Below are 40,602 nucleotides of genomic sequence, written 5' to 3'. Positions count from 1 at the left end.
GTTGGCGATTAGCGTTGCATCCACCCAAGTCCCTCATGGTGAGCTTGTCGAACCACGAACCACACCCCACACACCCCACACAAATCAAAACTTACAGATAATCAGCAACGCGATTAACAGCCCAGTGGTAAAAACTGCCCTCTAGCGGTGGCTGGTTTGTCGGGCCTTTTTTATGAATATGAAACCCGATGAAATCAGGATGGTTGATGGGCTCCAGACCATAGGCGGGATCAAAAATCTTCAGGGCGTCGCGCGCGGTCCAATAGTAGAAGTTTTCCTTCGGCGCGGCGTCCTTGAAGAAGCCGTAGCGCTTGGCCATGCGCGAGATGCCATCATTGGCAAAGGCGGTAATACCGATGGTTGCGGGCGTGATCTTCTGCCCGGTCAGGCGGAACCATGCGGGGCGCAGGACGCGGCGGCGGAAGCCGAGCCATGGTGGAACAATAACCGTTCCTTCCATATATTCGTCAAATTCCCTGATGACAGGATTATCCGGCGGCAGATACATGGCTGATACACCAAGGCGGAAATAGTTTTCGCGCGCGAGGTAAGGCTTGTCGGTATCAGGGTGAAATTGCTTCAGCAGATAAATGTCCGTGTCGAGCCAGAAACCCTGCTGCTTCTTCATCAGGGTGACGCGGAATAGATCACTGAACTGGCCAATGACGCGGCTGGCTTTCTCGATATTGGGAAAATCCGGATCGATGCGCTGGAAATACTTTTTATCCAGAATGGTCGCGGCATCGTGAAGCTCGACACCCTTCGGCAGGTTCTCGATCTCTTCAAACGCGTAAAGTTTCACCCGCTGCCCGGTCATCGCCATGGATGCCAGACAGACCCTGTCGACTTCCCGTAAGCGCGGCCCATACCAAAACGTACAAATGTCCATGAAATCAATTCCGGAACTTCTGGTGAATTTAAATTCATTAATTTTCACAAGCATCTAGGAGAGATGATCATTCCGGTCAATCGTAATGTATGTGTAATGTTTGGCCAAACGACTGCTACCGATGGCGTCTTGATATAAATGATCTCTTATCGGCGGTTCTGAGAGTGAATTTTGCTGGATCAATTTTCCACAGATCGGCTTTTTTGAAAAAGTCAGACTCTCGCTTTCAACTTCGCTGGAATGATGTTCTTATATTTCAGACGTTCGCAGCAATAAATTGGCGTGAATTTGCCTTGCCTTGTGAAACCATCCTTTTCTTCATGCGGGGCCGTCCACTATGGTTGCCGCACGGTTCGGCAAGTCGTAAGAAGCCGAAAAATTGGATCGATATTTGTTGCGGCGAACATCTGGAAATCGAAGCGGAAACCGGGGCAACCCGGAGGTTTTCGAAATACAGTGGCCCGAAAAGCAGTGGATAGTATTTTCATGACCAAGAGCCTGACGCATCTTCAGCGTCTTGAAGCCGAAGCAATCCATATTTTCCGCGAGGTTGCCGCGACATTTTCCAAGCCGGTGATGCTGTATTCCATCGGCAAGGATTCCTCCGTCATGCTGCATCTGGCGATGAAGGCCTTCTATCCGGCCAAACCGCCATTTCCATTCCTGCATGTCGATACGACTTGGAAATTCAAGGAGATGATTGCGTTTCGTGATTCAGAAGCAAAACGTCTCGGCTTTGATCTGCTGGTTCACAGCAATCAGGAAGGCATCGAGCAGGGCATCAGCCCGTTCGTGCACGGGTCAAACACCCATACCCACATCATGAAGACCGTTGGCCTGCGCCAGGCGCTCGACAAATACGGCTTTGATGCAGCCTTTGGCGGTGCGCGGCGCGACGAGGAAAAGTCCCGCGCCAAAGAGCGCATTTTCTCCTTCCGCAATGCCCAGCACTCCTGGGACCCGAAGAACCAGCGTCCGGAAATGTGGAAGATCTACAATACGCGCGTTGCCAAGGGCGAATCCATCCGGGTTTTCCCCATCTCCAATTGGACCGAACTCGATATCTGGCAGTACATCCTGCAGGAAAATATCCCGATTGTTCCGCTCTATTACGCAGCCAAGCGGCCGGTGGTGGAGCGCGACGGCATGCTGATCATGCGCGATGATGAGCGCATGCAGTTGCTGCCCGGTGAAGCGCTTGAGGAAAAGCTCGTTCGCTTTCGCACGCTTGGCTGCTATCCTCTGACCGGTGCAATTGAATCCGATGCGGTGACGCTGCCCGAGATTGTCAGTGAAATGCTGATCGCCCGCACATCCGAACGGCAGGGGCGCCTCATCGACAAGGACGAAGCGGGATCAATGGAGAAGAAGAAGCGCGAGGGCTATTTCTGATGAACACCATTGCCCCGATCAAGGCTTCCGCTGCCGAGGAAATCCGCGCCTATATGGCCGAACAGGAAAAGAAATCGCTGCTGCGCTTTCTCACCTGCGGTTCGGTTGATGATGGCAAGTCGACACTGATCGGCCGTCTGCTCTATGACACCAAGCTGATCTTCGAGGACCAGTTGGCCGCGCTGCAGAATGACAGCCGCAAGCATGGCACCAATGGCGAGGATATTGATTTCGCATTGCTGGTTGATGGGCTTGAGGCAGAGCGCGAGCAGGGCATCACCATTGACGTTGCCTATCGCTTCTTCTCGACGCCAAAGCGCAAGTTCATCGTTGCCGATACACCGGGCCATGAACAATACACGCGCAACATGGCAACAGGCGCTTCCACCGCCGATCTTGCCATTGTGCTTGTCGATGCGCGGCAGGGCATTTTGCGGCAGACGCGCCGCCACAGTTTCATTGCCTCGCTGCTTGGCATCCGCAATATCGTGCTGGCTATCAACAAGATTGATCTCGTCGACTATTCGCAAGAGATTTTCGACAGGATCGTTGCGGATTATCAGGAGTTTGCCGACAAACTCGGCTTCCAGTCAATCCAGCCCATTCCGCTGTCGGCGCGCTTTGGCGATAATGTCATTTCTTCCTCCGCCAACATGCCCTGGTACAAGGGACCGGCACTGCTGCAACATCTTGAAGATGTGCCGCTGGCGGATGCGGATGAAGAGCGTCCGTTCCGTTTTCCGGTGCAATATGTCAACCGGCCCAATCTCGATTTCCGTGGGTTTGCCGGCACCATAGCCTCGGGCGTTGTAGCGCCGGGTGATGAGGTTGTCGTCGCCAAGTCAGGCAAATCCTCGCGGGTGAAGCGTGTTGTCACGCAGGATGGCGATCTTGACCGGGCTGTCGAAGGGCAGGCGGTAACGCTGGTGCTTGAGGACGAGGTTGAAGTCTCACGCGGCAATATGCTGGTTGCGCCGGGTGCCCGTCCTGAGGTGGCGGACCAGTTTGCCGCCCATCTTGTCTGGTTCTCTGAACATGCGCTGATCCCCGGCCGCTCCTATATCCTGCGCACGGAAACCGATCAGGCGACGGCGACGATTACTGACCTGAAATACCGAATCGATATCAACAGCTTCGCGCAGGAAGCGGCCAAATCGCTTGACCTGAATGAAGTGGGCGTCGTCAATATTTCGGCGCAGGAGCCGATTGCGTTCGATCCCTACAAGTCAAACCGCTCCACCGGCTCGTTCATTCTCATCGACCGCCTCACCAACGCGACCGTCGGTGCAGGCATGATCGATTTTGGCCTGCGCCGTGCATCCAACGTGCATTGGCAGGCGCTTGATGTGAGCAAGGCCTCGCGTGCCGACCAGAAGAACCAGAAACCGGCGGTGATCTGGTTCACCGGCCTTTCCGGCTCGGGCAAATCAACGGTTGCCAATCTCGTTGAAAAGCGCCTCTCTTCGCTCGGCAAGCACACCTATATTCTTGATGGCGACAATGTGCGCCATGGTCTCAACCGTGATCTTGGCTTTACCGAAGAGGACCGGGTGGAAAATATCCGCCGCGTCGGTGAAGTGGCCAAGCTGATGGTCGATGCGGGCCTGATCGTGCTTGTGTCATTCATCTCGCCATTCCGTTCAGAACGCCGCATGGTGCGTGAGCTTCTGGGTGATGGCGAGTTTTTGGAAGTCTTCGTCGACACGCCATTCGAAGAATGCGCCCGCCGCGATCCCAAGGGGCTCTATGCAAAAGCCTTGCGCGGCGAGATCAAGAATTTCACCGGCGTCGACTCGCCCTACGAAGCGCCAGAAAATCCTGAATTGCACCTGCATACGGTTGGCCGCACGACCGAGGCCCTCGCATCGGAAGTGGAAAAGCTCTTGACCGATCATGGTATTATTTTCAACTACGATCAAAGTTCGTGGTCGATTTAGCTGTGGTGCCAAGCTTGATCACCCCCCTCTGCCCTGTCGGGCATCTCCCCCACAAGGGGGGAGATCAGCCTTCAGTGCTGCCTTTGCACAATCTGAAATGGTTCCGGTTGTGCAAAGGCGCTGATGTCAATGTGATCTCCCCCCTTGTGGGGGAGATGCCCGACAGGGCAGAGGGGGGTGAATGACCACCACCACCATCAATCACACCACTCTCCTTGCCATCCTCGAAACCACTGCCATCACAGCCGGGCAGGAAATCCTGCGCATCTACGCCAAGGGCTGCGACTTCGAACTGAAAGATGACAAGTCACCGGTGACGGAGGCCGATCACGCCGCCGAAGCAATCATTCAGGCGGCGCTCAGCAAGGCAACGCCTGATATTCCGGTTGTGGCGGAAGAGGAAATCTCCGGCGGCCATGTGCCCGGTGATCTCGGTGCATGTTTTTATCTGGTGGACCCGCTCGATGGAACGCGTGAGTTCGTCAACCGCAATGGCGACTTCACCGTAAACATCGCGCTGATCGAAAAAGGTGTCCCGGTTCTGGGTGTTGTCTATGCGCCGGTGCGCGGCGTTCTGTTCACGGGTGGAGATGCCGGTGCGCAGGAAGTAACGATCAGCGACGATGGCACCATCACTGCACGCAAGGCGATATCCTGCCGCCAAGTGCCCAAGACATTGATTGCCGTCGCCAGCCGCTCGCATCGCACACCGGAAACCGATGCCTATCTCGAAAAGTTCAGTGTGACAGACTGTGTTTCCGTGGGCTCATCGCTGAAATTCGGGCTGTTGGCGCGGGGCGAGGCGGATATCTATCCGCGTTTTGGCCGGACGATGGAATGGGACACGGCAGCCGGTGATGCGGTTTTGCGGGCGGCGGGCGGTATCACGCTGACGCTTGATGGCAATCCACTAACCTATGGCCGCCGCAATCAGGCCGATGACGCCGATTTCGCCAATCCAAATTTTGTGGCTTGGGGAAGATTGTAGTTTTCTGTGAAGCAGTCTGCGCTTTCTTAAGCGCTTCTCCTCCCTGTCCGTCATCCTCGGGCTTGACCCGAGGACCTTGCTGGAATGCGTCGCGTCAATGTTTACCTTGGCACTTCTTAGTCGTGGGTCCTCGGGTCAAGCCCGAGGATGACGGAGAGGGAGGAGATATTCAGGGATGACGGAGAGCGGGTGCGTGGTTTGCCATGCGGAAAGTTCAGGACGCTCACCATATTATGCAAAAACCCAATCACCCCGGCCGTTTCCTCAACAGCACTGTCACCACAAAAAACGCACCGATGGAACTGGTAACGATACCGATGGGTAGTTCCTGCGGTGCCAGCAGCAAACGCGCGGCGAGATCGCTCAGGAGGATGAGCGTTGCCCCGAGCAGGGCGCAGGTCACAATCAGCCCCGCATGCAATTGACCCGAAAAACGCCGGGCAATATGCGGGATCATCAGGCCGACGAAACCGATCACACCAGCCACCGAGACAAAAATTGCGGTTGAAAAAGCGCAGACGATAAACACCGTGTTGCGGATGCGGGTCACCCGGATGCCAAGGCTTTCCGCCGTGTTTTCGCCTGCCAGCAGTGCGTCCAGATTGCGGTGGTTGTAAAGCGCGTAGATGAGGATCGCCGCAAGGCCGACAAGCGCCAAAGGCAGGTTTTCCCAGCGGGCAAGGCCGAGGCCGCCAAGTGTCCAGAACATCACCGAATGGGCGGCGCGCTGGTCACCGGCAAACACCATATAGTTGGTCAGCGCAGCAAAGAGGAATGAGACGGCAAGCCCCGCCAGAATCAGCCGCTCCGGTCCCTGTCCCTGCACGCGCCGCACCAGCATCAAAACAACAATCGCCGCCAGCATGCCACCGCTGAACGCTGCAATCGGCAGGGTCCAGATGCCGAACCGGTCGCCGATGATGGTGATGACTGACACGGCTCCCGCCGCAGCGCCATTGGAAAGGCCGAAGAGAAACGGATCCGCAAGATCATTGCGGGTGACGGTTTGCAGCAGCGCGCCGATGATGCCGAGCCCGGCGCCAACGCAAATGGCAAGGATCACCCGCGGCAGGCGCAGTTCGACAATGATCTTGCCAACGGGACCCTGAACAGCAGTGTCGGAGAGACCGGCGGCATGGGCAAGCGCGCGCAGCACGTCACCGAGCGGGATAACCGTTGCCCCATAGGCAATGGAGATGAGGGCGAGGGCCAAAATGGCCATCACCCCCACGATAAGCATCAGATGCTGACGGATAGACGGAAGCACTCAGAATGCTTCCGGGTGCATCGCCTTGGCCATCTTGACGATCGCCTCGATATTGGCGGGGCCGGGCGTCAGTTCCGCATAGCGCAGGGCGACGAAGCGATTGTTTTTCACCGCGTCGGTTTCCTTCATCGCCGGATGCGATTTGAGGAAGTCGAGCAGTTTCTGGTAGCCCGCATCATCCTGATAATCGAGGAGAACGAGAAACTCAGGATTGCGTGTGGCCACGGTTTCCCACGAGGTGGTGCCCCAGCTTGTGTCGAGATCGGCCATGATATTGCTGCCACCGGCTTCGCTGATCATCGCCGTCGGAATGGCGAATTTGCCTGCGGTGAACGGCTTGTCCTCGCCGGAATCATAGAGGAACACACGGGTGCCGCTCTTGTCGCCGATCTTGGCCTTCAGGTCGGCAAGCTCGGCCTTCCAGCCGCTGACCAGCTCGTTTGCATCATCTTCCTTGCCGAAAATCTTGCCGAGCTTTTCCATGTCGCCATAGAGCAGGTCCATGGAGGCGGCTGGCCGGTTCTTGTCGAGATGAATGCAGCTTTCAGTCAGCTCCAGCGTCTTGATGCCATGCGGCGCGAGCGTGTCAGGCGTGACTTCACCGCCGGGCTTCATGCCATAGTTCCAGCCCGCAAAGAAAAAGTCCGGCTCAACGGCGACGAGATTTTCCAGCGTCGGATATTTGGGCGCAAGTTCCGGGATGGACCCCTGCTGCTTTTTGAAGGCGTCATCCAGCTTGTACCAGCCGGTAATGCCCGAAACGCCAACTATTGACGGCTGCAAATGCAGGGCGAAAGCCATCTCGCTCATATTGATGTCCTGAATGACCGCGCGCTTGGGAGCGGCATCAAAGGTCAGCGGCTTGCCGCAGCTGTCGACGGTGACAGGAAACGCCCAAGCGGGCGCTGAGAGCACCGATAAGGTGAGGGCGAGCAGCATTCTTTTCATCAAATTCTCCGTAGCTGAGCAGATTGTATTGTTGTTGTTGGTTCCGGTGCTTCGAACACCATGAGGTCGCGATCCTGCGAGGGATGGCGCAGGCGCAATACGTCGAGATCAAAGACATCGCTGACAATGCGCGGCGTCAGGGTTTCATCAGGCGTGCCAATGGCAACCAGCTGTGCGCTGTGCATGACGGCGACATGGGTGGCGAAGGGCGCGACAAGCGGCAGGTCATGCAGCACCGCGATGACAGTCACATCCAGTCCGGCGACAAGCGCCAGCAATTCGCTGCGTGCTTTCGGATCGAGATGATTGGTGGGTTCGTCCAGAAACAGAATATCAGGCTGCTGGGCAATGGCGCGGGCCAGTTGCACGCGCTGCCTTTCACCGCCGGAGAGCGAACCTATGGGGCGGCGGGAAAACTGGGCAACCTTGGCACGCAGCAGCGCTTCCGCCACGATATCGCGATCTCCGGCCTTGGTCAGAGCGCCCATATGCGGAATACGCCCAAGCGAGACATAATCCTCCACCAGCAACTGATGGTCAGGCGCATCGGTCTGACCGACAAAGGCGAAGCGCCTTGCCCTTTCTCTGGGCTTCAACCGTTCAATAGGGGTGCCTTCGATGTAAACACTGCCGGAGGAGGGGCGCAGCAGCCCCGCCAGCATGCGCAGCAGTGTGGATTTTCCAGCACCATTCGGGCCGATAATGGCAAGGCGCGAACCTCGTTCGATATCGAGCGAGGTTTCGTCCACAAGTGTCTGGCCGGACGTGCGAAATGTCACATCGTCGGCGCGCATGACAATCTCGCTCATGGGCTGATGATGTCCGTGACTGCAGGCAAAACACATGGTGCTGGGTCCCAAATCGGTAAACTCTGTCGTGCCATATCAGGCGCATTATTGTCGTATAGTAATGTTATAACATTGGTCAATGCCTGCCGTGTCATAGATGTGCGGGAATGCGTGCGAGTGTCTTGTCGTAAAGGCCTGCCGGGCGCTGTGATGCTTTGGACCAGCCGTCATCAAGCCCGTGATACATCCGGGCAAAATCGATGAGGTCGGCAAAGTTGGCGTCGGGACAGATATCGCCAAAGAGATATTGCGCCTTGTCGGGGGATCGAAACGCGACGGTGCAGGGATGTCCGCAGCCCGCCATGCAGCCAACGCCGCGCACCTCATAGGCGGGATTGCCATCAAGTTCCGCCGCAAGCCTGTCGACAAGGTCCTGCCCCGGCCGTGACTGGTCATCGGCTGACTTGCACAGGGTGCAGACAATAATCTGGTGGGTGGGCGTGCTCATGCCTGTCCGCTGCCTCAAAGACAGGGGTTGGGGAACGCAGCCAATGCACCATCGCGACAATGCGGGAGAGACATCGCATCGCTCCCGGCACACCCCGTCCGGTTCGAATTTCAAGTGTGATGGCAGGTCTCCTGGCTCGCGGGTCTCAGCTTTGCCTTGCCTTCCCGGTCTTTCAACCAGTGGCATGTCAGGCATCGCTCACCGCTTACAGTTGCGGGGGCAGCCACGGTCTCGGTCCCTTTTGGGTACGCCTCACCGTGTTCCCTTTTCATCTCCGGCGTTGTCTTGCCGGAGAAACCATCGGCGCGGATGCTATGCGGCCAGCCCTGCTGTTGCAAGCACGTTTATGCGGCAATTTTTAACGCTGCCAAAATTTTTGGCAAATGAAAGATTTCAATTGGCTGACAACTCGGTAGAGTGCTGGGAGTATTTGTGGAATCGTAGCTTTTGAGGCGACATGGCAATTCACGCAGCAGTCTACCACCTGACGCACTACAAGTATGACCGGCCCATCATGCTCGGGCCGCAAATCATCCGGCTCCAGCCAGCGCCGCATTCGCGAACCAAAGTTCTCAGCCATTCCCTGAAGGTCAGTCCAGCCAACCACTTCGTCAATCTGCAACAGGACCCCTACGGCAATTTCCTTGCCCGCTTCGTTTTCCCCGAGCCGGTGACGGAATTGAAGATCGAGGTCGATCTCATCGCCGATATGACAGTCTACAATCCGTTCGATTTCTTTGTGGAGCCTGTCGCGGAGACGTGGCCTTTCAGCTATCCACAGGAAATCAGCGACGATCTGTCGATCTATATGAAGCCGGAATCGATGGGGCCGCTGGTCTCGAATTTCCTCGCAACGATTGATCGCAGCCCGACCAATACGGTGAATTTCGTCGTCGATCTCAACGCGCGCATCCAGCGGGAAGTCGGCTATGTCATCCGCATGGAAACCGGCGTGCAGGAGCCGGAGGCGACGCTTGGCCTGCGCTCCGGGTCGTGCCGCGATTCAAGCTGGCTGCTGGTGCAAGTGCTGCGCAATCTTGGGCTCGCCGCGCGGTTTGTCTCCGGCTATCTCATTCAGTTGAAGCCTGATCTCGTTGCCATTGATGGTCCTGCCGGGACGGACAAGGACTTTACCGATCTGCATGCCTGGTGCGAGGTCTATCTGCCCGGTGCTGGATGGATCGGCCTTGATCCGACATCCGGCCTTTTGACCGGCGAAAGCCATGTGCCGCTGGCTGCCACTCCGCATTATCGCAACGCCGCGCCGATTTCAGGTATGGCGGAATTTGCCAATGTGGAATTCGGCTTTGATATGCGCGTTGACAGGGTTTCCGAACATCCGCGCATTACCAAGCCGTTTTCGGATGAATCATGGAACGCGCTCGATGCCCTTGGCGAACAGGTGGATGCTATCCTCAAAGAGCGCGATGTGCGGCTGACCATGGGCGGCGAGCCGACATTCGTCTCCATCGATGATTTTGAGTCAGGCGAATGGAACACCGATGCGGTCGGCCCCACCAAGCGGGAAAAGGCCGACAAGCTTATCCGGCGGCTGCGCGAGCGCTTTGCGCCCGGCGGCTTCCTGCATTACGGGCAGGGCAAATGGTATCCCGGCGAAAGCCTGCCGCGCTGGACGTTCTCGCTCTACTGGCGCAAGGACGGTAAGCCGATCTGGGTCAATCCTGACCTGATTGCGCCTGAGAACAGCACGGCCGATATAAAGCCTGATGATGCCGGAAAGCTCCTGCTGGCGCTGGCGGATGAGCTTGGCGTTGAACAGGAAATGGTGGCGCCTGCCTATGAAGACCCGGCTGAATGGATCGTCAAGGAAGGCAATCTGCCTGATAATGTCGATCCCTCCAATTCCAAGCTGAAAGACCCGGAAGAACGCAGCCGTATCGCCCGGGTTTTTGAACGTGGCCTCACCGAGCCAAGCGGTTTTGTGCTGCCGGTGCAGCGCTGGAACAGCCTTGCTTCCGGGCCGCGTTGGCGCAGTGAAAAATGGACGACACGGCGCGGCAAGCTGTTTCTCGTGCCGGGGGATTCGCCTGTCGGCTACCGCCTGCCGCTCGGCGCGCTGCCGCATGTGCCGCCGTCCGATTTCCCCTATATCGTCCCGGTTGACCCTTCGGTTGAGCGCGGTGCACTGCCAGACCCCTCGCCACGGGCAGCACAACGCGCAGCAGAACATCCACTGACCGTTGCGTCGTTCACAGCCGCTGAAGGCAATCAACAGGAGCGGGTGGAGCAGGAACTGGGCGAAATTGGCGGCGCAGTGCGCACGGCCATATCGGTTGAGCCGCGTGATGGACGCCTGAGCGTATTCATGCCGCCGGTTGAGGCACTTGAGGATTATCTGGAACTGGTTGCCGCAGCGGAAGCTGCCGCCCACAAGCTCGGCCTGCCCGTGCATATCGAAGGCTACGGCCCGCCGCAGGATCACCGGATCAATGTCATCCGCGTTGCGCCCGACCCCGGGGTGATCGAGGTCAATATCCACCCCGCTGCCAACTGGCGCGACTGCGTGGAGACGACCGAGGCGATCTATGAGGAAGCCCGCCAGACACGGCTGGGCGCTGATAAATTCATGATCGACGGTCGCCATACCGGTACCGGCGGCGGCAATCATGTGGTTGTGGGCGGCGAAACACCCAACAACAGCCCGTTTCTGCGCCGTCCTGATCTTTTGAAAAGCCTTGTCCTGCATTGGCAGCGCCATCCCTCGTTGTCCTACATGTTTTCAGGCCTGTTCATCGGTCCGACCAGTCAGGCCCCGCGCCTTGACGAGGCGCGGCATGACAGCCTGTATGAGCTTGAGATCGCCTTGGCGCAGGTGCCGCGACCGGGTGAGGGCACGCCGCCTCTGCCATGGCTGGTCGACCGGCTCTTCCGCAATCTCCTGGTGGATGTCACCGGCAACACGCACCGCTCCGAGATTTGCATCGACAAGCTGTTTTCGCCCGATGGGCCCACAGGGCGGCTTGGTCTGGTCGAATTTCGTGGCTTCGAAATGCCGCCCAATGCGCGCATGAGCCTTGCCCAGCAATTGCTGATCCGCGCGCTGATCGCCCGGTTCTGGAACAATCCGATACAGGGCAGTTTCGTGCGCTGGGGCACGTCATTGCATGACCGCTTCATGTTGCCCGCCTTTGTCTGGCAGGATTTTCTCGATGTGCTCGCTGATCTGCGCGAGAACGGCTTTGATTTCCGCCCCGAATGGTTCGAAGCGCAGCTGGAGTTCCGCTTTCCTTTCTGCGGGGAAATCGAGAATGAGGGCGTCAAGCTGGAAATACGTCAGGCGCTTGAACCATGGCATGTCATGGGTGAACAGGGCGCGATTGGCGGTACAGTGCGCTTCGTTGATTCATCCGTGGAGCGGCTTCAGGTCAAGGTCGATGGCTTTAACCCGGCCCGCTACAGCGTGGCATGCAACGGGCGCGAAGTGCCGCTGAAAATGACCGAAAAACAAGGCACGGCGGTGGCTGGCGTGCGCTACAAGGCATGGCAACCGCGCTCCGGCCTGCATCCGATGATCCCTGTCAATACGCCCTTGGTGTTCGATATTTACGACCAGTGGTCGCAGCGAGCCATTGGCGGTTGCGTCTATCATGTCGCACACCCGGGCGGGCGCAGCTATGATACGTTCCCGGTCAATTCCAACGAGGCGGAAGCGCGCCGGCTTGCACGTTTCGAGCCGCGCGGCCATACAACAGGTGGATATGAATTGCGCAAGGAACAACCATCAGGTGAATTCCCCATGACCCTCGACCTAAGAAGGCCGCGCCATTGAGATTGTGGAATTGATAGTGATGGGTTTTTCACCCCCCTCTGTCCTGTCGGACATCTCCCCCACAAGGGGGGAGATCACATTGACAGTAACGCCTTTGCACAACCGAAACAGTTTCAGATTGTGCAAGATGGTTTTGAAGGCTGATCTCCCCCCTTGTGGGGGAGATGCCCGACAGGGCAGAGGGGGGTGAATGCCGCCGGTTCGTGGTTCGTGGTTCGACAAGCTCACCATGAGGGAGAGGGGTGGTGAAGGGAGTCAAGTTCTGCAACATTGGTGATCTGCAATGCTGTCGATTATCGTTGCATCACCCCTCTCCCTCATGGTGAGCTTGTCGAACCACGAACCACGCTTCTGCAACACACCGTCGTCATGCAGCAACGAGTAAATTAGGAATATAAAGCACACCAATGTCACAAAGCGTGAAAGCAACTCCTCTCTCAGGCCTGCTTGCCAGCTATAAACCGCTGGCAGGGGTGGCGGATGAGATGATTGATCCCAATGGCGCGGTACGCCCCGGTTGGGAAAAGCTGTTGCGTTCGCTTGATACGCTTGGTCCTGACAAGCTTGCCACCCGTTTTGCCCGTGCCAACCAGTATCTGCATGATGCGGGTGTGTTCTACCGTGTATATGACGAAACAGGCACGCAGGAGCGGGAATGGCCGCTGGCTCATATTCCGCTGCTCATCAACGAGGATGAGTGGCGCGCGATCACCGCTGGGCTGACCCAGCGTGCTGACCTTCTGGAAGATATTGTCGCCGATATCTATGGCGATAACCGGCTGGTGCGCGATGGTTTGCTGCCGCCTGATCTCATCGCCTCCAACCCTGAATTTCTGCACCCTGTTGCCGGTGTCAAACCGGCGAGCGGGCATTTCCTGCATTTCTGCGCCTTTGAACTTGGCCGTGCGCCCAATGGCCAGTGGTGGGTGCTGGGGGACCGCACGCAAGCGCCATCAGGTGCCGGTTTTGCGCTGGAAAACCGCGTTGCCACCACCCGCGCGCTGTCGGATATTTCGACCGAAATGAATGTCCACCGCCTTGCCGGGTTCTTCAAGGATTTCCGCGATTCCCTACAAAGCCTGATCAATGATCCGGCGGGCCGTGCGGCGATCCTGACGCCCGGACCCAACAACGAAACCTATTTCGAACATGCCTATATCGCCCGCTATCTCGGCATCATGCTTTTGGAAGGCGATGACCTGACTGTGAGCAAAGGCAGGGTGATGGTGCGCACTGTCTCCGGCCTGAAACCCATTGATGTGCTGTGGCGGCGCATGGATGCGGCCTATATGGACCCGCTGGAACTGAAATCAGATTCGTGGATCGGCACACCGGGCATGGTTGGTGCGCTGCGCCAGCGTTCCGTTTCGCTTGTCAATGCGCTTGGCTCCGGCATTCTCGAAACCCGGGCGCTGCTTGCCTTTCTTCCAGCCATTTCCAAGGCGCTGCATGATCGCAGCCTCGCCTTACCAAGCATTGCCACATGGTGGTGCGGTCAGGAAAAAGAGCGCCAGCAGGTCATCAACCGGCTCGACCAGATGATGGTCGGCCCTGCATTGTCGACACGGCTGCCGTTTGAGGATGTGCAGGCAACGGTTCTGGGATCGGCGCTTGACGAGACGGCGCGTCAGGCGCTGTTGCACAGGCTTAAAACCGATGGTCGCGGGCTGGTGGGCCAGGAGGCGGTGAAACTGTCGACGACACCTGTCTATGTCGATGGAAAACTCGAACCGCGCCCCTTTGTTCTCAGGGTTTTTGCTGCAAGACACAAGGATGGCTGGAGCTTTATGCCCGGCGGCTTTGCCCGCGTCGGCTTCACGCTGGATACGGCGGCGATCGCCATGCAGCGCGGCGGGCAGGCGGCGGATGTGTGGATCACCAGTTCGGCCCCTGTGCGTCACGATACGCTGTTGCCGCGCGAAGATGATGCTTTCAGGCGCAATGTACCCGGCACCCTGCCAAGCCGCGCCGCCGAAAACCTGATGTGGATGGGGCGCTATATCGAGCGTGCGGAAGCCACGGCACGTATCCTGCGCGCCTGCCATGCCCGTTATGCCGAGACGGCCAATGCGGAACTGCCGCTTTTGACAGAAATGCGCGATCAGCTCAAACCGCTGGGTATTGATCTGGATGAGGCCGTGCCAAAAGGCCTGTTGCGGTCGATTGATGGCGCGATGCTCAGCGCCGGGCGCATCCGCGACCGGTTCTCGCCCGATGGCTGGCTGGCGCTGCGCGACCTGTCAAAGACCGTGCATCGCTTTCAGGACGTGGTCTCACAGGGTGATGACGGCACCCGCGCCATGACCATTATCCTGCGCAAGCTGGCAGGGTTCTCCGGTCTGGTGCATGAGAATATGTATCGTTTCACCGGTTGGCGTTTCCTCGAAATCGGCCGCCGGGTCGAGCGCGGTATCCAGATGGCCCGCATTCTCGCCAATCTTTCCCGCCACGAAGCGCCCGAGGGAGCGCTGGAAATGCTGCTTGAAATCGGCGACAGCGTGATGACGCACCGGCGGCAATACAGTGTCTATTCCGGTCGCCTGAGCGTGCTCGATCTTCTGGCGCTTGATCCGCTCAATCCGCGCTCGATCATCTTCCAGCTCGATGCGCTGAAAACAGAGTTCAGTCTTCTGCCGCAGCGTGATGCCGGGGCGCACATGTCGGCCTTTTCCAAGGATGTGCTGCGCCTGCACACGCAGCTTGCCATCATGGAAGCTGATGAGCTGACCCCTGATAAGCTTTATGATCTCGCCAATGAAATCAGCGCGCTGTCCGATACCATCTCCGACACCTATTTTGCCTGAGGGGATGAGAGATGCTGTATAATATCCGCCTCCACCTGCACTATGATTATGAGCGCTCCGCCGCGGGTGGCCGGCATCATATCCGTGTCATGCCGCAGACCCTGCCGGGCATTCAGCGCGTGGTGGCTTCAAGCCTTTCGTTTGACCCATCGGCAGCGGAACGTTCGGATTTTACTGACTTCTTTTCCAATACCGTCACCTCCATCGTCTACCGCAATCCGCATGAAACGCTTGATGTGACCATGACAGCGCGCATCAACGTGGCGCGGCCGCAGACCATGCTGGATGTTTCGCCTGATCTAGCCGGTTTGACCAAGGAAATACGCGGCGTCTGGTCCGTTGCATCCGATGCGCCACATCACTTTCTGACATCAAGCGCACAAGCGGCTATTGACCCTGATATCACTGCCTATGCCGCGAAAAGTTTGGGAACGACACGTACGGTCATGGAGGCAGTGAACGATCTCTGCAATCGCATCCATGCGGATTTCGCCTATGATTCAGACGCCACCAATGTGCGCACCACGGCGCGCGAGGCTTTTGATCTGCGCGCCGGGGTCTGTCAGGATTTCAGCCATATCATGATCGCAGGCCTGCGCGGTATCGGCATCCCTGCGGGCTATGTCAGCGGCTTCCTTCGTACCATTCCGCCACCCGGCAAGGAACGGCTGGAGGGCGCTGACGCCATGCATGCGTGGGTGCGCGCCTGGTGTGGCCGTGAGGCGGGCTGGCAGGAGTTTGATCCGACCAACGCGATGATGGCCGGCAATGACCATATCACGGTGGGATATGGCCGGGATTATGCCGATGTCTCCCCCATTCTCGGCGTGCTGAAAACCAGCGGCTCGCAGGAAGCCAAACAATCCGTGGATGTGATCCCGCTGGAGTAGGTGATCGGGGCATGGGGGGCGTGGTGCTGGGTGTGTGGTGCGGGTGCGTGGTTCGTGGTTCGACAAGCTCACCATGAGGGAGAGCGAGGATGCAAGGGAGCCATATTCGGCAACCCTCGTAATCCGTAATCTTTTTGATCTGCAATCTCTAAGATTATCGTTGCATCCTCACTTTCCCTCATGGTGAGCTTGTCGAACCACGAACCACGAACCACGCACCCGCACCACAACCCCCACACTCATTCACCACCCCATTTCCCACCCTATTCCAAATTGTTAGAACAGTTTTTCTTGGTTTCCATCAAACGTGAGAATATGGTCTGCTCCTAGTGCCATTTGAGCCCGCAAATGGGATGAAATTTCGAAGTGCGATCCATGCTCCCCATACCCCCGATGATGCTGACCACAGGTCCCGTTCCTGCCTATCCGCAAGTGCTTGCTGCGCTTGGAAAACCTGTTCTTTACGACTATGACCMGGCGTTCCAGTCCTTCTATGCCGACGTGATCGAAAAATTGCGGCTGGCGCTGCGGCAGGATACGCCGCCCGTCATCATGCAGGGCGAGGCGATCCTTGGCATTGAAGCCGCCGCTGCTGCGCTGATCGCCCGCGATGACGTGGTACTGAACCTTGTTTCCGGGGTCTATGGCAAGGGCTTTGCCGGTTGGGCCGCGCGTTATGGCAAGGAAGTCATCGAGCTTGCCGTGCCCTATGATGATATTATCGATCCGCAGGCGGTGCGTGATATCCTGCGCAAGCGTCCGGATATCACAATTGTCTCGCTCTGCCATCACGATACGCCCTCTGGCACGCTCAATCCGCTGCCTGAGATCGGTGCCATTGTTGCCGAACACGGGGCCTATCTGATCGTTGATGCGGTGTCGTCCTTTGGTGGCATGGATGCGCATCCCCAAGTACATGTCGATATTTTCATCACATCGCCGTCCAAATGTCTGGGCAGCACGCCGGGCCTTAGCCTGATCGGGGTGAGCGAGCGGGCATGGGCCAAGATCGAGGCCAATCCGGATGCGCCGCGCGGCTCGTTCCTCAGCCTTCTTGGCTGGAAAGGCGCGTCGGAACCCGGCAAGCCATTCCCCGTCACACCGTCTATTGCGGAGATTTATGCGCTGGATGCCGCGCTTGACCTCTATGCGCAGGAAGGCCCGGAAAATGTCTGGGCACGCCATGCGCAAACCGCTGATATCACCCGCAAAGGGCTGCTTGAACTTGGGTTAAAACTCTGGCCGAAAAAGCTGGAATACGCAGCTCCAACAGCCACCGCTTTCCGGCCACCGGAGGGTTTCAGCGATGTTGTCCTGCGCGACCGGCTGCGCGATGAACACGGGATTCTCCTGTCGCTTGGCCGCGCCGATACGGCGGGCAAGCTTTTGCGTGTCGGCCATATGGGCGCGTCGGCCCTGCCAGACTTTGCCCGCGCCACCATCTCTGCTTTAAGTCAAATTCTGTCCCGGCCCATCAAACCATAAGAGGATCGTCAGCATGTCCCGTATCCTGCTCAATCGGCGCAATTTCCTTCATCTGACCGCCAGTGCCGCCGCGCTGACCGCGCTGCCGGGCCTTGGATGGGCGCAAGGCGTAACGCCTGTCAAAGGCGGGCGTCTGGTTGTTGCCGGGGACAGTGAACCCGCCAATCTCAATCCGGCCATTGTCGCCTCCAATGGCGTGTTCTTCGTCGCCAGCAAAATCGTCGAGCCACTGGCGGAACAATCCTATGATGGCAAGGATGGCTTGTCGCCGCGCCTTGCCACCGCGTGGGAGGGGTCTGCCGATGGCCTGACGGCTACATTCAAACTGCGTGAGGGCGTGACGTGGCATGATGGCACGCCGTTTACTTCGGCTGACGTGGCTTTCTCCGCGCTCGAAGTGTGGAAAAAACTGCAAAATCTCGGGCGTGTGGTCTTCAAAAATCTGGAGAGTGTCGAAACGCCAGATGATCACACGGCCATCTTCAAATTCTCCGAGCCGACGCCATTCCAGCTTATCCGCAATGCGCTGCCCGTTGTCACATCAGTTGTGCCGAAACATCTCTATGAAGGCACTGACATCGCCAAGAACCCGGCCAATGAGAAACTGGTTGGGACAGGTCCGTTCAAATATGGCGAGCACAAACCGGGTGAATATTATCTCCTGAAGCGCAATGAAGCCTATTGGCAAAAGGACCAGCCGGCACTGGATGAAATCGTCTATCAGGTGCTCACCGACCGCGCCGCCGCAGGCAATGCACTGGAAGCGGAGCAGATCCAGCTTGCGGCATTCTCGGCTGTGCCGCTTGCGGACCTTGATCGTATTTCCAAAGTGCCGGGTCTGAAAGTCTATGCCAATGGTTATGAGGGGCTGACCTATCAGCTCATTGTCGAAATCAACCATCGCCGCAAGGAACTGTCCGACCCGAATGTGCGCCAGGCACTGGCCCATGCGATCGACAAGGATTTTGTCATCAAGACAATCTTCCTTGGCTATGCCAAGCCATCAACAGGACCTGTGCCAGCCTATGACAAGACATTTTATGAGCCCGATGTGGCTGCTTATGCCTTTGATCCTGATAAGGCCGAGGCACTGCTTGATGAGGCCGGTTATAAGCGCGGTGCGGATGGCATTCGCTTTACATTGAAATTGCTGCCAGCCCCATTCTTCAATGAAACCAAACAGTTTGGCGATTATCTGCGTCAGGCATTGGCAAAGGTTGGCATTGATGCGCAGGTGGTGAGCAATGACACACCGGCGCATCTGAAGGCCGTTTATACGGATCATGATTTCGATATCACCGTGGCAACGCCGGTTTATCGCTCCGATCCGGCCATCTCGACAACCATCCTGTTTGAGAGCGGACTGCCTGATGGTGTGCCATTCTCCAACCAGTATGGCTATGTCAACGCGGATGTGGACGATCTCATCAAGGACGCGGCTTCGACTGTAGATGGTGGCCAGCGCGCAGGCCTCTACAAACAGTTGCAGAAGAAGGTGGCCGAGGACCTGCCGCTGATCAATGTCGCCGAGTTTTCGTTCATTACGGTCGCGCGCGATACGGTGCAGAACGTATCTGACAATCCACGCTGGGCCGTGTCCAACTGGGCCAATGTCTGGCTGAAGGGGTAGGGGTTGGAGCGTGTGGCGGTGGTTGGTGCGTGGTTCGACAAGCTCACCATGAGGGAGAGGTGTGCTGTAAGGCTAATCTCCATCGGTGTAGAACCTTGACTCCCTGCAATCCTCCCACACCCTCATGGTGAGCCTGTCGAACCACGCTTAATCGTTTTGCAAATCTCCTTGTGGGGGAAAGGGGGATATAAGGTGGCTTTGATTCTGCACCCTTTGTGATCTGCAACGTTGGTGATCCACCCTAGCCCCTCATAATGACAACAAACCCATTTGTTTTCCCCAGCCAATCGCTCTAGTGTCCCACTCCATTCGCATGACCTGTCGGAGCCATACTTGCCGCCTCTCGCCTCCTTTTTTGTAAAGCGCCTGCTGGGGGCCATTCCGGTTTTGGGTGTGGTGCTGGTGGGCAGCTTTTTGCTGCTGGAGGCAGCACCCGGCGATGCTGTTGATTCCTATGTGGCGGGCTCTGGTGGTCTTGATGCCGGTCAACTGGCGCAATTGCGGCAGGCGTGGGGGCTCGACCAAGGCCCAATGAACCGTTTCATCGCCTATATTTCCGCGCTTGCCCATGGGGATTTCGGCTGGTCAACGGCCTTTCAGCGTCCCGTGCTTTCGGTAATTTTCGAACGCCTGCCGGTGACACTCCTATTGATGGGCATTGCCACCGCGCTGGCTTTCTTTCTGGGTTCGCTGCTTGGCGTTATCGCCGGTGCAAAGCCGGGATCATTGCGTGACCGCTTCCTCTCTATCGGCTCGCTGGCGCTTTATGCGGTGCCGGGTTTCTGGCTCGGGCTGGTGCTGATTGTGATCTTTGCCGTCGATCTTCGCTGGCTGCCCATTGGCGGTATCGAAACTATTGCTTCAGGGAAAACCGGATTGGCGCGAATGGCGGATATCGCAACCCATCTGGTCCTGCCGGTTGCTTCGCTCGCGATGGTCTATCTCGCGCTCTATCTGCGGCTGATGCGCGACCGCATGAGTGAAATCTGGCGCGATCCCTTTGTGACTGGGCTCAAAGCGCGCGGGCTCAGCCGGCGCCGTATCGTCTGGCGGCATGTGGCGCGCAACGCGGTTCTGCCCGTTATTACCATGCTCGGCTGGCAGGCAGCGGTGATGCTCGGCGGCAGCGTGGTGGTGGAAAGCGTTTTTGCCATTCCGGGCTTTGGCCGTCTGGCGGCTGAAGCCGTCTCGCGCCGCGATACGCCGCTGCTGCTCGGTATCATCCTGTGCAGCGCAATCACGGTGATCATCGCCAATCTGCTGGTTGATCTGGCCTATGGCAAGCTCGATCCGCGCGTGAGGGTGGGGCGATGATGATCTGGCGGCGTCTTAACCTTGAAGGCCGGGCGGGCCTCGTGCTGCTTGTCGTGCTTGTGCTTATGGCACTGCTGGCCCCGTGGATCGTGCCGGGTGATCCACTGGCTATTACAGGCGAAGCCTTGCTGCGCCCCTTCACATCGGATGCGCATCTGCTGGGTACAGACCGGCTTGGCCGCGATGTTCTCTCCGAACTCCTCTATGGCACGCGCACGACGCTGCTCGTGGCGTTCTTCTCGGCTGCGGCATCGCTTATCATCGGCAGTTTTGTCGGCACGCTTGCCGGGTTTCTGGGCGGCATTGCTGACGCGATCCTGATGCGGATCACCGAGGCATTTCAGACGGTTCCGGGTTTTCTGCTGGCACTGGCAACAATCAGCGTCACCGGGCCAAGCGTTCCGACGCTGATCTTTGCCATCAGTCTTGGCAACTGGACACAGGCTGCGCGCGTTACCCGCGCGGAAGTGCTTTCCCTGCGCGAGCGCGATTTCGTCGCTGCCGCCCGCACGCTCGGGATGCGTCCGCTTGAAATTGCATTCCGGGAAATCCTGCCCAATGCCTTTGGCCCTGCCGCTTCGCTGGCGGCTATTTCCGTGGCTGCGGCCATTCTGATCGAGGCGGCGCTGTCATTTCTCGGCTTTGGCGATCCGAACCGCGTGACATGGGGCAGCATGATTGCCGAAGGGCGCACTGTCCTGCGCACCGCACCCTATCTTTCCATTGTGCCGGGTCTGGCGCTGGTTGTGACAGTCCTCAGCGTTCATCTGATCGGACGCGGATTATCGCGTAATGAGAGGTTGCTCCAGCCATGAGCGAACCATTCCTGCGCGTTGATCATTTCGGTGTTTCCTACGGCAAAACCGTCGCGCTGGCGGATGTCTCGCTGGAACTTCTGCGGGGAGGGCGGCTGGCGCTCATCGGCGAAAGCGGTTCGGGGAAGTCCACCCTCGCCATGGCAATTGCCGGGCTTTTGCCAAAACAGGCACAACAAACAGGATCGATCAGTTTTCCCGGTGCTTCGACACGCCCACATCTCGGCAGGGATATTGGCGTGGTGTTTCAGGACCCCGGCGGCAGCCTTGATCCGGTTATCAAGGTCGGCGACCAGATTGCCGAGGTTATTCGCGCGCATGAGGACACAAGCTGGATTGCCGCGCGGGTGCGTGCCGCCAATCTTATGGACCGCGTGCATATTCCAAAGGCGCTTTCACGGCTCAACAGCTATCCGCATGAATTTTCAGGCGGTCAGCGCCAGCGCATCGCGCTTGCATTGGCCTTGGCCGCGGGTCCGTCACTGATCATTGCCGATGAACTGACAAGCGCGCTTGATACGGTTGTGCAGCGCCATATCGTCAACCTGCTGGATGAGCTGGTGCGCGAGGATGGGCTGACCCTGCTGTTTGTCACCCATGATATCGCGCTGGCTTCCGAACGTGCCGACCAGATCGCTGTTCTCTACAAGGGGCAACTGGTCGAGTGCGGCGGTGCAGCGGATGTTTTGGGCAAGCCTGTGCATCCCTATACGAAAGCGCTGATCGGCGCGCATCTGTCGCTGGAGACACCGCGCCAGCGACGCCTTGCCGAAATCAACCCTGACAGTCTGAGCCTGCCATGAGCGAAGCTGATTCCATCGTTCTTGATGTGCGCAATATCGCCAAACGCTTTGGCGACCGCAATGCGTCGGGTCTCAGAGATATCAGCCTTACCTTGGGGCGCGGCGAAACGCTGGCGCTTGTCGGTGCGTCAGGCTCCGGCAAAACAACGCTGGCGCGCCTTGTCATGCGGTTGAGCGAGCCGGACGCCGGATCAATTCGCCTTTGCGGGCATGATATCACCGCCATGCGCGGTGGCACGCTACGGCAACTGCGTCACCGGTTCCAGATGGTGTTTCAGGACCCGCTGGCGGCATTCAATCCGCGCGCCAATGTCAGGCGGATTCTGGAAGACCCGCTGCGGCTGCATGATCTGGCTCCAAAGGAAAACTATGGCGAGGTTATCGCCGCCGCACTTGAACGGGTGGGGCTGAGCCCCGATCTGATGCAACGCAATCCGCTTGAGCTTTCCGGCGGCCAGCGCCAGCGCGTCGCCATTGCCCGGGCTGTAATGCCCAGACCCGACCTGATTGTGCTCGACGAGCCGGTCTCGGCACTGGATGTCTCGGTGCGAGCGCAAATCCTCAATCTGCTGCTTGATCTGCAGGAGGAGACGGGTGTGGCCTATCTCTTCATTTCCCATGATCTCGCCGTGGTCCGCGCGATTGCCGACCGCATGATTGCGATGGATGAGGGGCGGGTCGTCGAAAGCGGTGAAACGGAACGGGTTCTGGCTGCGCCGCAGGCAGAAGCCACCCGGGCACTGATCGATGCGGTGCCGCGCCTCAAAAGCTGGGCCTGAATTACCTCGGCTTGTTGACAAAACATCAGGAAATACGCGGATTATCTGCTTTCGTGAACAGCCTGTTCGCGAGCGCGGAGGAAACGGCGGCGCCGGTCCATATCCGTATTGCAGCGCAGCAAGTCCGGGTTTAGAGCCACGCCAACGGTGGCAATCAGGCGCCGTCGACAAAGTTTCCGGAGAGTGTGATGAACCCTGCCATGCAGATGCCGATGATGAACAATATGATGCCCATGCAGATGCCGATGATGGGCGGAATGATGCCAATGCAGATGCCAATGATGAACGGCATGATGCCAATGCAGATGCCTATGATGGGTGGAATGATGGCCATGCCCATGATGATGTGCACCATGACTTGCAAGATGACGCCAACGGGCATGGTCTGCGAAATGATGCCAATGGAAGGCATGTCGATGGAAATGATGAAGGATTGCTGTGACCGTATGACCGCGATGATGAACATGGGCATGCCCATGATGATGTCGTGTGGCGGTATGCCAATGATGATGTGCAAGATGGGTTGAGCTGTAGCTCTCCACAGGCACGTTTGACAGGAGCCGGCACTGCCGGCTCTTTCCTGTTTCAGCCTACAGTTTCGACATAGGTCATGACGAGATAGATGACTGCCTCGCTGTCGGTCAAATTGCGGTAGCTGTGCGGTACGTCCGCCTCAAACAGCATGGCATCGCCTTCTTCGAGTGTATTGGCCGGTTCCTGACCGGTCCTGATCTCGATCCGGCCCTTGACCAGAATGAGGTTCTCGATTGTACCCGGCGCATGAGCCTCCGCCCGCTCCACATGGCCGGGACCAATCCGGAGTTCATAGAACTCGACCTTGCGTTCGCCATCGAAGGGGAACAGCGCGCGCGAGGTAAACCGCCCATCGGCAAGGCCGAGAATCTTGGCTTTGTCGTGCCGCAGGATGATGGTGCCTTGCACGCGCTGACTGTCGAGCAATGTGGCGAAGGGAACGCCGAGTGCCGTTGCAATCTTCCACAGTATATTGACGGTCGGAGCGCTTTTGCCCGTTTCAATCTGGCTGAGCATTGCCCGGCTCACACCGGCCAGTTTTGCCAGCCGCTCTAGCGAGTGGCCCTGCCGTGTCCGCAACCGGCGCAGGTTCCGCCCGAGAATTGCGGGCAAGTCATTGGCCGCGTCGTTGTTCTCGCTATAAGCAGCCGATTGAAAATTCTCGTCCAGAGCAAGTGTCGTCAAGAATGCGCCTCGCCGGCAACCGGGCTATAAAAGACGATGGGGACGAACGAGACAGGCATGGCAATCCAGGCAAAGGAAACCATCGGATAGGACATGAGCTGTTGAGGCTTTTGCTGCTCGCTCCGCTGGGCATCGGCTTTCGCCTGCCTGTAGGCCTTGAGGTCGATGATATCAGCCTGATATGCCAGCATGGCCCTGATCCTTTCAAGAATGGAGATCAGTCTAGGCGCTGACAGATCAACCCGACAGAATGTTCGTTTCAAAAATGGCGCCGGATTTGAAACCGCATACCAAACTTGTTGCGATTTCTGCTCCCGATAGCCCTCGATATCGTTCCCATGGAAATTCATATTTGAAAAACTGACTTCAGGAATCATCAAAAAATACAACCTGTGGTAGAATATTTGTGTTAGATCATCAGGTAGTTCAATTTTTACGGATGTCCTTCGTACGAAATTAGCCCGGCAAAGCTATAGTCGTAGGGAGTGGAATTGAGGTTGGTAATTGTACACTGAATATTTCCCCATCGTCGCGGATCTCGTCCACCGTCTTGGCCTGGTAGCGCTGGTCAGCATGGCCTATGGCTCGATTATTCGCGGCTTCCACACCCCGGTGACACGTAGTTTCATGGTGGGGCTGCTGTTCGGCTGTTCGGCCGTTATCTCCATGCTTGATCCCGTTATTGTTGACCAAGGTATTATTGTCGATGCCCGTTCCATTCTGCTTGCACTCAGCGCGCCATTTGGCGGCGTGGTTGCAGTGCTGGTCTCTACAACTTTAACGATTATTTCCCGCGTCCTCATCGGGGGCAATGGTGTTTATGCGGGTGTTGTCGGCATTGTGATCATCGGTCTGATCAGCCTGATCTTTACGCAGGTCTACCGGCCAAAAAACTATTCCTGGAAGCACTTCATTATCCTTGGTCTGACTGTTCCGCTTTACACGCTGAGCATCTTTGTCCTGCCATTCGAGCAGGCGCTGCCGATTTTCCAGCGTATCGCCCTGCCAATGCTGACGCTGAGTGTCACAGGGATCATTCTCATCTCGATGTTCCTGCATCGTGAGCGCCTGCGGGTTGATCGCGTGAAAATATTGGAGGTGGACGCTCACACCGATCCTTTGACCAATCTTGCCAACCGCAGGCTGTTCGACAGGGTTGCGCGCCGCACATTCCGCAAGGCGGCTTCAACGGGCGGCGATGTCTTTTCGCTTGTCATGATCGATATCGACTCGTTCAAGAGCATCAATGATCATTGGGGCCATTCCAATGGCGATCTGGTGCTGGTCGAAATCTCCACCATCATCCGCTCGCTGGTGCGCAAATCAGATCTCGTGGCCCGTTATGGCGGCGAGGAGATTGCGATCCTGATGCCCACGGCTGACGCCGAAGAAGCCATGGCCATGGCCGAAGCAATCCGGCGGCGCGTCAACGAAACCTTCTTCGATTTCGGGCGCACGCAAGCGCATGTGACTGTCAGCGCCGGTGTTTCGACCTTCACCTCGCAGCACCAGTCGCTGACTGACCTTATCGAAGAAGCGGATATCGCGCTTTACCGGGCCAAGCGCCTTGGCCGCAATCGTATCGAACTGGCATCGATAGCGGCATAAGTGCAATTACAGATTGATCTTCAGGCTTTTCCAGAATGTGTCGATGACTGCACGTTCTTCCGCGGGGCTGTTATCCTCATTGAAACGTGTCAGGATGACGATGCCTTTGTTGCCATTAACGGTGGAGAATGCCTCTCTGATGAGATGGGTGGATTTTCTTCCGATCACCGCTTTCATGCCTTTAAGGGTTTTGCCCGATTCAAGTTTGCGCTCGGTTGGTGTTTCTTTGATCTTGGCTCCGGCCTTTCGGTCATCATTGGTGAATCCCTTGATCATCCGGGACGCGATGGAATCCGCATCCGAACGGTCATATTCCTGCACGATAACCGATGTTCCGGTGGCGGACGTCAGGAAATATTGTGTGATGCCCCGGCTGATTTCGGTTTTCGCGGGATTAAGATCACCCGGATGATCGAAAGAGAACAATGCGCCCGAGGCTGTCGCAAATTTTGAACGCTCCAGCGCTACCTTTATTTCCTTGCCGTCGCCGGTTGTGACGGTCACGGTCTCACCAACATTGATGCCGGTCTGTTTGCCATCAATGGTGAGTTGAAATCCCTTGCTGTTCTCTGCCCATGCAGATTGCGTGGATATCGCCGCAAGGCACATGAATCCAGTCAGTAAAGCGCTGCGCATCATATCCCCTCCTGTTTGGTCGCTTGCTTAATTGCCGCCGAGCTTCCCCCGTTCATCGACAATCCGCGCCATGGCCTCGGCTTCCGGGCCTTCCTGCCGCAGGCCATCAGCCACGCCTGTTCTGTCAGCTTCGCCCCTGTTCTGGCTGACCTTCCATTTGCCTTCAATGCGCGAGATCGGGATTTCAATGCCGATAATGCCCTTGATCTGCCCGGCGATGAAATTCTCAGGCGCGTCCTCGACCGCCCATGGCTGCGCGCGGCCCGCCTCCTGTGTGCGTGTCAGGCTGCCGATCTGCCGGCGCAGCCACTCCGCGCCATCTTCGACGTGCGGGGTTCCCCATGCCTGCACAACCACGTAATTCCAGGTAGGGACAACCTTGCCGTGTTCGCGCTTCGTCGCATACCACGAGGGCGTCACATAGGTGTTCGGTCCCTGAAAGATGATCATGGCTTCCGCACCCGCCTGCAGGKCCGCAACCTGCTCATTGGCTTTGGCGAGATGAGCCCGAAGCGTGCCGTTTGGCGAGCCATCCGGGTCGATCTCAAACGGAATGAGGTTGGCCATCAACCCGTGCTCGCCGCCTGTCACCAGCATAGCCAGCGGGTGTTTGCGGATCAGATCGTGCATGACGTCAAGACGATCTTCGCGAAATGCAGGTGGCCTGTACATGGTAGCTCCAGTCATATCTCTCGTTGGGCATTGGTCTCTGGCCATGCCTGCGCGTTTGTTCGGAATGATAATGAAACAATATGTCTTCGCAAGGCGAATAGCTTGCTAGTCGATCATCGGGATCAGGCTTGCCGCGCCAGTGCCAGAGCGGCTTGCCGGCCCGAAGCCAGAATATTCGCGGATGTTTCCTCGTCTGTCACCAGTCTTGCCAGTTGCAGGGTGCCGATCATGGAAGCCAATACCGCACGACTTCTCTCTGTTGCCGCTTCTTTTTCAAGATGTTTGGGCAATACTGACGCAATCAGATCAACAAGCGCATCGACGATCTCGACCAATCGTTCGCGTATCTCGATCGAGAGACGGCCAACCTCCGCAACCAGTGATGGAATGGCGCAGCCAAGCTCCGGGTGCTTCACATGCGCGGGGCGCAGATAGGCGTGTATGATAGCCTCCATCCCGTCCGCACCGCGCGCCCGCGCACTTCTTACCGCATGCACCAGATAATCGCGGGATGAATCCACCGCTGCCGTGATGGACTCCTGCACCAATTGTTCCTTGGATGAAAAATGCGCGTAAAAACCGCCATGGGTCAGTTCCGCATCAGCCATCAGGCGAGCCAGACCCGTTGCTTCAATCCCATCCTTGCGGAAGCGTTTTGACGCAACCTCTATAACGCGCTGGCGTGTCTCGGCTTTATGGTCCTTGGAATAGCGCATCAGCCTCCCTCGTCTACCCGTTGTATGGCGATTGACATATCATATGATGGTCATAATATGAAGCCCATCCAACAAGCCGGCAACCATTGCAGGAGCCAGATATGTCCGAGATGCTCAATACAACTTTTGGTCTGGTTCCCCCCGAGGTTGCCGCAACGCTTTCGGGGCTCGATCTTCTGCAGGGATTGCTGGATGGCACCTATCCCGCACCGCCATTTGCTGAAACCACCGATCTTTGGCCGATTTCGGTCGAAACGGGCAAGGTCGTGTTTGAGGCACGGCCATCAAAGCGATTCTATAATCCTATGGGTTTCGTCCATGGAGGATGGATTTCCCTGCTGATCGATACGGTCATGGGCTGTGCGGTGCAGTCAACGCTGAAGGCTGGACAAACCTATACGACACTGGAAATGAAAACGACATTCGTCCGTTCCGTGCTTGAAACAACGGGTAATCTGCGCTGCGAAGGCATTATGCTGCATTCCGGTAGCCGGACAGCGAGCGCCGAAGGCAAGATTTTTGACAGCAGCGGCAGGCTTGTCGCCCACGGTTCGGAAACCTGTCTCGTCATGGATGCGCTGAAAAAGGCGGGTTAACGCCTTCACTGTCAGCCAGCCCTTTTCGCGGGTAATCATAATAGGCCCGGCTCTTCTTCGCCGCGAGTTTCAATTGTCACAAATTATGCGGATATTTGCGCCGATAGGAAAGATGCAGCCCGGAATGGAAAGGATTTCCATTTTCTGGCTTGCTATTTCCCGGTACGTCGTAAGATGATTGAAAAAACAACTTGAGGTCCCAAGGGGCACATGATGGATGATGAAGAACCCGAACTGGTTGTATCGCGGTTGTCGAAAGAGTTTACCCGCGACGGAATAACCGTGAGCGTCGAGATTTATCGCCTTGCAGAGCAGAGCGAATGGACGCTGGAGGTGGTGACAGAGGACAAGGACTCAATCATCTGGGATGATCCTTTCGAGACGGATCAGGCCGCCTTTGACGAGTTTTTACGGGCCGTCGAAGAAGAGGGCCTTGCAAGCCTGATCGATCCTGAGGGCGGAGAGACACTGCATTAGAGAGGCCTAAGATACGAAGGCCGTCGCAACATCACGCCCCCACGAAGATCAGGAGTGCTCCGAAATCTCCTGCATCCGCATTTCGCAAGGCTTTTAGATAGGTTGTCCGCCGCTCGTTATCGGCTTGCAGGTCAAATCCATTTGCCCATTGGATTGGCGAATGGCCGTAATAATCAGCCAGAAATACATCGGCAGCAATGCGTGTATGTCGACCGTTGCCGTTTGGGAATGGATGAATCTGAACCAATCGATGATGAAATCGAGCCGCTGCCTCTAAGGGCGTGTAGACGGCATTTTCTGCCCAATAGCGGACATTGTCCAAGTGTATGCGAACTTGCGTGGAAATTTGGAGCGGATCGATACCAATGTTTTTTTCGCTTCGCCGGTAGTTACCCGCCCAGTTCCAGACGTCGCCGAATAAACGAACATGCAAGGTCCGGATAAAGCTATCCGTCAGAATGTCGCCGCCACGTCGCCGCCCAAGCCACAGGAGACCTTGCTCAATATTGGCTTGTTCCAATTCATCAAGCTCACTGCGTGTCGTGATGTGACTGAATTTAAGTCCATGAATTTCATCAGGTTCGAGGCGCGTGGCGCCTTTTGCCTCCTCGAACACTAAGTGTTTTCCCAAAAGTTGGGAGGCATATGCCGGATCATACTGTCGGCGAGCCCATCAATCTCAATTTGTGTCTGTTCCTGAGATAAAGATTGTTGCTCCAGAGCCATGTGAGAACTTGCGCGTCTGACAATATCTCCAGCATTCTTCAAAGCTTGAGCTTTGAGGACATCTTCAACCCTTTCATGAAGCACAACAGCATAAACGAATCGTCCGCCAAGCGCCTCTGCCATTTTCTGCATCTGATTGAGGGTAATTGCTCCCTCCCGTTCATTGCGTTCAGCCTGATAAATAGCAGCTTTTGTTATGCCTGCTCTTTTTGCCAGTTGCGGACCGCTCATAGCCAGAGCCTTGCGCAATGTCGCGATCCACCCCTCCGGTGGCACAAGAAGTCCGCTAACCTGCTGTAGGCCATGATCTGCCAATTTTTTATATTGGCGCGCCACGGTGTCTTTTACACTCATGGTATGAGTCCTGCGTTGATGGATATCAATAAATATTCCAAATGAGATGAAAAGGCAATTAATTGATATCCAGTTGTGGTAAAAAGATATCAATAGATATGCATTATGCAATGCAAAGGATATTAAAAGATATCCATTTTGTTGAGAACATTTAAAAACAATACTATGTGAGTGTGGCACACGCAGGTTTTCCTAGCCGGTTTCATATCCTTCTGGACATAGAGGGTAGGGCTGAATGAGAATTGTAACGGCGTTCCGCGGTAGTTTCCGGCCAAACCCAATTTCAATGATAAGCTATTTTGATGAACTCATATGTTTTATAAACATATCCGCCCCTCTTCATTGCGGGAGTGGCAATGACACGGAAAAGGACACAAATTTTCAGTGCAATAATTTATGTGATTGAAAACACTGGTCGGAGTGAGAGGATTCGAACCTCCGACCCCGTCGTCCCGAACGACGTGCGCTACCAGGCTGCGCTACACTCCGTGACCAGCGATGTCGGGCTATATACCGCCGCGTTTTTGTGCCCGCAAGTCGTTTCGTCAGCACTTTTTGAATTATAGCGGTGCAAACATAAACCATGTTCTGGAAATGGCGGAACCGGTCTTGTGATCGTCAATGAAAGTCTTGTATCGATAAAACACAGGTGATGCGGTGTATCGCAAAGTCTGCCGAAAGATCGCGAATTGTATATCGGACGAGATATCGACTGAAACAATGAGGTTGCATGCAATGACGTCGGGAATGAAGCGTATTATCAGCTTTGTCATGAGTGGTGGTGTCGGTTCAAGGCTTTGGCCTTTATCGCGTGAAGACTTTCCAAAGCAGTTTCACAATCTTTCCGGTCAGGGCTCGATGCTTTTGCGTACCGTCAAGCGCATGAGTGCGCGGGGCGGCGAAACCTCCGTTCCTGTCTATCTGCTTGCCTCCGAGCGTCATGCGGACAGGATCAGCCAGGATCTGTCAGGCGTTGATCTGGCCGGGGGCCGCGCGATTCTTGAACCCATGGGGCGCAACACGGCCGCGGCGGTGGTGCTGGCAACCGAGATTACCCTGCGTGAGCATGGCGATGATCTTGTTCTTGTCGTTCCGTCCGATCATGAAATCACCACCGATCGTGACTTCTGGAATACGGTAGAGGCTGGCACGGACGCTGCCATGGCGGGACGAATCGTCGTCTTTGGCATTCAGCCTGACAGGCCGGAAACCGGTTACGGTTATATTGAGGTCGGCCCCGGGGATGACAATACGCGCGACGTGATCCGGTTCGTGGAAAAGCCCGATGAKAAGACTGCGATCCAATATCTCGAATCGAAGAACTTTCTCTGGAATTCCGGTATTTTTCTTTTCCGTGCCAGTACCATGCGCGATGCATTCCGGGCGCATGCGCCGAAGATCTGGGATGGCGCCGTTGCAGCGCTTGACGAAGCGACCAGCAATATCTCCGGCACCTATCTGCCGCATGATCTTTATGCGGAAGTGCCGTCCATCTCCGTCGACTATGCAATCATGGAGCACGCGAAAGATATTGCGCTGGTTCCTGCGCGGTTTCGCTGGAATGATCTGGGCTCGTGGCAATCGCTTTTGGAAGTCAGCTCGACCGATGGCAGCGGCAATGTGATTGTCGGTGATGTCGTCGCCATTGATTGTGAGAATAGCTATCTGCGCAGCAATGGCCGCCTGCTTTCCGCCATCGGCCTGCGTGATCTGGCTGTTGTGTCGACCTCCGACGCGACATTCGTTGCGCCCGTGACCGAAAGCCAGAATGTCCGCAAGATCGTCGAGCAGCTGGAAAAGACTGGGCGACTGGAAACCAAATTCACGCCTGCGCAGGACCGCCTGCCGCAGGTGGGCGCCTATGAAAAACGGGTGCGCCACTGGCTGTTTGAAGAAACATTGCCGCTCTGGTCCACGGTGGGCGTTGATACGCGCTATGGCGGCTTTCACGAGGCGCTGACCTTCGATGCCACGCCGATAACCCGGACAAAACGCATGCGCACCACGGCGCGGCAGATTTATGCTTTTGCCGTCGCGCACGAAATGGGCTGGGATGGTCCGGCCAATGATTTGATCGACCACGGCATTCGCTTCATCACCGCCAATGGCCGGACCAAACGTGGCGGCTGGGTAAAGACTTTCAATCCTGACGGCACGGTTCTCGACGGGGCTGAGGATGCCTATGACCAGTCCTTCGTGCTTCTGGCGCTGGCCCATGCGCATCGCGCTGGCCATCCGCAGGCGCTGGGGCTTGCCACGGAAACCTTTGCCTTCATTGATGAATATCTCGCCGATTCAAAGCTGCGTGGTTTCCTCGAAATGCCGGGGGATACCGGCCTGCGCCGTTCCAACCCGCATATGCATCTGCTGGAATCATTTCTCGCCTGGTACGATGTCACTGGCAACAGGGATTATCTCCAACGTGCAGCGCGTATCGTCGATCTGTTCCGCCATCACTTTTTCGATGCGGAAACCTGGACGCTCGGCGAATTTTTTACCGATGACTGGGAGCGGGCACCGGGTGAGAAAGGCGAATGGACGGAGCCGGGGCATCATTTCGAGTGGGCCTATCTGCTCTCCAATTTCGCCGCCGCGTCAGGCCAGAAGGATGTCATCCGCTATGCGCGAAAACTCTATGCTTCGGCCATCGCCAACGGCCTGAACCGCACAACGGAACTGGCCTATGGCGCGGTTTCCCGTCATGGTTTGCCGCTTGATACCAATTCACGCAGCTGGCCGCAGACCGAAGCGGTAAAAGCCGCTATCGCGCTTGACGGCAATGGTGGGCCTGACCTGAAGCCTGAGGTAGAAGCACGGGTAGGGCGGCTGTTCCGCTGGCATATCGAACAGGCGCCCAAAGGTCTGTGGATTGACCTGATCGATGAAAAGGGCCGGGCGCGGGCGGAAGATGTGCCCGCTTCGATCTTCTATCATCTGGTTTGTGCGCTCACGCAATATGTGGATTACATCGGCAAGGCTTAGTCTGAAGCTTTTTCAGGCCAAGCACTCATCGCCGTTTCTGCAATCGCCGTTAGCTCATCCACCGTCGCGCCATCATGCGCCTGCACCGACATGCCCTGAATGATGGCGCCGTAAAACCGCGCCAGATGTTGAGCATTGGTCGAGGCGGGCACCTCGCCATCCGTTATCGCCCGTTGCACGAGGCCGGTAAGAACGCCAAGCGTGGCGCTGCGCATGGCTGCAACCTTATCTGCAACACTCTTGACATCAGGCGCGCAGGAAAGTGCGGCCGTCGAGATCATGCAGCCACCGGGACCAAAGACAAAACTGGAGGCGGCACCATGGAGCAGGCGCGAAATGGTGCCCTTTGCCGTCTTTTCCTCTGCGAGTGCTTCGGTGAAATAGGCACCGGGGCCGATCTTGTAGAGCGACAGCACCTCCATATAAAGCTCTTCCTTTGATCCGAACGCCGTGTAGAGGCTGGGCGGTGTAATGCCCATGGCCTCCGTCAGATCGTTGATCGACGTGCCCTCATAGCCGCGCTGCCAGAACAGCATCATCGCCTTGTCGCGCGCCGCTTCACGGTCAAAGCTGCGCGGACGGCCACGCCTGCGGGCGGGCTCTTCAGGGGAATTGGCGGAGTCTTCAATTATTTTCATAGTGACCACTAATAAATTAGTTGACAGGAAAGAAACGCGTGTTAGTTCTTTTATATAGTGACCACTATGAAAAAGGAACAGGTCTATGAACATACCAGTTGCCGCTACTCTGACAACACTTGCTACGAACACGCCAGGGCTGACTGTTGAGGCCGATTTCAAGGGCCGCCTTGACAAGGTGATTGATGACGCCATTGCCGACCAGACCATAGTGGGCACGGTCATTCTGGTGGCCGAAGACGGCAAGATCGTCTATCGCCGCGCCGCCGGTTTTGCCGATCGCGAGGCAAAGACCCTGATCAAGGAAGATGCGATTTTCCGCGTTGCCTCGCTGACCAAGCCTATTGTGGCTGTTACGGCGCTGCGATTGGTGGAAGAGGGCAAGCTGAAACTGGATGATCCTGTTACGACTTATCTTCCGGATTTCCGGCCAAAAACAGCCGATGGCCGGGAAGCAGTCATCACGATCCGCCAACTCATGAGCCATACATCTGGTCTGACCTATGGCTTTCTCCAGCCCGCCGGTGGCCCTTATCTCAAGGCCGGTGTTTCCGATGGTCTCGATCAACCCGGACTTTCCATCGAGGAAAATCTCCGCCGCATTGCCAGTGTGCCCCTTTCCCATGAACCCGGCACCGCATGGGGTTATTCGGTGGGCCTTGATGTGCTGGGCGCTGTCCTGGCCAAGGCAACGGGCAAATCCCTGCCGGAATTGGTGAAGGAGAATGTCACCGGCAAGCTTGGCATGGATGACACCGGCTTTACCGTTGCTGACCGGGCAAGACTGGCCGTGGCCTATGGCGACGGCGAACCGCCAGTGCGTATGGGCAAGTCCCATCGTGTGCCGTTCTTCGATGGTGGGGTCAGCTTTGCACCGGACCGGATATTTGATGCCGCGTCCTATGCTTCAGGCGGCGGGGGCATGGCCGGAACCGCCGATGATTATATCCGCTTCCTTGAAGCGCTGAGGAAGGGTGGCGCTCCCTTGCTCAAAGCGGACAGTCTTAAACTTCTGGAAAACAGCCAGATTGGCGATCTTGTTCTGGATGTCGCACCTCCCGGCACGGGTTTCAGCCTTGGGTTTTCTATCGTGAAAGACCCGGCAGCGGGAGGCTCACCGCAATCGGCAGGAACATGGAGGTGGGGCGGCGTCTATGGCCAGTCATGGTTTGTCGATCCAGTGCGCAAGCTGACCGTCGTCGCGCTGACCAATACCGCTTATGCGGGCATGATCGGCGCATTCCCCGATGGGGTCCGCGACGCCATTTACGGCAAATGATTGAAAAGGCGGGGCATGCCCCGCCTTTCGTTTTTAGTAGGGGCTTTCGACCTTGCCTGTCTCCACATAGACGGACTTGATCTGGCTGTAGTGATAAAGTGCCGCCAGACCGTTTTCACGGCCAACGCCCGATTGTTTGAAGCCGCCGAACGGCATTTCCACCGGTGCCAGATTATAAGTGTTGATCCAGCAGGTTCCGGCCTTCAACTGGCTGATGACGCGGTGGGCGCGGGAGAGGTCTTTGGTGAACACACCGGCGGACAGACCGAATTCCGTATCATTGGCGCGGGCAACCACTTCGTCCTCATCGTTGAAATCAAGAACCGCCATGACAGGACCAAAGATTTCTTCCTGTGCGATGGTCATTGCGTCGGTCACACCGGTGAAAATCGTCGGCTCCACATAGCAGCCCGCCTCAAAGCCCTGCATTTTGGGAACGCCGCCGCCAAAGGCCAGCGTGGCGCCCTCGGCCTTACCCTTTTCGATATAGGCAACCACCTTGTCACGCTGGGCGGCATTGATCAGTGGTCCGAGATGGATTTCCGGGTCAAGCGGATCGCCGAGACGAATGGCTTTGGTGCGGGTCACCAGCCGGTCGAGAAATTTGTCCTTGATACCCTTCTGCACAAAAACGCGGGTGCCGTTCGAGCAGACCTGTCCCGTCGAATAGAAATTGCCAAGCAGCGCACCGCCCACGGCATTTTCCACATCCGCATCATCAAAAATGATCAGTGGGGATTTGCCGCCGAGTTCCATCGTTGCGTGCTTCATGTGCGAACCGGCCTGCGCCAGTACTTTTCTGCCTGTTGGCACCGAGCCGGTCAGCGATACCTTTGCCACCAGCGGATGGTCGACAAGCTGCGAGCCGACATCGCCAAAACCCTGCAACACGTTGAACAGGCCATCGGGGAGGCCAGCTTCCTTGTAAATCTCGGCCAGCGCCAGCGCCGAAAGCGGGGTATTTTCCGAAGGCTTGAAGATCATGGCATTGCCTGCGGCCAGCGCCGGGGCTGATTTCCAGCCTGCACCCTGAATAGGATAATTCCACGCGCCGATACCAACGCAGACGCCAAGTGCTTCGCGGCGGGTATAGGCATAGGAACCGCCAAGCTCGATCATCTCACCGTTGAACCCGGCAATGATGCCGCCGTAAAATTCCAGCGCATCGGCGGCCGACGCCGGATCGGCTACCAGCGTTTCCTGAATGGCCTTGCCCGTGTCGAGGGTCTCAAGTTCGGCGATTTCCGCATTGCGTTCGCGCAACAGATCAGCCGCACGGCGCAAGATACGCCCGCGCTCCACCGGCTTCAGCGCCGCCCATGCGGGTTGCGCTGAAGCGGCAGCCTGCACCGCCTGCTCGATCAGCGCAGGCGTTGCGCCAAACAGTCTTGCAATGATCTCGCCGGTTGCGGGATAGATGACATCCAGCGGCTTGCCCGCCTTGTCCTCAACAAAGCGGCCATTGATAAAATGCGATGCCTTGGGCTGCGCGCGCATGGTGTTCTCCTTGGGTTTATTCATCGATAGCTTATTTCACCTTGGCAGAGTTGTGCGTGGTTCGTGGTTCGACAAGCTCACCATGAGGGACGGGGGTGATGAAAGGGAGTCAAGTTCTGCAAGTTCTGCACTCTTTGCGATTAGCATTGCATCACCCCTGTCCCTCATGGTGAGCTTGTCGAACCACGAACAGATTGTGCAAGGCAAGATCACCCGCCATCACCGGTCACTCACTTCCCAGCGCGGGTTAATCCACGGCTCCTGATTGGAACGCGGCAGGGGATCGCGACCAAGAATATGGTCGGATGCCTTTTCACCAGTCATGATAGACGGGCCATTCAAGTTGCCATTGGTCACCCGTGGAAAGATGGAGGAATCGGCCACCCGCAGACCCTCGACACCAATCACCCGGCATTGCGGATCGACAACCGCCATCGGATCATCAACCGCACCCATCTTGCAGGTGCCGCAGGGATGGAAAGCACTCTCCGCATGCTCGCGCAGAAAATCGTCAATCGCATCATCAGACTGCACATGCGCACCCGGAGAAATCTCCGGGCCACGATAGGGCGTCAGGGCGGCCTGTCCGAAAATCTCGCGCGTCAAGCGCACCGCATGGCGGAAATCGGTCCAGTCATCCGGATGCGACATATAGTTGAAAAGGATTTTTGGCTTCTCGAATGGATCGGACGAACGCAGGGTAACGCTGCCGCGTGACTTCGACCGCATCGGCCCGACATGCGCCTGAAACCCGTGACCCTTCGATGCCGCCTTGCCGTCATAGCGGATCGCGGCGGGCAGGAAATGGTACTGAATATCAGGATAATCGACACCGGGTTTGGAGCGCACAAAGGCGGCGGATTCGAAATGATTTGTCGCGCCATCACCCGTTTTGAAGAACAGCCACTGCGCCCCGATCCGTGCCTTGGAGAACAGCCCGAGCTTGGAGTTGAGCGTGATCGGCTTCAGACTCTCCTGCTGGATATAAACTTCCATATGATCCTGCAGGTTCTGGCCGACACCGGCGCGATCTGCGACCACGGCGATACCATGTTCCTTTAGATGGTTGGCGGGGCCAATCCCTGATAACATCAACAGTTTTGGCGAGTTGATGGACGAGGCCGCAATGATCACCTCACGCCGGGCGCGGATGATCTCGGTCTTGCCGCGCCGGGTGATTTCAACGCCCGTTGCCCGTTGATTCTCGATGACCACACGCCGTGCGAAGCCATTGACCAGATTAACATTCCTGCGTTTGAGCGCCGGGCGCATATAGGCGTTGGCGGTGGACCAGCGGCGGCCATTATGGATCGTCTGCTCCATCGCACCAAAGCCCTCCTGCTTGGCGCCGTTATAATCCTCGGTAACTTCGAAACCCGCCTCTCTGCCCGCATCAACGAACGCGTGGAAAAGGGGGTTGTCACGTCGCCCGCGCTGCACATGCATCGGGCCTTCGGTGCCGCGCCAACCCGCTTCGCCGCCATGGGAATGTTCCATGCGCTTGAAGTAGGGCAGGACATCCGCATAGGACCAGCCGGTCGCGCCGCTCTCGGCCCAATGATCAAAGTCACGGGCGTGGCCGCGCACATAGACCATGCCATTGATGGAGGACGAACCGCCGATGACCTTGCCGCGTGGCGTGACCAGCGTGCGCCCGCCCAAATGCGGCTCCGGCTCGGAGGAAAACCCCCAGTCATAGGTGCTCATGTTCATCGGGAAGGATAAGGCTGCCGGCATCTGGATGAACGGCCCGATATCGGTGCCGCCAAACTCGATGACGATGACCGAATATTTGCCATCCTCCGACAGGCGGTAGGCCATGGCCGATCCAGCCGAACCGGAACCGATGATAACGAAATCTGCTTCCATAGCTCTCACCTATTCGCCGCGCGGAAAGCGGGCGTTCTCTTCCAGAACATTCAGATCCATGTGATTGCGCATATAGCGCTCGGACGCCTTTTGCAGCGGCTGATAATCCCACGGATAATGCGAGCCGTTGCGCAGTGCCTCATAGACAATCCAGCGCCGTGCCTGACTTTCACGCACTGCCGCATCATAGGCCGCCGTGTCCCAGCGCGCCCTGGCCGCCGTCTGGAACTGGGCAAGCAGTTTCGCATGGGCGGGGTCATCGGCAAGATTGGCCAACTCCTGCGGATCCGATTCCAGATCAAACAGTTGCGGTGGATCGATCTCGCAATGCACGAACTTGTACTGGCCATCGCGAATGCAGACGAGCGGGGCGTTGGAACCTTCAGCCGCATATTCCATCAGCACCGGCCCCTGCCGTTTGCCGCCCGCGATAACGCCGCTCAAATCCTCGCCATCTGTCCATGGTTTGACCGATGCGATGTCAATACCGGCAAGCGCCGCCAGTGTCGGGTTGATATCGAGCGTTGAAACAGGCTGGCTGATACGTTGCGGCTTGATGCCCTGACCTGCAATCATCAGCGGCACGCGCGCGGAGCCTTCAAAGAAGTTCATCTTGAACCACAGGCCGCGCTCGCCGAGCATATCGCCATGATCTGAGGTGAAAACGATAATCGTGTTGTCGAGCATGCGCGTTGCCCGCAGCACCTCGAGTATCTCGCCCACCTTGTCATCCACATAGGAAATATTGGCGAGATAGCCCTGACGTGCGCGGCGAACATTGTCAGGTGTGATGTCGAACTTGGTGTAGTCGCAGGCCTGCATCAACCGCTGCGAATGCGGGTCCTGCGCCTCATAGGCAATGGGACCAACAGCCGGTTCCAGCGCTGGGGAATTCTCATAAAGATCCCAATATTTGCGTCTGGCCACATAGGGGTCATGCGGATGGGTAAAGGAGACCGTCAGGCACCACGGGCGGCGTGCGGCATCGTCTGATGTGCGCGACAGCTGATAAAGCTTTTGCGTGGCGTGAAAAGCCACCTCGTCATCATATTCCATCTGGTTGCTGGTTTCGGCGATGCCAGCGCCCGTAACAGAACCGAGATTGTGATACCACCAGTCAATCCGCTCGCCCGGCTTGCGATAGTCAGGCGTCCAGCCGAAATCGGCGGGGTAGATATCCGTGGTCAGGCGTTCCTCAAAGCCGTGCAACTGATCCGGCCCGACAAAATGCATCTTGCCGGATAGGCCGGTGTAATAATCAGCCCGGCGCAGATGGTGCGCATAGGTTGGAATATCCGAGGCAAATTCCGCCGCATTGTCATAGACGCGGGTGCGCGATGGCAGTTGCCCGGACATGAATGATGCACGGGCAGGGGCACAAAGCGGTGAGGCCGTATAGGTATTGGCAAAACGGGCTGAACGGTCGGCGAGGGCACGCAGATGCGGCGCATGGATGAAATCAGCAGGGCCATCCGGGAACAATGTCCCGTTCAGCTGATCGACCATCAGGATAAGAATATTCGGCCTTGTCATTGGGGCGCTCCGGCAGCGGCAAGTTTCGTCGTCACATAATCTTCCACAAGCGCGATTGCCGAGGCTGCCTCAGGCGCGCCATTACGCAGCGCATGACGAATATAGAGCCCGTCAATCATCGCGCCGGTGCCCTCCGCAATCTGTACTGCGGTGGCCCGGTCAGTCATCCGGCTGAGCGCATAGGCGAGATTGGAGTGCATGCGCCGCGCATAGACGCGCAAGAGACGGCGCGTTTCATCCGATTGCTGGGCGTGGACGTAAAAGGCCAGCCATGCGGCGACAGTCTGGGGTGCAAATTGCGAGGCGGAAAAGTTCACCGCAATAATCGCCCCAACGCGCTGGGCTGGGGTGTGTGCTGTTCCCAACGCCGCCCGCAAATCCTGTCCAAGTTCTTTCAGCAGATGGCGCATGGTGGCAAGGATCAGCTGTTCCTTGCCGCCGAAATAGTGATGCGCCAGCGCCGGCGAAACACCCGCTTCATGGGCGATCTCCGCAACTGTCACATCAAGCGAGCCGCGCTGGCCAATCGTGCGAATAGCCGCATCAATCAACTCCCGCTTGCGCAGTGGTTCCATTCCGACTTTGGGCATGTGGGTAACCTCGTTCGAAGGAAATATTATTCTTGATTGACTGATCAATCAATAAAAAAGTTTGGATAATATGGGGCAGTTTTCACCCCCTCTGTCCTGTCGGACATCTCCCCCACAAGGGGGGAGATCAGCCTTCAATACCATCTTGCACAATCTGAAACATTTCCGGTTGTGCAAAGGCGTT

The 40,602-nt window shown here is 57.0% G+C and carries 35 protein-coding genes, 1 tRNA gene and 1 riboswitch; of the genes, 17 read left to right on the top strand and 19 right to left on the bottom strand.

Going from position 1 to position 40,602, the window contains the following annotated elements:
* Positions 1-91: 91 nt before the first annotated feature.
* Positions 92-889 (bottom strand): hypothetical protein, encoded by a 798-nt coding sequence (locus AB4Y96_RS23400; RefSeq protein ID WP_441920261.1) that lies wholly within the window; start codon positions 887-889, stop codon positions 92-94.
* A 486-nt stretch (positions 890-1,375) separates the two neighbouring features.
* On the opposite strand from AB4Y96_RS23400, the gene cysD reads away from it, so the two are divergent.
* From cysD to cysQ, 3 genes are all read left to right on the top strand, one after another.
* Positions 1,376-2,281, top strand: coding sequence for a sulfate adenylyltransferase subunit CysD (gene cysD, locus AB4Y96_RS23395; RefSeq protein WP_441920259.1), 906 nt, complete (start codon positions 1,376-1,378; stop codon positions 2,279-2,281).
* Positions 2,281-4,218, top strand: coding sequence for a sulfate adenylyltransferase subunit CysN (gene cysN / locus AB4Y96_RS23390; protein ID WP_441920258.1), 1,938 nt, complete (start codon positions 2,281-2,283; stop codon positions 4,216-4,218). The genes cysD and cysN overlap by 1 nt, the downstream gene beginning before the upstream one ends.
* A 181-nt stretch (positions 4,219-4,399) precedes the next feature.
* Positions 4,400-5,206: a 3'(2'),5'-bisphosphate nucleotidase CysQ gene (gene cysQ, locus AB4Y96_RS23385; RefSeq protein WP_441920257.1), complete on the top strand. Its 807-nt coding sequence runs from the start codon at positions 4,400-4,402 to the stop codon at positions 5,204-5,206.
* Between the two features lie 247 nt (positions 5,207-5,453).
* Here cysQ and AB4Y96_RS23380 read toward each other — a convergent pair whose 3' ends face one another.
* The 4 genes from AB4Y96_RS23380 to AB4Y96_RS23365 all read right to left on the bottom strand — a co-directional run bounded on the left by AB4Y96_RS23380 (position 5,454) and on the right by AB4Y96_RS23365 (position 8,717).
* Positions 5,454-6,428 carry a FecCD family ABC transporter permease gene (locus AB4Y96_RS23380; RefSeq protein ID WP_441920255.1) on the bottom strand — a complete coding sequence of 325 codons (975 nt, stop codon included), beginning with the start codon at positions 6,426-6,428 and terminating at the stop codon, positions 5,454-5,456.
* A 45-nt stretch (positions 6,429-6,473) separates the two neighbouring features.
* Entirely contained in the window at positions 6,474-7,421 is a 948-nt protein-coding gene (locus tag AB4Y96_RS23375) for an ABC transporter substrate-binding protein (protein WP_441920253.1), read from the bottom strand.
* Positions 7,421-8,230 carry an ABC transporter ATP-binding protein gene (locus AB4Y96_RS23370; protein WP_091880801.1) on the bottom strand — a complete coding sequence of 270 codons (810 nt, stop codon included), beginning with the start codon at positions 8,228-8,230 and terminating at the stop codon, positions 7,421-7,423. The genes AB4Y96_RS23375 and AB4Y96_RS23370 overlap by 1 nt, the downstream gene beginning before the upstream one ends.
* 130 nt (positions 8,231-8,360) lie before the next feature.
* The gene (locus AB4Y96_RS23365; RefSeq protein WP_441920252.1) at positions 8,361-8,717 is read right to left on the bottom strand and encodes a DUF1636 family protein; all 357 of its coding nucleotides are present in this window, start codon (positions 8,715-8,717) and stop codon (positions 8,361-8,363) included.
* Positions 8,718-8,821: 104 nt separating this feature from the next.
* Positions 8,822-9,034: riboswitch (cobalamin riboswitch) on the bottom strand.
* A 140-nt stretch (positions 9,035-9,174) separates the two neighbouring features.
* Here AB4Y96_RS23365 and AB4Y96_RS23360 point away from each other — a divergent pair.
* From AB4Y96_RS23360 to AB4Y96_RS23320, 9 genes are all read left to right on the top strand, one after another.
* Entirely contained in the window at positions 9,175-12,507 is a 3,333-nt protein-coding gene (locus tag AB4Y96_RS23360; protein ID WP_441920250.1) for a transglutaminase family protein, read from the top strand.
* Positions 12,508-12,914: 407 nt separating this feature from the next.
* Complete coding sequence (locus AB4Y96_RS23355; RefSeq protein ID WP_441920249.1) at positions 12,915-15,311, top strand: circularly permuted type 2 ATP-grasp protein; 2,397 nt, start codon at positions 12,915-12,917, stop codon at positions 15,309-15,311.
* Positions 15,312-15,322: 11 nt separating this feature from the next.
* A complete protein-coding gene (locus AB4Y96_RS23350) occupies positions 15,323-16,201 on the top strand; it encodes a transglutaminase family protein (protein WP_441920247.1) in 879 nt (292 codons plus the stop codon).
* A 375-nt stretch (positions 16,202-16,576) separates the two neighbouring features.
* On the top strand, positions 16,577-17,686 hold the full coding sequence (gene ppaT, locus AB4Y96_RS23345; RefSeq protein ID WP_441920246.1) for a pyridoxamine--pyruvate transaminase: 1,110 nt from the start codon (positions 16,577-16,579) through the stop codon (positions 17,684-17,686).
* Between the two features lie 13 nt (positions 17,687-17,699).
* Complete coding sequence (locus tag AB4Y96_RS23340) at positions 17,700-19,316, top strand: ABC transporter substrate-binding protein (RefSeq protein ID WP_441920245.1); 1,617 nt, start codon at positions 17,700-17,702, stop codon at positions 19,314-19,316.
* A 333-nt stretch (positions 19,317-19,649) separates the two neighbouring features.
* Positions 19,650-20,630, top strand: a complete 981-nt coding sequence (locus AB4Y96_RS23335; RefSeq protein ID WP_441920243.1) for an ABC transporter permease — start codon at positions 19,650-19,652, stop codon at positions 20,628-20,630.
* Positions 20,627-21,445: an ABC transporter permease gene (locus AB4Y96_RS23330; RefSeq protein WP_441920242.1), complete on the top strand. Its 819-nt coding sequence runs from the start codon at positions 20,627-20,629 to the stop codon at positions 21,443-21,445. Before AB4Y96_RS23335 ends, AB4Y96_RS23330 begins: the two co-directional genes overlap by 4 nt.
* Positions 21,442-22,248, top strand: a complete 807-nt coding sequence (locus tag AB4Y96_RS23325; protein ID WP_441920240.1) for an ABC transporter ATP-binding protein — start codon at positions 21,442-21,444, stop codon at positions 22,246-22,248. The genes AB4Y96_RS23330 and AB4Y96_RS23325 overlap by 4 nt, the downstream gene beginning before the upstream one ends.
* Positions 22,245-23,027 (top strand): ABC transporter ATP-binding protein, encoded by a 783-nt coding sequence (locus AB4Y96_RS23320; protein WP_441920239.1) that lies wholly within the window; start codon positions 22,245-22,247, stop codon positions 23,025-23,027. The genes AB4Y96_RS23325 and AB4Y96_RS23320 overlap by 4 nt, the downstream gene beginning before the upstream one ends.
* A 154-nt stretch (positions 23,028-23,181) precedes the next feature.
* Here the strand turns inward: AB4Y96_RS23320 and AB4Y96_RS23315 are convergent, their stop codons facing one another.
* From AB4Y96_RS23315 to AB4Y96_RS23305, 3 genes are all read right to left on the bottom strand, one after another.
* Positions 23,182-23,493, bottom strand: coding sequence for a hypothetical protein (locus tag AB4Y96_RS23315; protein WP_441920237.1), 312 nt, complete (start codon positions 23,491-23,493; stop codon positions 23,182-23,184).
* Positions 23,494-23,612: 119 nt separating this feature from the next.
* Entirely contained in the window at positions 23,613-24,245 is a 633-nt protein-coding gene (locus AB4Y96_RS23310; protein ID WP_441920235.1) for a helix-turn-helix domain-containing protein, read from the bottom strand.
* Positions 24,242-24,625, bottom strand: a complete 384-nt coding sequence (locus tag AB4Y96_RS23305) for a hypothetical protein (protein WP_441920234.1) — start codon at positions 24,623-24,625, stop codon at positions 24,242-24,244. The genes AB4Y96_RS23310 and AB4Y96_RS23305 overlap by 4 nt, the downstream gene beginning before the upstream one ends.
* 124 nt (positions 24,626-24,749) lie before the next feature.
* Between AB4Y96_RS23305 and AB4Y96_RS23300 the strand changes: the two genes are divergently transcribed.
* Positions 24,750-25,853: a GGDEF domain-containing protein gene (locus AB4Y96_RS23300; protein WP_441920232.1), complete on the top strand. Its 1,104-nt coding sequence runs from the start codon at positions 24,750-24,752 to the stop codon at positions 25,851-25,853.
* Between the two features lie 6 nt (positions 25,854-25,859).
* On the opposite strand, the gene AB4Y96_RS23295 is transcribed toward AB4Y96_RS23300, so the two are convergent.
* From AB4Y96_RS23295 to AB4Y96_RS23285, 3 genes are all read right to left on the bottom strand, one after another.
* Positions 25,860-26,492 (bottom strand): hypothetical protein, encoded by a 633-nt coding sequence (locus AB4Y96_RS23295; RefSeq protein WP_091880779.1) that lies wholly within the window; start codon positions 26,490-26,492, stop codon positions 25,860-25,862.
* A 24-nt stretch (positions 26,493-26,516) separates the two neighbouring features.
* The gene (locus AB4Y96_RS23290; protein ID WP_441920231.1) at positions 26,517-27,161 is read right to left on the bottom strand and encodes an FMN-binding negative transcriptional regulator; all 645 of its coding nucleotides are present in this window, start codon (positions 27,159-27,161) and stop codon (positions 26,517-26,519) included.
* 122 nt (positions 27,162-27,283) lie between these two features.
* The gene (locus AB4Y96_RS23285; RefSeq protein WP_441920229.1) at positions 27,284-27,877 is read right to left on the bottom strand and encodes a TetR/AcrR family transcriptional regulator; all 594 of its coding nucleotides are present in this window, start codon (positions 27,875-27,877) and stop codon (positions 27,284-27,286) included.
* Positions 27,878-27,978: 101 nt separating this feature from the next.
* On the opposite strand from AB4Y96_RS23285, the gene AB4Y96_RS23280 reads away from it, so the two are divergent.
* Positions 27,979-28,473 carry a PaaI family thioesterase gene (locus AB4Y96_RS23280; RefSeq protein ID WP_441920227.1) on the top strand — a complete coding sequence of 165 codons (495 nt, stop codon included), beginning with the start codon at positions 27,979-27,981 and terminating at the stop codon, positions 28,471-28,473.
* Between the two features lie 213 nt (positions 28,474-28,686).
* On the top strand, positions 28,687-28,950 hold the full coding sequence (locus tag AB4Y96_RS23275; protein WP_441920225.1) for a hypothetical protein: 264 nt from the start codon (positions 28,687-28,689) through the stop codon (positions 28,948-28,950).
* Between the two features lie 31 nt (positions 28,951-28,981).
* Here AB4Y96_RS23275 and AB4Y96_RS23270 read toward each other — a convergent pair whose 3' ends face one another.
* The 3 genes from AB4Y96_RS23270 to AB4Y96_RS23260 all read right to left on the bottom strand — a co-directional run bounded on the left by AB4Y96_RS23270 (position 28,982) and on the right by AB4Y96_RS23260 (position 30,519).
* Complete coding sequence (locus AB4Y96_RS23270; protein ID WP_441920223.1) at positions 28,982-29,566, bottom strand: mobile mystery protein B; 585 nt, start codon at positions 29,564-29,566, stop codon at positions 28,982-28,984.
* Entirely contained in the window at positions 29,566-30,030 is a 465-nt protein-coding gene (locus tag AB4Y96_RS23265) for a mobile mystery protein A (protein ID WP_441920222.1), read from the bottom strand. The genes AB4Y96_RS23270 and AB4Y96_RS23265 overlap by 1 nt, the downstream gene beginning before the upstream one ends.
* Before the next feature lie 412 nt (positions 30,031-30,442).
* Positions 30,443-30,519: transfer RNA gene (locus AB4Y96_RS23260), tRNA-Pro, on the bottom strand.
* Between the two features lie 246 nt (positions 30,520-30,765).
* Between AB4Y96_RS23260 and AB4Y96_RS23255 the strand changes: the two genes are divergently transcribed.
* Positions 30,766-33,012, top strand: coding sequence for an AGE family epimerase/isomerase (locus AB4Y96_RS23255; RefSeq protein ID WP_441920221.1), 2,247 nt, complete (start codon positions 30,766-30,768; stop codon positions 33,010-33,012).
* On the opposite strand, the gene AB4Y96_RS23250 is transcribed toward AB4Y96_RS23255, so the two are convergent.
* Complete coding sequence (locus AB4Y96_RS23250; protein WP_441920219.1) at positions 33,009-33,650, bottom strand: TetR/AcrR family transcriptional regulator; 642 nt, start codon at positions 33,648-33,650, stop codon at positions 33,009-33,011. The two genes, AB4Y96_RS23255 and AB4Y96_RS23250, sit on opposite strands and share 4 nt — an antisense overlap.
* A gap of 85 nt (positions 33,651-33,735) precedes the next feature.
* Between AB4Y96_RS23250 and AB4Y96_RS23245 the strand changes: the two genes are divergently transcribed.
* Positions 33,736-34,929, top strand: a complete 1,194-nt coding sequence (locus tag AB4Y96_RS23245) for a serine hydrolase domain-containing protein (RefSeq protein ID WP_441920217.1) — start codon at positions 33,736-33,738, stop codon at positions 34,927-34,929.
* A 33-nt stretch (positions 34,930-34,962) separates the two neighbouring features.
* On the opposite strand, the gene betB is transcribed toward AB4Y96_RS23245, so the two are convergent.
* The 4 genes from betB to betI form a co-directional block, all read right to left on the bottom strand.
* On the bottom strand, positions 34,963-36,426 hold the full coding sequence (betB, locus tag AB4Y96_RS23240; protein WP_441920216.1) for a betaine-aldehyde dehydrogenase: 1,464 nt from the start codon (positions 36,424-36,426) through the stop codon (positions 34,963-34,965).
* A 219-nt stretch (positions 36,427-36,645) separates the two neighbouring features.
* On the bottom strand, positions 36,646-38,295 hold the full coding sequence (betA, locus tag AB4Y96_RS23235) for a choline dehydrogenase (RefSeq protein ID WP_441920215.1): 1,650 nt from the start codon (positions 38,293-38,295) through the stop codon (positions 36,646-36,648).
* Positions 38,296-38,304: 9 nt separating this feature from the next.
* Positions 38,305-39,828, bottom strand: a complete 1,524-nt coding sequence (gene betC, locus AB4Y96_RS23230; protein WP_441920213.1) for a choline-sulfatase — start codon at positions 39,826-39,828, stop codon at positions 38,305-38,307.
* Entirely contained in the window at positions 39,825-40,418 is a 594-nt protein-coding gene (gene betI / locus AB4Y96_RS23225) for a transcriptional regulator BetI (protein ID WP_441920211.1), read from the bottom strand. The genes betC and betI overlap by 4 nt, the downstream gene beginning before the upstream one ends.
* Positions 40,419-40,602 lie beyond the last annotated feature (184 nt).

Origin of the sequence: Phyllobacterium sp. TAF24 (assembly GCF_052113785.1) — a bacterium.
Taxonomy (GTDB): domain Bacteria; phylum Pseudomonadota; class Alphaproteobacteria; order Rhizobiales; family Rhizobiaceae; genus Phyllobacterium.
The sequence above is the reverse complement of the archived record's forward strand: the minus strand, read 5'-3'. Positions and strand labels throughout refer to the sequence as shown.

Bases quoted from the DNA above. Each gene is read 5' to 3' on its own strand.
- cysN (WP_441920258.1), top strand. From the start codon at position 2,281: ATGAACACCATTGCCCCGATCAAGGCTTCCGCTGCCGAGGAAATCCGC.
- betA (WP_441920215.1), bottom strand. From the start codon at position 38,295: ATGGAAGCAGATTTCGTTATCATCGGTTCCGGTTCGGCTGGATCGGCC.
- AB4Y96_RS23295 (WP_091880779.1), bottom strand. From the start codon at position 26,492: ATGATGCGCAGCGCTTTACTGACTGGATTCATGTGCCTTGCGGCGATA.
- AB4Y96_RS23355 (WP_441920249.1), top strand. From the start codon at position 12,915: ATGTCACAAAGCGTGAAAGCAACTCCTCTCTCAGGCCTGCTTGCCAGC.
- cysQ (WP_441920257.1), top strand. From the start codon at position 4,400: ATGACCACCACCACCATCAATCACACCACTCTCCTTGCCATCCTCGAA.
- AB4Y96_RS23315 (WP_441920237.1), bottom strand. From the start codon at position 23,493: ATGTTCATCATCGCGGTCATACGGTCACAGCAATCCTTCATCATTTCC.
- AB4Y96_RS23400 (WP_441920261.1), bottom strand. From the start codon at position 889: ATGGACATTTGTACGTTTTGGTATGGGCCGCGCTTACGGGAAGTCGAC.
- AB4Y96_RS23365 (WP_441920252.1), bottom strand. From the start codon at position 8,717: ATGAGCACGCCCACCCACCAGATTATTGTCTGCACCCTGTGCAAGTCA.
- AB4Y96_RS23320 (WP_441920239.1), top strand. From the start codon at position 22,245: ATGAGCGAAGCTGATTCCATCGTTCTTGATGTGCGCAATATCGCCAAA.
- AB4Y96_RS23250 (WP_441920219.1), bottom strand. From the start codon at position 33,650: ATGAAAATAATTGAAGACTCCGCCAATTCCCCTGAAGAGCCCGCCCGC.
- AB4Y96_RS23360 (WP_441920250.1), top strand. From the start codon at position 9,175: ATGGCAATTCACGCAGCAGTCTACCACCTGACGCACTACAAGTATGAC.
- AB4Y96_RS23275 (WP_441920225.1), top strand. From the start codon at position 28,687: ATGGATGATGAAGAACCCGAACTGGTTGTATCGCGGTTGTCGAAAGAG.
- AB4Y96_RS23285 (WP_441920229.1), bottom strand. From the start codon at position 27,877: ATGCGCTATTCCAAGGACCATAAAGCCGAGACACGCCAGCGCGTTATA.
- betI (WP_441920211.1), bottom strand. From the start codon at position 40,418: ATGCCCAAAGTCGGAATGGAACCACTGCGCAAGCGGGAGTTGATTGAT.
- AB4Y96_RS23330 (WP_441920242.1), top strand. From the start codon at position 20,627: ATGATGATCTGGCGGCGTCTTAACCTTGAAGGCCGGGCGGGCCTCGTG.
- AB4Y96_RS23340 (WP_441920245.1), top strand. From the start codon at position 17,700: ATGTCCCGTATCCTGCTCAATCGGCGCAATTTCCTTCATCTGACCGCC.
- AB4Y96_RS23245 (WP_441920217.1), top strand. From the start codon at position 33,736: ATGAACATACCAGTTGCCGCTACTCTGACAACACTTGCTACGAACACG.
- AB4Y96_RS23265 (WP_441920222.1), bottom strand. From the start codon at position 30,030: ATGAGTGTAAAAGACACCGTGGCGCGCCAATATAAAAAATTGGCAGAT.
- AB4Y96_RS23375 (WP_441920253.1), bottom strand. From the start codon at position 7,421: ATGAAAAGAATGCTGCTCGCCCTCACCTTATCGGTGCTCTCAGCGCCC.
- AB4Y96_RS23325 (WP_441920240.1), top strand. From the start codon at position 21,442: ATGAGCGAACCATTCCTGCGCGTTGATCATTTCGGTGTTTCCTACGGC.
- AB4Y96_RS23380 (WP_441920255.1), bottom strand. From the start codon at position 6,428: ATGGCCATTTTGGCCCTCGCCCTCATCTCCATTGCCTATGGGGCAACG.
- AB4Y96_RS23280 (WP_441920227.1), top strand. From the start codon at position 27,979: ATGTCCGAGATGCTCAATACAACTTTTGGTCTGGTTCCCCCCGAGGTT.
- AB4Y96_RS23370 (WP_091880801.1), bottom strand. From the start codon at position 8,230: ATGAGCGAGATTGTCATGCGCGCCGACGATGTGACATTTCGCACGTCC.
- betC (WP_441920213.1), bottom strand. From the start codon at position 39,828: ATGACAAGGCCGAATATTCTTATCCTGATGGTCGATCAGCTGAACGGG.
- cysD (WP_441920259.1), top strand. From the start codon at position 1,376: ATGACCAAGAGCCTGACGCATCTTCAGCGTCTTGAAGCCGAAGCAATC.
- AB4Y96_RS23350 (WP_441920247.1), top strand. From the start codon at position 15,323: ATGCTGTATAATATCCGCCTCCACCTGCACTATGATTATGAGCGCTCC.
- betB (WP_441920216.1), bottom strand. From the start codon at position 36,426: ATGCGCGCGCAGCCCAAGGCATCGCATTTTATCAATGGCCGCTTTGTT.